Consider the following 57,671-nt stretch of genomic DNA (forward strand, 5'->3'; position numbering starts at 1 on the left):
CTCTCAATTTTGTGAGAATAAAATCGTAAATTGCATCTAGGTTATTCATGAATGTATTTGATTGGTAGTCAATACAATTTACAAATTTTTGTAACATGAATAACTTTTTTTATAATGCACTACGGGTTACTTTAATCAAAAAAGGAAGAGTAAGCCCCTGCCCTACTAATGTGACAACAATTACTACAAAGGTGATAAAAAGAATAATTTTTCTTTGATGCATAGGTGTACCATCTGCTAAAGTTAATGGAAGAGCCATTGCAGTCGCCAATGATAACACGCCTCTCATTCCGGACCAAGAAATCACCAAAATACTTTTCCAGTCAAAATTTCTTCTCTGCTCCTTATCTAGTTTGGTTTCAAGCAGGGAAGGAAACCACATCGCCGGTATCACGAATAAAAATCGGGCAACAATTGTGATTAAGCTGATTACTAATCCATATTGAATTAAAGATTTAGTGTTGTAACCTTCAGTAGTACCTATCAAATCAGACAATTGCAGCCCTATAAGAATAAAAATAACCCCATTAAGTAAAAAAACAATCATTTCCCATATAGAATTAGATTGTGTACGTCCTTGATAAGATAACACTTCTGAAGATTTCCAAGAAGTAACCAAACCTGTCGTAACAACTGCCAAAACACCTGACATCTCCAAACTTTCAGCAATAGGATATGATACAAAAGGTATAAGCAGTAAAAGTGAACTTTCCACAATTGGGTTACTATGTATTCTTTTTAAAATCATACAAAGTACATATCCTAATATAAAACCAATAGTAATTCCACCACCAGCAACCAACAAAAACTGAAGTCCAGCTTTCCAAAATACAAATCCTGTACTTATTGTAGCAACTAAAGCATATCTGTATGCAATAAGTGCGGAAGCATCGTTCACAAGGCTTTCGCCTTCCAAAATAGTTATTATCCGTTTATTAAGCCCCACTCCTTTAATAATACTTGTTGCAGAAACTGCATCTGGCGGAGATACTATTGCTCCTAATATAAATGCTACAGGCCAGCTCATTCCGGGAATATAGTAATGAGCAACTATAGCAACTGACAGTGTTGTAAATAATACAAGTCCTACAGCAAGCCGGAAAATTGGTCTGATTGACATTTTAAAATCATTCCAGGAACTGTTCCACGCCGCCCGAAACAATAATGGTGGTAAAAAAAGGAGAAATACCATTTCAGGCTGTAATTCTATATGTGGAAGACCTGGTATAAATCCTAATAACAAACCTATAAAAACAAGTAAAATAGGATATGGAATTTTTTTTATCTTACCAGATATTACCGAAATGCATATTAACGTTGTCACTATGAAAATTACGGGCCCTAAATCAATCATAATAATATTAACATTAAAAATCAAAATTTCCAATATTTTTAAATAAACTTCAAAATAATATATTAATAATTCTAAATAGTCTAATTACCCTTAAAATATTAAACTATTGAAAATAATTTAATATCTTTTCTACAATTTTTTACACTTTAGAGTACTTGTTCAGCTCGATTTTAACTTTTTTTATTGAGCCAGCCTGTAACTCTATTATGGTAAAACGAACGTTATGAAGCTGTAATTCATCACCAGCCTTAAAAGTATGATGTAATAATCCTGAAAACAGCTCTTCCACCGTAATATATTTCATTTCATATTCTCTCAACCAGTCTAAAGATAATATTCTTCTTATCCTCTGAATATGTATAAAACCATTGGCGATATAAGTATAATCATTGATTTTATAAAAATATTTATGATAGTCTTCCCGTTCGGGCATATCACCAAAAACCCCTTCAACAACATCCTGCATGGTAACAATACCTAAAAAATCCATGTTTTTACCCATTACTAATCCAAAATCATTATTATTTTCTTTAAAATTAAGAAATATATCCTTTACCAATGTACTGGGCTTTATAATACAAGGCTGGCGTATAATATGTTGCCATGAGATATTATTGGTTTCAAGAAAAAAATCTTTTATTGCAAGAACACCTGCAATCTTACCTGTTTTATCATCAATTACAGGAAAATGAGAATAGGGTTTACATTTTATTAAATCAATTATTTCATTTCTATCTGCTCCATTAGATAACACTTCTACAATCACTGCAGGCTTCATGATCTGCTCAGCAATAAGCTCATCAAATGTAAAAATATTTTGATGTAAAACAAGTTCCTCTTCTTTGAGAGTACCCTGACGATACGCTGTGCTCAGCATATTTTTTAAATCACTTTCAGTAATTTTTTGATTTTCAGCTTTACGGATATTTAAAAGTTTAAGAAGAAAACGTGTGTTTAACGTCAACAATTTCACAAATGGAAAAGCAATTAGAGAAAATAAAGTCAGCGAAGGTGCTATTAATATTGATATTTTTAAAGGATTTTGAAGTGCTATAGATTTTGGTAATAATTCTCCTATAATAATGGTTAAATATGTTATCAATCCTATTCCAAAACAAGTTGTCAATATACGCAACATAGTTGGAGACAGATTAAAATATCTCGAGACAAAAGGGTCTATCAATTCCGCAACAAATTTTCCGCCGTAAATACCTTCAATGATTCCCAATAAAGTAATACCCACCTGTACAACACTCAAAAAAGATTCAGGATCTTTAATTAATGTTTTAACTTTTTTTGCTGCGGCACTCCCAGATTCGATTTCTTTCGTAAGTTCATGTTCCTTTACTGCAATCAGCGCAATTTCAGCTAATGAAAAATAAGCGTTAAGTAATATAAGTATTAAAATAATTAAAATAATCATCCTTTGAATTTAATTTTAGCAAATTTATCGATTTATGTGACTTTTCTAATCATTTTAATTAAAGTTGTTTAACTTATTTATAAAAATGGTTTTGAAAAAATCACCAATTTTAGATTGTAATTTAAACAACTGATAATCTGGAATTCACTAGCAAAGATAAAATAGAAACCTGACGAAGTTGTTCGGCGAAATTAAAAAGTGATTTTACCTCATTAAGTAGAAAAAAACGGGGATTTGTTACAAAATTTGCTCGGTAAGGTTTTTTGAGAAGCATTTCAATTTTGTATATTGTTTTTAAAATTAAAAAGGCGGTTTTCAACCTCATAAATTAACCACGCCCTAAACCAAAAATATCTTTTTCCATTTTGCCACCGTGTCCCTGCTTAGCTTAAAATGGGTTGCCAATTCGATATAATTCAATTTATGTTTTCTTTGATAATCGAGTATTTCTAAAATGGTCTGTTCATCATAAGACTTATGCTTTTGATTGAAATGGTGAGTATCTTTATCACTCAGATTAAATATTTTGGAGTTAAGTGTTATTACATCCATAATGGAAAATTTTTTTTTATCAATATAATAGCTGAATTCCTGAATCCTTGTGGGGCAATTCTTCATAATAATATCTTCGAATATTTTTCTGTAATCAGGGCTGTTATTTTCATGTGTTTTATAATTTTAAATAGTTTTTTTACTTGGTAATTACTACCTCTGCAATATCATTTTTATCAAATGCTATATATATATATTCTGTTTTATAAGCATGAATAATTTATCGAAAAAGTCATGTTTCTTTCATCATCCAGGATATAATTATTTCCTAATATCGATATTACTTCTGTTCTTGTTTTTCCTATTAGTGGCAACCTTTTTTATCTAATAACTGATGATATTCTTTCATATTGCAGGGAAATTTTCAAGAATAACATCTGGAATCATGAAATCTAAAACTATATTTTCTGCAAACAGTATAATCATTTCTCTTTTGAAGAAACAGTTTTTTCTAAGTTCATATCATCAAATGTTAAAATCAGAATGATAAAGACTATTTCCAAATCTTTCTTTTACTTCTTCTTCACTTTTGGTTTCAAAAGATATTGAAATGTTATTCATATTGAAATTTTAAAATGTCATAGTTTTTAAGATTTTTCAGAAGTTGTATTTATTTTTAATTTTTTTATGAATGAGAAGATAGCTATTTAATTCATCAGTATTAGTAGGAAAAAACAGATATTCATTAAGTATTCATATTAAAAAAGAAATTATATTACATTAAGGAGATTTTATTTAAACTATAAATTATTGTGAGTAAAAGGAATTTTTCTAAATAATTTCAGAGTTTCCATATTTGCTTATCCACTTATATAGAGTTGCTTTTGGGATGTTGTACCTTTCAATTACTTGATTTTTGGTCGTTTTATCTGAAGTAATTTCTTTTAAAATAAAATCTATTATTTGCTTTGTATAAATATTCTTACGAAACAATGGAAGTGCAGTTTGTTTTATTTCATGATTTTTTTTCTGATTATCATGTCTTGCTGAAGGAGGGGAAAACAATATTAGATGCTGTATGTAGATTCTGAAAAAATCATATTCGAGAAGTTTACTCAACTTGGCTGGATAGTTTTTAAGTCGGTATTAACATACTTTGAAACTTCTATAATAGATTTGATAACTGTGAATTACATTGCTTCACTATTCTATTACTCAGAAAAATAAAAGAGTAAACAGGTTTAATAGTTAGAAAAAAAAGAGTTAGATAAAATTTTATCCTACGAATGCAATGTTTCAATTATATCATACAATTATTAAATAATTGGTCTTTTTTAAACATTTTAAATCATAAAAATTTATTTTTGTCTCACAAACAATTTACTCCTCTTTATAAAATCATTTTTAAAACTAACAATGGTGTCTAAATTAATAAAAAGTTTTTTCTTAATAAATGTTTTGATGTTATATATTTCCTGCAAAAAGAATAGCTTTGAAATGAAATCTAATGAAAAACTCCTGAAAACATTAGATCAAAAGATAATAGAAAAAAAAAAATACGAAAGAATAAAAAAAATAAATATTCTAAAGCTTAAAAACCAAATAAGTAAACAAAATAATGACAGTGTCATATATGCTTTAAATTATCAGATTGTAGAACATTACTTAGGATATCAGTGTGATTCTGCGTATTCTTATTCTGACAAAAATAAAGCAATTGCCATTAAAAATAATAATAAACAATGGTTATATAAAAACCTTCTTCAAAAATCTGTATTGTTATCTACAACTGGGCTTTTTGTGGAATCCAAAGAAATTCTTGAAAATATTGACAAAAAAAATATTCCTGCAGAGCTACGGTTTTCTTACAACTCTGCGTATGAATGCCTTTATTCCAATTTACTTGATTATACAGGCAATGACAATATTTATGGGATGCAGTATCGTGAGAAACTTGCCGGATATTACGATTCAGGATACAAATCTATGAACGAAAATGATTCTTTCTACTACCTTTTTTTAAGCCATAAGAACCGAGTAAAAGGCAGTTGGGAAGAAGCAGATCATAATATTGATAAATTTCTGAGTGCACATAAACCTGGCACTAGGCTCTACGCAATTGGCAGTTTCTGCAAAGCAGTTATAGAGAAAAAACTTGGAAATAAATATTCAGAAGAAAAATTTTTAATATATTCAGCAATATCTGATATAGAATCTGCTACAAAAGAAAACCGATCACTACAAGAACTTGCCATCATACTACATCAGCAAAATGATACCAAAAGAGCATATACGTATATACAGTCTGCACTGGAAGATGCCAATTTCTACAATGCAAGGTTCAGAAACATTCAGATAGGAAAGGTTCAGCCTATTATAGAAGAAACATATTTAGAAACAATTAGTACCCAGAATAAAAAGCTTTGGATTTCTATAGTTTCAATCAGTCTACTACTTTTGGGATTAGGTATTACTTTATATTATATTTATAAACAACTAAAAATTATAAAAAATTCACGAAACAAGCTTTCAAAAATCAATACTGATCTTAAAATACTTAATGCAAAACTGGATGAAGCAAACCATATTAAAGAAGAATATGTCGCATTTTTCATCAATCAATGCTCCACTTATCTTGAAAAATTTGACAGATACAAAAAATTAATTTCAAATAGGCTATCGAGTGGTCAGATCCACAAAGTTTCCGCAATGCTGATTAATAAGAAAAACAATGATATGGATCTTAATGAATTATATCAAAATTTTGACCGCGCATTTTTAAGGATTTATCCAAACTTTGTACAGGAAATTAATAAACTTTTAAAACCTGATGAGGCGTACGAGCTGAGTTCTGGAACACTTAATACAGAACTTAGGATTTTCGCATTAATAAGATTAGGTATAAATGATACACAACAGATTTCTGATTTTTTAAGATATTCTCTACGTACCATTTATAATTATCGAAGCCGTGTAAAGGCAAAATCGGTCATTGATAATGATCAATTTGAAGTAGAAATTATGAAGATAGGCTCAATTAAGGTTCACTAGTATTTACTTTTTACCCTTCTTAAAAAAAATACAAATCACTGATTATAAATAATTTAAATATATTTTTTATTAAAAATAGTTTACCTAAACCTTACGAAGTAGCAAACTTGGTATTTTAGAGCATGTAATTGAAATATATTAGCAACAATCAATTAACTTTTAATTAACATAGCGTTGATGACTGTTAATGAATATATTTCATTTATGATAAAAATATATGCTTTTCCCCCAATCAATTTCAAAAGCATTTTAGACATTTTACTGCAACTTAGTAATGTTTATTCTTTATTGTTCAAAAAAAAATTATCTCTTATAGACATAAGGAATAATTTTTCATTTTTATTATCACAATTAAAAATATCCTAAAAACAAAAATAAACTTGTTTAACAGGAAAAATTATAACTATATAAAACATTCTATAAATGAACTCAAAACATCTCAGAATTACAGTCGTTATTGCAGCGCTATATTTTTCGGGAGATCTTTACGGACAGGAGAAAGATACTTTAAATGAAAAGAAAATAGAGGAAGTAGTGGTAATAGGTTATGGTAAAGCCAAAGCCAAAGATCTTACCGGTTCGGTTTCGGTAATTAATATGAATAAAACCTCAAATCAACCTGTTGCAGATGTTGGTCAGGCTATTCAGGGAAGAGCTTCGGGAGTTACCGTTATTAATTCCGGTGAACCAGGAAGTAATGTTACTTTCCGTATCCGTGGGACAGGTACTATCAAGAATAATGATCCTCTTATTGTAGTAGACGGAATGCCATTGAACGGAGGTCTGAACCAAATCAACATGAGTGATGTAGAGTCTATAAATATTTTGAAGGATGCCTCATCAACTGCTATTTATGGTTCCAGAGGTGCCAATGGTGTTGTTATTATTACTACCAAAAGAGGAGCAAAAGGAGGAGTCTTAAACTTTGATACTTTCACTGCAATACAAAGCACTGCAAATATGCCTAAGGTATTGAATGCATCTCAATATGCACAACTTAATAATGAAATGCTTAGTAATGCAGGACTAGCAACCAATCCTGAATTTTCGGATCCATCTTCATTGGGAGCTGGTACAGATTGGCTCAAGGCACTTTTTAGCCCATCTTTAATGTCAAATTACTCTCTTTCTTATGGTGATAGAAGTGAAAAAAGCAACCTTTATGTGTCTGCCAGTTACTTTAATCAAAAGGGAATGGTTTTAAATACCGACTATGAAAGATTTATTGTCCAGCTAAATAGTGATACAAAGGTTAAACCATTTCTTAAGCTAGGAAACAGTTTAAAAGTACAGCATGACGTTAAGAAAAAGGGAGAGTATGATGTAAAAAACACCATTTTGTCTTTGCCTACAAGAGCAATTTATGACCAAAATGGTAATTGGTCGGGGCCAGGAAATAACCCTATGCTATATGGTGATATTGATAACCCAATAGGGAAAGCAAGCCTTGTGGATAAATCTACAAAAGGTTACAATGTACAGGGAAACATTTATGGCGAAGTGGATATCTTAAAAGACTTTAAATTCAAATCTCTCGGAGGTGTTGAAGTAAATATTTGGGATGACAGAACTTGGTCACCAAGATATCAATGGGGTGTAAAATCTCAGGAAAACTCTTATCTCTATGAAGGAAATAACAAAAGTATTACCTTACTTTGGGACAATACTTTAACGTATGATAAGACTTTTGGTAACCATCATCTAAATGTAGTTGCCGGAAGTAGTTCTCAAAGCAATCAATATAAATATCTCAACGCCTCTGTACAGAAATTTGCAAGCGACAATACACAGCAGATTGACAACGGTACATTACAGCCAACGCAGCATGGAAATATGTCCGAATGGGCAATCATGTCTTATTTAGGCCGTGCAAATTATAGTTTTGCAGACAAATATTACCTTACTGCAACAATAAGGAGAGATGGATCATCAAGATTTGGCAGATCAAACCGATGGGGATGGTTTCCTTCCGCAGCCTTTGCATGGAGAATTTCCAACGAAAACTTTTTGAAAGACTCAAAAACTATCAATAATCTAAAACTAAGATTAGGCTATGGAATTACCGGTAATCAGGAAATCGGGAACTACAGTTTCTCATCATCTTACAATACTTACCGATATAACTTTAACAACACTTATGTAGGAGCGGTTCTTCCAACAATGCTTCCAAATCCTAATGTAAAATGGGAAGGTCAGGAACAGTTTAATGCAGGAATAGATCTTGATATGTTCAACAACAGAATAAGTTTAATCGTAGACGGGTATATCAAAAATACAAATGATATGCTTGTACCTTTATCTGTACCGGTAACATCTGGATATTCAGACATTTATGTACCTTACACCAATGCAGGTAAAATTCAAAACAAAGGGATCGAAGTTACTTTATCAACCAAAAATCTTTTGAAAACAGATTTTAAATGGTCAACGGATGCTGTTTTTTCTTACAATAAAAACATCGTAGAGACAATCAACAGCGATACACCTATTTTGGTATCAAATACAGGTTTTAACAGCACAATAGGACTTATTCAAGCAGGATACCCCGTGAATGTATTCTATGGATATGTAACTGACGGGATTTTCCAGAATGAGGCAGATATAAATGCACATGCCGTTCAGACACCTGGCTCCAATTCAGCTACAAGTACTGCGCCCGGAGATATTCGCTTTAAAGACCTTAACAATGATGGTGTTATCAACGATAAAGACCGTACTTACATTGGAAACCCAAATCCCAAATTTACATTTTCACTAAACAATACATTCAGCTATGAGAATTTTGATTTAACTATTTTCTTACAGGGAGCATATGGAAATGATATTTATAATGCCAACAGGATGTATACAGAATCAATGTCTGTTATTCAAAATCAAAGTACTTCTGTACTAGGACGATGGAATGGTGAAGGCAGCAGCAATTCAATGCCAAGAGCAATTTTTGGAGACCCAAACCAAAACTCGAGAGTTAGTGACCGCTATATTGAAGATGGATCTTATATTAAATTGAAAAATATTAATTTAAGTTACACCCTGCCTAAAGGGATTTTCGGAGAAAACCTGAAATTGGTAAAAATATTCGTTTCTGCCCAAAATCTTTTAACATGGACTAAATATTCAGGTTTCGATCCTGAAGTACCGGTAAACGGAATTGATAATGGAACCTACCCTATTTCACGAACAGTTTCATTAGGATTAAATGTAGCATTTTAAAAATTAAAAAAAATGAAAAAATTAAAAATAGCAATATTTGCACTTCTTACACTTACAATTACCAGTTGCAATGATGATTTTCTAGATAAAGTACAACCAGACACTATCAATACAGGCAATTATCCAAAAACTGCTGAAGAATTGATTACTGTTGTAAACGGTGCTTACCAACCCCTGCAACGCGCAAAACTTTACAACATGAGAATGTGGACAAGCGATATTTTTGCAGGAAACAGCATTGTGGGCGCAGGCGGAGGAGATGATGGTATAGAAACAACACAGCTTGCAAATTTTGTAACAAGCACCGACAATCAAGGCGTATTAGATCTTTGGAGAGGACCTTGGCCGGGTATTCTTTCAAGTAATATAATTATTAAAACAGCTCCAACTCTTAATATTGCTGATGATATAAAAAACAGATCCTTAGGCGAAGCTTATTTTTTAAGGGCTCATTACTACTTTATTCTCGTACGATTCTTTGGTGATGTTCCCTTAATTACAGAACCTCAAAATGCAGACGGAGACTTGTACCCAGCAAGATCCCCTAAGTCTGAAGTTTATAATCTTATAATCTCTGATCTTGAAAAAGCTATTACAATGCTCCCTTCAAAATCAAATTATAGCAGTGCAGATAAAGGAAGAGCTAGTAAAGGAGCTGCAGTAGGAGCTTTAGCTAAAGTATATTTAACATTAGGAAACTGGCAGAAAACGTTAGATTATACCACACAACTCGAATCTATGGGATATGCTCTTAATTCGGATTACGCTGATAATTTCAACGTTAATACAGAAAACTCAATAGAATCTCTTTTTGAAGTACAGTACGCATCCAATGGAGGTTATGATTTTTGGAGCAATGAAAACCAGGCATCATGGGCAAGTACCTTTATGGGACCTCGAGGCGGAAACTTTGTCGGTGGCGGATGGGGATGGAACCAGCCAACACAGGAATTTGCAAATAGTTATGAAACCGGCGACATAAGAAAATCGAAAACAATATTCTATCAGGGTTGTCCTCAGTATGATGGCAAAGATTACAGCAGCACTTATTCACTAACTGGATTTAATGTTAGAAAATTCCTTGTTCCGCTATCTGCATTTCCTTCATATGACAACAGTCCGCTGAACTTCCCGGTAATGAGATATTCTGAAGTTTTATTAATGAAAGCAGAAGCTCTGAATGAACTTGGGCAGACTTCTCAGGCAGAAGTCCCTCTTAATTTGGTAAGAGCAAGAGCTGGACTTAATGGTGTTTCAGGACTAACTCAGTCTGCTTTCAGAGACAAGGTTCTCCATGAGCGAAGAATAGAGTTTGCCTTTGAAGGACAACGATGGTTTGATCTGGTTAGAGTGAATAACGGTCAATATGGTTTAAATTTCCTTCATTCTATTGGTAAAACCAATGCTTCTACAAAGCATTTACTTTTACCCGTTCCTCAAATTGAACGAGACAGAAATCCTAATTTAACACAGAATTTCGGATACTAGTAATATTTGAAATTTTCAAAAAATCATATATCAATTCAATAACCGCAACAGCGAAATATTTTATGAAAGTAAAATATTTTACTGCTGCGGTTTAAACAATAATTAAAATATGGTAAAAAAAATGATCTTTCTTGTTATAACATTGCTGTGTTCATCAATGTTTATGGCAGCCGAATGTACATCTTATACCAAGAAAGGAAATCAGGTCATATTCAATTGTAAGGATGGTTCAAAACTTTCCTTGACTATTAGCAGCAATGCGGTTGTAAAAATATGGTACGACAAATCGGGCAAGCTGGTACGCAGTAATCCGTCTTTTGCCGTGGTTAATGAAAAACTGGAAAACATAGGCGAAGTTGGCGTTAATGAAGAGCCTTCCGCGTACGAGATTTTTACATCAAAACTTCGTATACGGATCAACAAAAACCCAATGCAGCTTCAGATTTTTGATAAATATCAGAAGTTGATTTTCAGTGATTTCAAAGATCAGGGGCACGTTTCCGATGCAAAAGCCGTAAAAGCCTATAAAGTTTTGCGCGGCGACGAACAGTTTTTCGGGCTGGGAGAAAAAACCGGAACCCTGAACCGCAGAAGCAAAAACTACAAAATGTGGAATAGCGACCGTCCTTGTTACAGCGTTACCGAGGATCCGATTGCCAAAAGCATTCCGTTTTTTATGAGCAGTTACCGATATGGGATTTTCCTCGATAACACCTATAAAACCGAATTCAAATTCGGGACAGAATCGCAGGATTATTACTCCTTCGAGGCTCCGGATGGCGCTTTCGTTTACTACTTTATCTATGGTAAAGATTACAAAGACATTCAGCAACAATATATTACATTGACGGGACAGCCGATTATGCCTCCAAAATGGGCGCTTGGTTTTGCACAAAGCCGTGGACTTTATACCAAAGAGAATCAGGCACTGGAAGTGGCGGCAGAATTCCGTAAACGAAAAATCCCGATTGACATTATTTATCAGGACATCGGCTGGACTCAGAACCTTCAGGATTTCGAATGGCGAAAAGGCAATTATACCAACCCGAAAGCGATGCTGAAGAAACTGAAAGACAACGGTTTCAAAATGATTGTTTCCCAAGATCCTGTTATTTCTCAAAAAGGAAATAAACAATGGACAGAAGCCGACAAACTCGGTTACTTTGTAAAAGATGTCCGTACCAACAAAGCCTACGAAATGCCGTGGCCCTGGGGCGGAAACTGTGGTGTGGTAGATTTTACTATTCCCGAAGTGGCCGACTGGTGGGGCAAATACCAGCAAAAACCAATAGATGATGGCATCAGCGGTTTTTGGACGGATATGGGAGAACCAGCGTGGGGCAATGAAGAAGATACCGACCGGCTGAATATGAAACACCGATTGGGAATGCACGATCAGATCCATAATGTGTATGGTTTAACCTGGGACAAAGTGGTGAAAGAGCAGTTCGAAAAACGGAACCCCAACAAACGTATTTTCCAGATGACACGTTCGGCGTATGCCGGCTTGCAGCGTTATACTTTTGGCTGGACCAATGACAGCGGCAACGGAAATGATGTGCTGGATGGCTGGGCGCAGATGGAAAATCAGGTCGCGGTGGGAATCTCTGCCGGACTGGGCGGGATCCCGTTCTGGACGACTGATATCTCGGGATACTGTGGCGATATTACAGATTATCCTGCAATGGCAGAACTCTATACAAGATGGATGCAGTTTGGCGTGTTTTGCCCGCTAAGCCGTGCACACCACGAGGGTGACAATGCTGTGGAACCGTGGATGTTTGGCGAAGTGGCCGAGAAAAATACCAAGGCAGCCATCGAATTAAAATATCAGCTGTTCCCTTATTTATATACCTATTCCAGAAAGGCACACGACACCGGATTGCCGATTACCAGAGGATTGTTTATGGAATATCCTAATGATCTGGAAGCTGCGAAGATTGACAATCAGTTTATCTTTGGGGAAGAATTATTGGTGGCCCCGGTTCTCAAAAAAGGCGAAAGGGTAAAACGGGTTTACCTTCCGGATGGAGAATGGATTGATTTTAATGATAAAAAAACCGAATATCTTGGTGGGCAAACCGTGGCGTACAAAGCGCCGCTTAATACCATCCCGATTTTTGTGAGAAAAGCGTCTATCATCCCGATGATGCCTGTGATGCAGTACATCCACGAGAAAAAAGATTATCCTGTTTTCTTTCATATTTTCCCGAATTATGAAGATGAAAAAACTAGTTTCAGCCTTTATGAAGATGATGGCGAAAACCAGGATTACCTGAAAGATATTTTCTCCAGAACCAACATTGTCTGCACCACAAAAGTAGCCGGTTATGATATCGAAATTTCGCCGGAAGACAAAGGTTTCCGCCAGTCGGACAAAAGAAATTTTGTTTTGAGCATTTTAACAGAGCAAAAACCAAAAAGCGTTTTGGTAAACGGAAAAGAAATCCCTTTCTTCGCAGTTGATGCGCTGGATATCGAAAAAGATACCACCAAAACCCAATGGAGCTGGGACGAAAGAGGAAGCAAGCTCCTCATCAAAATACCTGATAACAGAACTAAAATAAATATTAACGTTAATAATTAGTAAATGAAGAAGTTTTTTTTAATTGTAGCATTATTTCTCGTTGGGCTCGTCGCGGCTCAAAAACTCCAGTCGCCGGACGGAAAATTTGTCATGAATTTTTCTGTTCAGAACGGTGGCTATCCTTCCTATCAGTTGAATTATAAAGGGAAAGAGATTGTAAAACCGAGCAGGCTTGGTTTTGTCCTTACAACCAAAGATGCTCAGGCAAATGATCCCCGAAATTTTTTAAATAATAATTTTGAAATTGTTGGCTCAAAAACAGCCACTTTTGATGAGACCTGGCAGCCGGTTTGGGGCGAGGAAAAAAGCATCAGAAACCATTATAACGAAATTTTAATCAGTCTTAAACAAAAAGGGACAGACCGCTTAGTAGATGTTCGTTTCCGTTTGTTTGATGACGGTTTGGGTTTCCGTTATGAGTTCCCTCAGCAAAAGAATTTGGTTTACTTCACGATAAAAGAAGAAAAAACCCAGTTTGCTATGACGGGCGACCACACGGCTTATTGGATTCCTGGGGATTACGATACGCAGGAGTATAACTATACAACGTCCAAACTTTCCGAAATCCGCGGTTTGATGGAAAAATCTTATGAAAAAGGGAATGTTTCCCAAACTTCATTTTCGCCAACAGGTGTTCAGACTTCATTAATGATGAAGACTAAAGACGGTGTTTATATCAACCTTCACGAGGCTGCTTTGATCGACTATTCTTGTATGCACCTGAACCTTGATGACAAAAATATGGTTTTCGAATCTTGGTTAACTCCGGATTCTCACGGAGACAAAGGCAAAATGCAGGCGCCACGCCACACACCTTGGAGAACGATTATCGTAAGCGATGATGCAAGAAATATTTTGGCTTCCAAAATGACTTATAACCTGAATGACCCAAGCAAAATTACCGATACATCTTGGATCAAACCAACCAAATATGTAGGTGTTTGGTGGGAAATGATTTCTGGGAAAAGCAGTTGGGCTTATACAGATGAGTTTCCGTCTGTACAACTAGGAATCACCGATTATGCCAAAGCAAAACCAAACGGGAAACACGGAGCCAACAATGCCAACGTAAGAAGACATATCGATTTTGCTGCTAAAAATGGTTTCGATGCTGTTTTGGTAGAAGGCTGGAACATCGGTTGGGAAGACTGGTTTGGTAATGACAAAGATTATGTATTTGATTTCGTAACTCCATATCCTGATTTTGACATCGTTGCACTGAATGCCTATGCCCATTCAAAAGGGGTGAAACTGATTATGCACCACGAGACTTCCGGATCTATCAGAAACTACGAGCGTCATATGGATGCAGCTTACAAACTGATGAACAAATACGGTTACGATGCCGTGAAAAGTGGTTATGTAGGAAATATCCTGCCTGTAGGCGAAACACATTACAGTCAGTGGACGAACAACCACTTTCAGTATGCGATAGAAAAAGCGGCTGATTATAAAATTATGGTGAATGCTCACGAGGCTGTTCGCCCAACAGGTATTGCAAGAACGTATCCAAACCTTATCGGAAACGAAGCTGCAAGAGGAACAGAATATCAGGCTTTTGGTGGTGACAGAAACAACCCGAACCACGTAACAATCTTGCCTTTTACCAGATTAATTGGTGGACCAATGGATTATACGCCGGGTATTTTCCAAATGGATGTTACCAACGGTTCCCACGTTAATGCAACTATCGCCAACCAATTGGCATTGTATGTAACGATGTACAGCCCATTGCAGATGGCAGCGGATTTCCCTGAAAACTATGAGAAATTTGCGGACGCTTTCCAGTTTATCAAAGATGTAGCTGTAGATTGGGATGAGAGCAAATACCTGGAAGCAGAACCGGGGCAATACATTACCGTTGCAAGAAAAGCTAAAGGTTCTGACAAATGGTTTGTAGGGAATGTAGCAGGTTACACGCCTTTTACATCAAAAATTTCCCTGGATTTCTTAGATGCCGGTAAGCAGTATATCGCAACCATTTATTCTGATGCTAAAGATGCAGATTACCTGAAAAATACGCAGGCTTATAACATCCGCAAAGTGGTGGTAACTAAAAAATCAAAACTGGAGCAGGTGTCTGTTGCAGGTGGAGGTTATGCCGTTAGCATTGTTCCTGTAAAAGATAAAGCAGAAATAAAAGGCCTTAAATCATTGTAATAAAGTCTTATAAAGATTTAGTAATGGTTTAAAACCTTAATCAATTGATTATTACTTCAGCTCCGCTTAGGTTGACATTTTGATATTTTTATGATAGATGGTCAGGTTAAACGGAGCCATTTTTAATATAAAATTAAAGCAAACAAAAAGCTCAATATTATAATTAATAAAAACTGAGATATAAATAAAAGATTCGGGATCACACTTTTTTTGGTTTTATTTTTAGCGGTCAATAGCTTTGCGCAAAGCCAAAAATCGCTGTGGACTATAGAAGCCAAAAATCCTGATAATTATGTCGGTGCGCCTATTGCCAGCGGGTAAATAGGGATTGTTCCCTGGAAAGAGCCTTTCTCTGTGCAACACGTGATGCTGAATCACGTTTTCGATATTGGTGATGCCGGTGTTAATCAGGCATTGCAGGGCATCAACCCATTTCATCTTGAACTGTTTCTTAATAAGCAAAAAGTAGAGATGAGCTCCATCAAACAATGGAAGCAGTCTTTGGATTTAAAAAAAGCGACGCATACCACATCATTCATCATTCCCGGAAAAGCTGAAGTCCGCTATACGATTACGGCTTTACGCAATCTGCCTTATTCCGGATTAATCGAGGTTGAGGTCAAGGCACTTGATCAGATTCAGATGCAATGCTTTAATCAGATGGATATTCCCAATTCCTACATCGATGTTAGAAAAAGATTGGTCGAAGCCAATGTAGGACTGGATGGCGGAAAAGAAATGATCCTCCAAGCCGAGGCCTTATCTGCCCAAAAAGCCCATAAAGTTGTATATAATTCAGTGAGTTATAATTAATTAATTAATTAATTAAATATAAATACGCTATAATTTAATAAGGGATTCTTGCAAAATAATAATTGATCTATATTTTCGTCGCCAGTTGTTTTTATTTATTAAAAGTCAATAATAAAATTTAAGACTACTCCGATTATGTACAAATTGGCTTACTTTATGATTATGGTTTTAATAAAAATGCTCTATGGGATTTCAAAAAATAATTTTAAAAATATTGAAGTGGACAGGTATTTTCATTGCTTCTGTTCTTTTTCTCATGTTCATCATTCCGCTTTTGTTTCCGGGAACCATTTCGGAACAGGTGAAAGTTTTTGCCAATAAACATCTTGCAGGTGAGCTCAATTATAAGAAAACACGTCTTACATTTTTCAGACATTTTCCTTCTCTTACTGTTTCTGTTGATGATTTTCTGCTGAAAGGTTCAAAACCATTTCAAAATGATACTTTACTGGCGGCAAAAGAAATTGCTGTAGGAATCAATCTTAAAAACCTCATCTTCGACGGAGAAGTAAAAATCGATGAAATATACGCTACAGATGCTTATGCGAATGTTTTTGTCAACACAAAAGGGGAAGCAAATTATAATGTTTATGTTTCAAAACCATCGAAGACACCTAAAGATACAACGGCAACCGGCGCATCGATTAAATTGGATTTAATTAAACTAAAAAACTGGAATATCATCTACCGAGATCATTCTGCAAAAGTTCTGGTTGATGCAAAAGGTTTAAATTATACAGGAAAAGGAGGCTTGAGTGAAGACATTTTTGATCTTACCACCGATTTGGATATTGATAAACTTGATTTTAGCTTAAACAGAATTTATTACGCCAAACAAAAAAAATTGCATGCAGATCTGATTACCAGAATTAATACCAATGCCCTTACTTTCGTTTTAAGAAAAAATGAATTAAGAATCAATGATTTACCCTTGAAATTTACAGGTTTTGTCAGCATTTTGAAAGACGGGTATAATCTCGACATCAATGCTGCTTCAGAAAAAACGACGATTCGGGATATGATTTCCGTTCTTCCGCCACAATATCTTGATTGGGCAAAAGATACCAAGATTGAAGGTAACAGTGATCTGTTTTTTAGTTTAAAAGGCAGATTCAGTGAACCGAAAAACCTGAAGCCAAGGTTAAAAGCAAGACTGTTTGTAAAAGATGGCTTTGTTTCGAATGGAAAAGCGCCGGTTCCGATGAACAATTTTAATATGGATCTGAATGTTGATCTGCCGGATCTAAATACCGAACAATTAGGTCTTGATTTAAGAAACCTTAGCTTCGATCTCGGACCAAATAATAATTTCAAAGCGGTTGTGAAAACCAAAGGCTTAGATGAAATGCAGATTAATGCTGATGTAAAAGGAGCGGTCAACTTACAGACTTTAAGTCAGGCTTTAGGCTTAAAAGATATAGACGTCCGCGGATTGATGGATACAAATATCAAAGCAAACGGAATTTTCAGTTTAGACAAAAAATTATTCCCGAAAACGAACGGTTATCTCAATCTGAAGAACGGTTGGCTGAAAACAAAATATTATCCTAATCCCATAAAAGACATCAATATTGTTGCGAATATTGTGAATACAGACGGAACTTTTAGAAGTCTGGGTGTAAAGCTCGATCCTTTCAAATTTGATTTTGAAGGAAACCCTGTTTTTGTGAACGCCGATTTGCAGAATTTTGAAGATGTTTTATATAAAGTCCGTGCAAAAGGGGTGTTGAATGTCGGAAGAATCTACAAAGTTTTTGCTAAAAAAGGTTTAGACATCAGTGGTTTGATTATGGCAGATCTGTCTTTGAACGGGCGACAGAGTTACGCAACAACCGGTCAGTACAGCAAATTAGATAACAAAGGAAATTTAATTTTAAAAAATATAAAAGCCACCACAGAATATCTTCCGAAATCGTTTTACATCAAGGAGGGGAATTTTGAGTTTGAAAATGAAAAAATGTGGTTCAGGAAGTTTTTTGCCAACTATGGAAAATCGGATTTTGCTTTGAATGGTTATCTTTTGAATACCATTAATTATTTTATTGAAAGAAAAGGTACGCTGCATGGTAAGTTTAAATTAAAATCAAGATACATTCTGATTGATGAATTTATGGCTCTGAAAGATGGTGACAACTCAAAAAAATCAATTGAAGTTGATTATGCAAAAGTAGAAAATCCGAAGAGCAGCGGTGTTGTAATCATCCCGAAAAATCTTGATGTTTCTCTGGAAGCTGATGCCAAAAATGTTGAATTCAAAGGTTTAAATCTCAATAATTTATTCGGTCTTGCTTCAGTTAATAAAGGAGAAGTTTTTCTTAAAAACACATCATTCGATGTTGTAGGAAGCAGAATGAAAATTGATGCCCGTTACCAAGACGAATCTCCATTAACCGCAAATTATGATGTTGCCTTGAATGTTTTGGATTTTGATGTTCAGAGAGCGTACAACGAAATAGATATGGTTCGTGAAATGGCAACTGCCGCAAAGAACGTCAAAGGAATTGTTTCTTTGGATTACAAACTGAAGGGAGATTTCGATAAGAATATGAAACCGATATATCCGTCTTTGGAAGGTGGAGGAGTCGTAAACCTTCGTGATGTAGAGGTCAAAAATCTGAAAATGCTTTCAGCAGTCGGAGATAATATCGGAGCCAAAGCTTTTAATGATCCCGATATGAAGGGCGTCAATATCGAAACGCACATTAAAAATAACCTGATTCACGTTGATAAATTTACTTTTAAAGTATCTATTTTAAGACCTACGATTAGTGGAACTACAAGCTTCAACGGATTATTGGATCTGAGAATCAGAGTCGGCATTCTTCCCGGAGGTTTGATCGGTTTTCCGATTGTGGTTACTGGAACACATGAAAAACCGCAGGTGAAAATTTTCAGTAAAACAGGACAGGGGATTGTTGATGCTTTGTACAACAAAAAATCCAATAAAGTAATTCGTGAAGAAAGACGTGCCGAGAAAAAAACAAGAAGACAGCAGCGAAAAGAAAAAAATGCTCAGGAACAAAAAGCTAAAACTGCAGAAAGTAATATTACAAAAGATTTAAAGAATAAAAAATAAAATTAATAGCTATTTAAATATAAAAAGCAGTTCGTTATAGCTGCTATTTTCTTTTCATACAATTATATCATCAAACAATCGCTAGATTTGTTAGATTAGTAATGGTTTACCAAAAATATATAATGTGTGTAAGTGATATTGAAGCACAAATTAAAGAGATGTATGATTTTGAGGTTTCTACTTCCACCATTATCTAGAATATCGTAAATTCCTGGGAGATACAACAAGAGACCTGTAAAGGTCTCTTTATAATATAATATAATATAATATGTAATGTGATAGATACAATTATGATTTTAGATTATTCAATCCCGTCTCTACTTCCTGAAGCAAGTCAGTTGTGGTGGATACGGCCTGATCCTTATATTTTTCATAATTATCCTTCACGTTTGTACTAACATCATTAATGGAATTCGAAACCTTATTGTAGCCATCTTTTACTTTATCCGAAAATTCAGTATACTTATTTGTAGCCTGATTCTTAAAGTCGTTAGCTTTTGTTTTTATTTTTTTCCTTGTCTCAGCTCCTTTATCCGGTGCGTAGATAATTCCAAGAATAACACCTGCTGCTGCACCTGCCAATAATCCTGCTAATACGTTTGCTGAATTGCTTTTGTTGTTTGACATATTTAATTTTTTAGGTTAATGATTAAATTTTTGATACATATTTAAGAACAATTTACATACCAATTGACCATCTGCAGGATATGCGATAATATTCTTTAAAAATATCTGAAAGGATTAATCAATTGGAATTGATAAAAAAGGAATATCAAGGCCTGAGGCCATGATTCTTTTTTTAATTCGGTGTACAAATGATTCCCAGAATACACATTTTTTTTGTACCATGACAAGAAGGTCTGCGTTGAATTCTATGATTTCATCTTCAATTTCTTTTATCACAGCGTTAGATCTCACGTTTTTATAGAAATAATTGATACCCTGCAATTTATTGTCTATGGCATTGATGGCAAGAGAAGCAGAATTTTAACTCTGTAACTTTCCTGATAACACTGAATATCTCCATTTCCCTTTTCAGACGATCGACAGCCTCCCTAATCTTGGTCAGAACTTGTGTGGATAATGTCAAATTACGATGATACAAAAATTAGGTAGAGTTTAGTTTTTTTTCCTAAATTTTTCCACCATTGTTATTTTAGCAAATCTAAAATATTTGAGAAATCTAAATATGCATCAAGTTTTGTCGTAAGTGCAGATTACTTTTGTCATAATAATATGATAATTCTCATATTAATTCTCGTTAATGAAGTGGAGTTGCTAACTTTGTTAGGACGCAATTCTTGTAAATATGTATAAGGTACTTAGCCGGGGAATTGACCAAGCAATCGCAAATGGGCTTACTAAGAATGATAGTGTTTATGGTGTTTTAGCAACCGATTATGATGCATGGATGAAGGTTGCAAATGATAAAACTTATGGCAAATTACTGAGAGCTAAATATAATTTATTAATTAATACAGGTAACGTTTTAAGACTTCAAAAAGGTTTTACTTCAACCTCAAGAGAAAATTTAAATGGCTTGAGTTCAACAGTGAAAAAAACTCCTGAAAAATAAATAACATGAATATTTTATTACAAACTAAAACCATTCTTCACAATAGTACAATCGCTGAAGAATATAAAACAAAAGTTGTAGATAATTATTACTATTACATTAAAGATTTATTAGAAGACTTAAAAATAAAAAATCACGAAATATTTGAAGTATTTGAAGCTGAGACAATTTTGAAAGATTTATTTGAAAACGTGGATATAGACTCATTATTTCTTAAAAAATATTTTTTACTAAGAGAACATTCCATAGACAAGGATGATTGGTATAATACTATTGGAATAGCCTTGCCTGATTATACTTTGGAAATTGAATCCATGTTTAATTTGGATCAGAAATTATTTACTTTTTTGAATGATAGTTTTTATTATATTTTTAAATCTGATGAATTTTTAGATTTTTCTAAGAAGTATAAAATTTCGGAGAATTACAATCTAAATTTTTCGAAAATCGAAAATTCACAACATATATTAATTGAATTTTAAGTGAAATGAACGAAGGTAAATTAATCCCAATTGAAAGAACAGATTATCTTTTTTTCAATGAATATTTTGAATTGTTTTTATTATCGTTATTATTTTTAATGATACTTAATACACTACTATTAGTAGCGATCATTTTAATGATAAAAAAAAGAAAATAGTTAATTTAAAGCAATTAAGTAAAATACTAGAAAATTTTTGGAAACCCATATGTTAGATCTAAAAAATCAGGCTTAGTATTTGTATTAAGTCTGATTTAATTTTCTAGTTATAAAGAATCGTTTTTTGAGATTTATTAGATATTATAATTAGCTTAATTGGAACAATATTAAATTCTAATTGATTTCGTCTTCCTTGCCTTGCATAGCAATATTTAGAATCTGCTCAGCTTCTGCGTAAAATGTATTAATCGATATTTCAAACCCATTTTGCATAAAAAAAGTCACCTGCCCATCATTATTGTGACTTAAAAAAGCAATATTGCATGCATTGATTAAAACGGGCTTACCTAAGACTTTTGCTCCTTCAAGAGAATTAGGTCTTTTAATACCTAAAATTACTTTTTGGCTGATATAAATTAAACTGTTACTATTGCATTTTAATCTCATAATACAAATTTACTGTTTTTAATATTCAGACTATATTGAATGGGTTTAATTCTACCTGATAGGAAAGTATTGTATTATTTTATAAAACTTTTATCCATCTTAATATGTCTGTAAAGTTAATATTAAAATGCATCCTAAACCAGCATTATTTTTAATTGCTCTATAGATTTAAAACGAATTTTGAGGGATTTAATTAATTAAAATTTATAGGTTGATATTATGATGGCTAGAATTTTGTTATGAAAAATTATGAGGACATCAAATTATCATTACATCATTAATTCAAATCATTAAAATAATTAACTATGGCACACTTAGAAGTAAAACCTAAAAGCGGCCTGCCTTGGTGGGCTTGGCTTTTACTAGCATTAATTGCATTGGCAATTCTGTTATTCGCTATGAAACGATGTAATCAGGATACCACTCATGAAAAAGTAATATCAGACACAGCAAACGTTGCGACGGATACTACTAACGTTACTACAGGCCAAGCAGATGCTGTTGCAATGACAGAACCTGACTGGAGCTCAGTAAATTTTGATTCTCCGCCGACTTCCGATCCTGATATCACTGACAAGGATATCATCGTTCGTCAAGGAGCTGACTACACCATTTATACGCTCGGTGAGAATATTCTCTTTGCCACTGATCAAAATAAGATCCAGAGCAAATCAGAGGCAAAATTGAAACGAATTGCTGATGTGTTAAATAAACGTTTTGCCGGTTCATATATCGGCGTGTATGGAAACACGGATTCAACAGGCACAGCGACACATAACAAACAGTTAGGTGCCGAGCGCGCAACAGCGGTGAAAGACTGGTTGGTAAATTCCGGAAAAATCGACCAAGGCAAAGTATCGATCCATTCCCTGGGTGAGAATGAGCCAGTAGCTACCAATGCAAACGAAGCAGGACGTAAACAAAACCGCAATGTGGAAATTGTAGCTTTTAAAAATAAATAAAACAAAATTGAAACTTAAAAAATCAAAATCATGGCATTAGAACAGAATAAATATACTCACCTTGTTGAACTTGGTGGTAGTGATTACGAAATTGTAGATGGCGAACCGGATATCAGAGGCTGGGATGTTAAAAACAGATCAGGCATAAAAATCGGAGAAGTCGATGAACTTTTGTTTAACCCTGATAGTTGCAAAGTCCGCTATATGGTCGTGGATGTAGACAAAAATGAACTTAACATTGAACAGAAAAAAATATTGGTACCTATTGGAACGGCGGTATTATACAATGATGGGCGTCTGCAGAATAATGACGTAAATGAAAGAAGAAATACCATAGACCCTGAGGAAAGAATATTGGAACGCAACGAAATCGGAACTCAATCGTACGTAGAAAGAACAACCTATAATCCTAATGATGACGGTAAAGTAGTGGTCGTTCCAATAACTGCAGAACACATAAGCTGGTTGCCTGCTTACGAGAGAGATAATCTCAATCCCCATACTGAAGTGGCCACTCGTAGGGCATTTCTGGGATTAAACGATCCAAATTATCGTATCGATGAAAGCGAGTATAGTGCTGAAGAATTTTATAACCATGAACACTTCAATGAAGAGAAGTTCTACAATACTGGAACCAGATCAAATTTGAAACGAAAATTGTAACGTTCATCTTTAAAAAAGTAAACTAAAAAAGGTACAAGGTTCAAAAGGTTAGCATAAAAGGCTAACCTTTTATTGTTGTGACATCTTCCTAAATTTTATTCACAATATTTTTTTTAACTCCAATCTCTTTAAAAAAATAAGCTCTCATTTCTGAAAGCTTATTGGTTGTAGTCGGAATGGGAGTAGAGATTATCTTTAGTAAATGTTTGCAACTTCACTATAAGACTCAAATTTAAAGTTATTTTCTTAGATTATAGTCAAATAATTTCATCTTCTTTACCTGCCAAACCACTATTTAAAATATGTTCAGCTTCAGCAAAGAATGTACTAATTGATATTTCAAAACCGTTTTGCATGAAAAAAGTTAAACCGTTGTTAGTACATTTTAACTTCATATGTCGTATTAATATTGAACAAAGTAAAGATAATTCCAACTAATCAAAAATTTTGAATCGTTTTTTGAGACCTATTATCACTTTAAGATAATAAATAATTTATAACACTTCTTCTTTATTTTTAATTAATTTTTCTCCCATAAACTGTAATCTTTATAGTTGGAATAATTTGCATTTGAATACCTTTTCCTAATGCAATGCTAAAGCTTTTATTATTTACTACTCTTCCATATTCATCGTAGAAAGTTCCTAGCGAAAATGCTGTCCGTCCATTCGCATGATAAGCAGTTCCTAATGAAAATGCTGTTCTTCCATTTGCGTGATAAGCGGTTCCTGAAGAAAACGCTGTTCGTGCAAATTCCAGTGATATTGACCACCCGATTCCAATTCAAATTGACCAGGTAATTTCGGTTTAAATTGACCACCCTTAATTTTGATAAAAACGCTTGTTTTTCATGTGTCAATTGGTATTCAAATATAATAATTAATTACTCGTATTTACTGCTCTTTTCTTTCTCATAGATTCCCCCTGGAGTTCCAGGCGGTGAGACTGATGGATGAGTCTGTCCAAAATAGCGTCAGCGATGGTTTTTTCGCCAATAATATCATACCAGTCCTGCACCGGGATCTGTGATGTTACAATGATGGAGCCGTTGTTGTGACGGTCTTCTATAATCTCAAGAAGGGTTATCCTGTTGGTGCTGTCCAGTGCCTGAAGACCAAAATCATCAAGGATGATCACATCCTGTCTCTGTATTTTTGCAAGTTCGCGCAGGTAGGATCCGTCTGCTTTTACCATTTTTAGCTTGGCAAACAGCTTGGAAGTATTAAAATAATTGACCTTAAAGCCTTCAATGCATGCTTGGTACCCTAGGGCGGTCCCAGATAACTTTTACCCACGCCTGTACTTACCGTGATCAGGATGTTCTCATTTTTTTCTACGAACTCACATCCTGCAAGACGCATGACCAGATTACGGTCGAGGTTGCGGGTGTCATCGAAGTTGATACTTTCAATACTCGACTTGTAATGGAACTTTGCATTTTTGATGCTTCGCTCTATGCGCCTGTTGTGCCTCTCATCCCATTCGGCATCGATGAGCATCGATACAAACTGGTCGAGGGTATAATGGTCTGTCCTTCCGCTTTCAATAGCGGTCTTAAAGGCATTGTGCATGCCGTAAAGCTTCATTTGCTTCATTTTGCTCACTGTCGGTTCGTTCATAACTGTTGATATTTAATGATAGTATTGTTTTCCTCTGATGTTGCCGTGATCAGGCAGTTCCTGCTCCTTTTCTTCATTTTCCAGCTCCTATGGCAAAATTGAGCAATATGCGCAGACCGACAGCGCCAGGCTTCAATTTACCCTGCTTTACTCCGGGGGTGATATAGACAGCGACCAGCTTTCAAGATGGCTGCAGAAGAGGATCCAGGAAAAGAATATCCGGATCATCAGGACCGATGAGTGATTGACATCATATGGATCTAATCCGAAAATAGTTAGAGCCAGCTAGATTTTGAACAAGTTAATGCGTTAAGTTTATGATGCGTCCTGCACGGCCTTCTCAAGTTGATGAAGAGTGCTGCTTCCGCCATCTTTTGAACCTTCGATAATGCTCATTTCACCGTTGGGTTCTATCACTACTGCCAACACTTTACTGATATCGGCCAGTCCACGTTGTCTTATGGCAGAGACGATCTCGTCCTTGCTGACCATTTCCTTCTCCATGTTATCATGCAGATATAAACCTTGGTAGAACAGTAATTTCGGTGATGCATTCAGAAGTTTGTCCATGACATGCGACCTCCTTGATAGTTTTGCGAAAAGCAGCTGCATCGCAATGATGATAAAGAGCACAACGGTACCTTCCGCTAGATTGACCTGCCCAAGCATCATATAGGCCAGAACCGAACCAAGTGTTATGGTAACCACAAAATCGAACGCATTGAATTTGGCCAGCGTTCTCTTACCTGATATCCTTATAAAGACAAACAGTGTTACAAATGAAATGATCGTCAGCAGTGCGACTTCCAAAGTCTTACTCCAGCTTTCAAAAATAATATCGGTCATAGCAGAGATTTTAAAGTTATCAACAGACAAATGCAAAGACCTTTCCTCATTGGGATCTTGGATTTTGATGAGTGTGTCAGATCCATCTCCATATTTTAATTCCTATTTGAATCGATGGTTCGAATCACTGCTGACAAACATGGTATTACTTTCTTCAGATACGATCTCCACGAAACGTTCAAAATGTTTGAGTACATCCGAGATCAGTTCATTTTTTGTAAACAGCTTGACATCGTAACCTTCCCTGCCGTCACCAAAATAAGACCTGGGATAAAATACAAGTTCCTCATATTTTAGCAACCGGCAACTTCATCCGGTAAATGGCATACGGTGTTGTTCTTTTATTTTCGCCTTCGTTGTAATCGGGTTGCTTATTGATCTGCGAGCAACTGATGTATAAATAACCGTCGGCCGAAATGGAATAACTATCGGGCCATATCAGCATTTCATCTGCTACTACATCTTCCTGCTTAAGTTCAGGAGTTATTCTTACCATTTTATAATGCTGGTAATCTCCCTGGTACAGGTTGCCGGCCGGGTCAAAGATCATCCCATCAGTAACGGCAAACGTTCCCAAATCCTCTACCGCAGCTTCCAGTTCATCTTCAGGCAATTCTTCATTGCGCAAGGCTTCGGTTCGAATGCGGTACAGCTTGTTATCGGTGAGCGGTTTGTAATACAGCCATTCGCCATCGGGTGTTAAGGCAATGCCATCGGAATGAAGGTGAACGGGTTTGCCCTTCTTTTTGAATTCTTTCCCGTCCACGACCAGCTTAAAGGCAGGGTCATGTTTCACCGAATAGTGATTGCGCAAAAGCTCCCGGCTTTTTCCCGTTTCAAGATTAACCACTACAATTCCCCCTTCATTCATGTTGGTTAAATAGGCCACCTTTCTACGGGTATCAACCCGAACGTCGTTGATATAACTTTTGCTGCTTAATACGCCATCAAACCGGTACACTTCTTCGATGCTGTTGGTAGCCAGGTTGAACTTTACCAGTTTAAAACTGTTGTCGTACACTTGTTCCATGTAAACGCAGGCCGGGTCCACCACCCACAGGTAATTTTCATCGTCAACATACACCGCCTGCACACAAACCCATTTGCTTTTGCCATCGTCACCTTCCTTCCAACTGTTCCACTGTTCGTCGGGATAAGGCTTCACTTGGTTGTTGGGTAAAATTTCTACAACATCGTATTTATGCGGTCCGGGCCACAAAGGATAACAGGCAAACAAACGGCCGTCTTTCGATATAGCCACACCGGTTAACTGGTAGGTGTCATCTGAAAATACTTGTTCCAGTTGATGACTGCGTGTACTCATGATTGGGTGATTTTAATTGAATTGTTACCATTAAAAATTTTACAGGTCGATACGTTTCTATGCTTGCTTTTTTTTGAACTTAAAGTGTCCATTATTATCCGGTTATCAGCCGAAGCGGTTATTTCTAAATTCATCATAGATTAAAATTCTCCGCCGTTACCTTCAGCAAATCCATATCAGGGAAACTGCCAAGCAACGAAAGCGCATGTTTGGTTAATTCCTGGGGAACACGGCCCACGAGGTGTTTTATACGGCCACCGTTGTCAGGGAAAACATCAAAAATGCCATACTCACCATTAGGCAGGCAGATAGCAAACCACGCAATGGTCTCTTCTTCATCCATGACCAAAGGCTGGGCATCTTTTAAAAATTGCATCACCTCCTGCTCGTGGCCCTCTTTCGCTTTAAATGTGAGCAATAATGCTTTTGTATTAGGTTCAGCTGGCGGCTGGGATGGTAGTTTGCTGGCAAGTATCTCTATTTTCTGGATATCCGGGGAGGTTTCAAATAACTCATCTGCTTTTTGCTGTAAGGCGCTTGCAACTGCTCCGTTAAGATGAGCATCACGGGATACCTCATCCGGGAAAAAATCGACAATGCCATATTCAGAACGGCCAAAGCGAACGGCAAACCAGGCTTTTGTTCCCGACTCTTGCCGTACTAATGGAAGTGCAGAAGATAGAAAAGCTTCCACCTCTTCGTCTTTGCCGTGTTTCGCTTCTAAACGGACAAGTAATCCTTTTGTAGTTATCGCCATGGTTGTAGGTATTAATTTGATTCTTTAAATTTCGACATATTAAAGATAGGAAATAATTTATAATTACTATAATCTGCTGCTGCGTTTTCTGCCCCCGACAGTTCATTTTGGAAACACATGTGTGTTTCCGTTTCGATAATGGCTTATAGCGTTTTTGTTTTGTTTATGGAGTTTGCCTCAATAGCCGCTAACGGAAAAAGTATTGGCGAAGTGCGGGAAATTCGAAGAACTTTAGTTCAAGATTTGACCAAACGTAGCCGATATTTTTTCTATGAAACTAAATTACAAAAAAATGTGAAATAGAAAAATAGCGGCGGCAAAAAATGACGAAAATTTAAACTTTGATCTTAACCCCGCATTTTGCCAATACAATGTGCTTGTTGCACAACTCAAATATAGTGAAAAACGCTTTGTGTTGTGATGTTTTTTAGGTAAATTTATATATGCAGGGACGAAAAAATTTTACACCACAATTGTTCTACGAACTCAGCTTAGATAGGCTGGTTCCCATGGATAATTTTTATAGAAAAATCAGTTTTGAATTAAATTTTCAATTTCTATATTCGAGCACCAAAAAATACTACGGTACAGAAGGTCATCAAAGTATTGATCCGGTTGTGTTTTTTAAAATCTTATTGGTAGGTTACCTCAATAATATCAATAGCGACAGGGCTTTGCTTCGTTTTTGCAGTAATTGCTTAGATGTGCGATTGTTTTTAGGATATGATCTGGATGAAGAACTTCCTTGGCACAGCACTATTTCTCGTACAAGAGGGCTTTTGGGAGAGGATGTTTTCCTGCAACTCTTCAGGCAAATTTTGAGTTTATGTATAGAAAAAGGAATGGTGAGAGGCAAACGTCAGGCGGTAGACTCCGCTTTCATCAAAGCCAATGCGAGTATGGACAGTTTGGTGGAGAAAGAAGTTTTAGACGATGCGAGTGCTTTTGTTAATGAACTGGAAGAAAATTCTGAGTATAAAGTGACGACCACGCGTAAAAAACTCGTCAACCAGCACCACAGCTGGAAAGAAGAAGCTTACAAAGGCATGCCTGGGAATACTAAAAGCGAAAGAAAAGATGAAGATGGTAATTTAATTCGTCCAAAATATTTATCAAACCATACGCATTATTCTCCCACAGATCCCGATGCAAAAATCTCTGTAAAACCAGGTAAAGCCAGACATTTGAATTATTCGGGACAAGTTTCAGTAGACGATGCTCATCACGTAATTACAGGAGCTTGCGGAAGTACTTCTGGGAGTAAAGATTCAGCAATTTTTAATGAAATTATGGATCAGACTTTAGCCAATTTTAAAGAAAACCATTTACAACCCGATGAAATTTTAGCCGATGCGGGTTACAGCAGTGGAGAAAGTTTAAGCTATTGTCAAAAACGCGGTATTAATGCTTATATCCCCAATTTTGGACAGTATAAATCTCATCGTGAGGGTTTTGTTTTCAGCCAAGCAGAAAACCGCTACGAATGCACAAAAGAAGGAGGCAATAATGCTTTTTTACCATTCAAAAAAGAAGCGATCGATTCTAAAGGCTACACAAAAAAAGTCTACCGAAGCAGCGAAAAAGATTGTGGGAAATGCCCACTTAGAGAGGGTTTGTGGGAAAGTTACGAAATTTAAAAAGCTTGACGACAGCATTCATAAACCACTTTACGATGCCATGCACGAAAAGCTGAACAGAGATAAAAACTACACGAGATACCTCACCAAACGGCGGAGTTCTACGGTGGAGCCTGTTTTGGGCACGCTTATCAATCATCATTCGATGAAACGCATCAATGCTCGCGGCATAAAATCTGCCAACAAGCATGTTTTGATGGCGGCATTATCTTATAATTTAAAGAAACTACTGAAATTTTCAGCCCGAAAAGCAAAAAGCAAAGCTCAAATTCAAGACCTTCCCAAAGTAAAGTCTTGGCTTTTCCCAAAACTGCAAAATACGAGCGTTATATCCTTGAATTAAAAGTCTCAAAATCCTAAAAATCTACCCACCAAAAAAGCAAAAACCTCTCTAAAATCGCTTCTAAAGAGGTCATATTTATTAATGATTTTTAAAATAGGAGTTGTGCAACGGTTACGCCTGTTGAACTAAACCTTCGGTAGCCCCTATCCGCATATTTTTAATTACTTTGTAAAACTAATTAAAAATCAGTAAAATGGCAACAAAAAAAAGAGTTTAGAAGAGCTTCGGGAGAACAAAATTATCAATCAGGCCAGGCGTGAAGTTCCGGGATTTACGGAGCTTTTGCAACGGTTTGAGCGCACGGTTTCGGTGTTGGGAAGAAGCCAAAGTACGTTTAATAATTACTCCCGACATGTGGCAGCAGTGTCGCTACATTTTGGAAAAATTCCTATAGAACTTGATCCTGAGCAAATTCATGATTACCTTTTTTATCTTCAAAAAAAATCATAATCCCCTTCACAGTCTTATTTTAAACACACGGTTTACGGACTTCGTTTTCTGCTGAAATCGGAAGGATTAAGCTACGATTATCTGAGTCTTCTTGAAATTAAAAGAGAGAAAAAACTGCCTGTAGTACTTAGTAAACAAGAGGTTTGGCAGATGTTGTCTAGCTGTAAACTTTTAAAACATAAAATGCTTATTGGCATTCTTTACGGCTGCGGATTGCGCTGTATGGAAGTTCGAAACCTCCGTTTGTGCGACTTAGATTTTGATAGAAAACAACTTAAAGTAGTGCAAGGCAAGGGTAAAAAAGACCGGTATTTGCCACTTTCCGAGCATTTGATTCGTGGCTTGAAAAAGTATATCGAAGCCGAAAACCCCAAAAATTATCTTTTTGGAATGCCCAGAGAAGGAAGGGCAGGTGGAGATTTCGACTCACGCTATTCCCAACGCGGGGTTCAGTGGGCGGTAAAGCAGGTATCCAGAACGGCAAAAATACTGAAAGAAGTGAGTGTTCATACGCTTCGCCACAGTTTTGCGACGCATCTTCTGGAAGATGGGATGGATATTTTGAGCATCAAAAATCTTCTCGGCCACGAAAGTATTGATACCACGCTGGTTTACCTTCAGATTGCCCAACTTTCTCCGCAAAAACTTTACAGTCCGCTGGATATTCTTTTTTCAGAATTTGGGAAGAAATGAGTGGTTTTAAAACCATAGAAAAACAGACAAACCCATCTTGTTTTCAGCCTCAATCTCAATCTCAACCTCGCTATGAAATCGCTGATGTGTTGAATATTTTAGGTTCCAAACTGGAAAATTTAGGGTTAAATTCTTGGCAACTACGAACACTTTCAGCACTCAGGAAATGCCGTACATCAGCTTTGGGCGGTCATATTGATGCTTGTGATGAATGTGGAAATCTGAGCATCAGTTATAACTCCTGCCGCAATCGCCACTGCCCAAAATGTCAGGGTAAAAACCGGGAAAAATGGATTGAAAACCGAGAGACAGAGCTGCTTCCTGTACCATATTTCCACGTGGTTTTTACGATTCCTGAGGTTTTAAACAGGTTGGTGTTGCATCAGCCTAAAATGGTGTACGATATTTTGTTTGAATCGGCTTGGGAAACGCTTCAAACATTCGGAAAAAAGCGAGGTTTAAAGATGGGAATGATCTCTGTTTTGCACACGTGGGGTCAGAATTTGAGCCTTCATCCGCACTTACACTGCATCGTTCCGGGTGGTGGAATTACACAAGACGGAAGTTGGAAAAATATCAGAAATGACGGTAAATTTCTGTTTCCAGTAAAGGCTTTGAGTAAAGTTTTCAGGGCTAAATTTTGTGAGAAACTAAAGCTTCAATTATCCTTAAAATTTGATAAAAATCAAACTGGAAATTATGAAAATGAATCTGAAAACTACGAAAATCTCAGACAAAGTCTGTGGGAAAAACGATGGGTTGTTTATGCTAAAAAGCCATTTGGTAGCTCACAATCTGTGGTTGAATATTTGGGCAGATACACACATAAAATCGCGATCAGTAACCAGAGAATCAGGAAAATTGATGCTGAAAACGTAACGTTCAGCTACAAAGATTACCGCCAGAAAGGCATCAAAAAACAGATGGTTTTGAGCCATGAAGAGTTTATCCGCCGTTTTTCGCTTCATATTTTGCCGAAAAGGTTTGTGAAAATCCGTCATTACGGCTTTTTGAGCAGCACTTGGAAGCGTATCAAACTAAAAAATCTGCAACAGAATTTAGGCATACAACCCAAAGAAAAGCCACCACCCAAAGTTTTTCAGCCGAAATGTAGCTGTTGTAAAGTTGGGAACTTGGTAACGATTGGCACATTCGATCTTCGAGGTCCGCCAACATGGTTTTTGGAAATGAGCCGAAATTTAGCTGCTCCTAAATCTGCAATTTAACGGATTTGGGTAAGGGATTTTATGTGTTTAAGACAAACTAAAACCGGATAAAACCTAAAAAAAACACCAACATCACCTCAAAAAAAAGAGACCTTTCTCAAAGTCTCCTGTATCTCTAAAAATCTTTCGTCGATAAATCCATAAGGTTGTTAAAAGCTCCCGAAGTGCGCTGTCCTGAGCCTGCCGAAGGATTCCGTTCAACAGGGTTTTCATTGTTGGCTTTTCAAGCCCAACGAAAACTTAGTTATTAGCTGTAGTGCTTTCGACTACTTCAAAAAATCTTTGTCTTTATAAGCCGGATTTGGATATTTATAAAAACCTTCTCCTGTAGCCACGCCCAGTTTGTTTTTATCGATAAAATTCTCCTTAAGATATTCCACAGTTTTGATTTTGAGTGGATCTTTGGTGGCATCAGCTGCCATTTTGTTGATGTTATAAGCGGTTGTAATACCTACCACATCCAAAATTCCGAAAGGACCTAATGGTGCTCCTGTTGCTACCATCCAGGTTTTATCGATGGTTTGTACATCGGCAACTTCGTTTACCAAAAGATTGGTGGCAGCACTTAATAATGGAACCAGCAATGAATTAACAATATAGCCGGGTTGCTCTTTGTGCAAAGGCAAAGCCACCATTCCGATTGCTTTTGCAAAGGCTACTACGTTGTCAAAAACTTTCGGATCCGTTCCCGGATGTCCCATAATTTCGGCAGTATTATGTTTCCAAATGTCATTGGCAAAATGCAATGCGACAAACTTTGCAGGACGACCGGTATATTCAGCAAACTGACTTGGCAACATTGTAGAAGAGTTGGTTGCAAAATCTGTTTTTTCAGGGGCAACTTTAGCCAACTGTTCATAAAATCCGATTTTAATTTGAGGATTTTCAGGAACGGCTTCAATAACCAAATCTGCATCTTTTACGGCTTCGGCTAAATTGGAACTGTACTGTAGATTCGTTTTTGTTGCTTCAATTTTTGCATCAGTCGCTTTGAGATCTTGCCTGTAAGATTTTGCCAGAATATCAAACTTGGCTTTGGCGTTTTCTAAAACCTCATCATTGATGTCGTAAACAGTAACATTAAAACCATGAAAAGCTGTTTGAAAAGCAATTTGGTAACCCAATACGCCGCTTCCGGCTACGGTTATATTTTTATAGATCATCTTAGTTTAATTAAAGTTTATAAAATTCAGAATCGAAAGCTTCACTTATATTTTTCGGTTCCTTTCTTTTTTTATGATTGAGATCGTGTCGAGTTGTGGATGACGTAACGTAAGCAGATTGCCGAGACCGTTGAAGATTTCCAATGGGCGAATTTTCTTCAATGGTACGGAATGGTGTGAATGACAAATTTTCCATCACTTCAAAATTGCCATTTTCCGGGACTTTCTGTTTGGGAATCGTAATTTTTGCAACCGTTCTGAACGGCGACAATTCTTGCGGCCATTCTTCCGTAAGATCGTTAATCGGCATTTTTTTTAAGTCTTTGCACAACTGTATTTGCAACTCAAAAGTCAGTTCGTTTTTTGCAATTTCCTTAATAATAGCTTTGCGATAGGGCCAATCTTCACTTTCAATGTCAACATCTTTTTCGGTAATGGCATTTTTGGTTTGTTCGGTTGGCACAATGCGGACTTTTGCTATATAATCGCCGTGACGAACGGCTCCCATACTGTAAAATTCATACAGGAAACTGTTTATGGAAGGTATTTTTTCAAACGTTTTTAAAGCGCCCAATTCTTTCAAAGCTTCAAAATTCGGGAATGCTTTTTTATTTTCTGTTACCCAAAGTGCTGAAAATTCCAGTTTTCCCAAAGCTCCTCTCTCAAAAAAATCATTAATGGTTAAAAACAGTTTGGAGATAAATACGTAGTGTTCGGCAGTGTTGCAAAAAAACACAGGATTGTTGATAAGGTTAAAATCCACATTAGGAGAATCCTCTTCTCCCGGAGCGAGTTTTTTTCCTTCGATTCCGAAAATTTTAAGAGCAAATCCTTGTGCATTCCCACTCAGTTTATCCGGCAAAACTCTGGAAGAACCATTCGAAAAGCGAACGACGGCTTCGTATATTCCGGGTTTGGCATAAATGCCCTGTGCTAGTTCCGGTGCGAGATTTCCCAAAATTTCTACCTCCGCCTTTAAAACGGCATATCCGTTTGCGTGTGCATCCCGGGTATGGTGCGAGATTTTGCTTATTTCCGGCGTATTTCGGATATAATCTACAATGTCTTTATTGATTTTGGCTATGTACTGGTCAAAATTTTCAGGAATTTCTTCCAGATCATAACTGTATTTTATGTAGTCGCTCATTTTTTTCGTTTTATAAGTCACTGATCCATTTCAGGGCAGAAATACTTGGGATGAAACAATATTCCCCTCCTTTTACAATATTGAAAGTCTGCAGACCTTTATACCTTTTCACAAGAGGATCTGCAGGCATTGTGAAGAGACCTTCCTTGTCCTGAACACCAATCATAGGATCTTTTTCGGAGCCAAGATTTTGAGAATTACCATCGTTCGCCCACTGTTTTTGAAGAAATTCCAATGTTCCCATTGCATTGGCACTGATTCCCATAAAATATTGTCCACGTTCTTTACCGTCATCTTTTGTAACCTCCGGTGGAACAATGTCTCCAAAAGTTACGCTTCTGCGAATGATTCTGTGCAAACGTTCATCCTCCAAAACAAAAGATTTTGAATCCCTTGGATTCATTCGTCTGATGTGAGAACTGAACGGACATTTCTTCCCAAATTCATCATTTTTAAAAGAAAAGTCATTGTTTTTCTCAGCATCATCACCCAGTGCTTTATCATCTTTATCGGGCGAAAGAACCAATGGAGCACCACTTCGCCATCTGCCCACCATTTTGGAAGCCAGCAATTCTGCCTCTTCCGGAGAATTGGTGTTTTCTAATACATATTTATTAAAATCTGCCACCTGACTTTGGTATTTTCTGAAAATCATAAATGAACCATTTTTGCCTAACACATCAGGTTTCGGATAAGGTTTGGTAATATCGCCTTCACCGGGATAACCGAGGATGAATTCACCGGCTTTTATGGGTCTGTCAAATCCGGAAGGGATTTCGATTCCGCTGCCATCTACTTCAGGATTACTGATACCATCACGGAAACCAAATACGTTTTTCACTTCCTCGGTCGCGCCAAAATCGTGACTGATTAATACATCTATACCGCTGTCACTTTCCAGTTTAGAACGAAATTCTTTAAGTTTTTCCTGCCAAGCTGCTTCACTGTCGGCAATAACTGCAGCGGCGATGTGCACATTTACATTTTTAAATGCTTTATCCCAGTTTTTAGGATCGTTTACACCGATGTCATAAAGATAAGCCGAGCGTTTTGCCATTCCTTCCTTAAACGATTCCGGAAAAGAATCCAGCGAATCTTGCGGAACGCCAATTTTTTCTAAACCATTATAGGTGAATGTTAAAAAAACAGAGGCGCCTTCGTTTTTGTGCCAATCTTTTGCGGAATTAATGAGCGGAATCAAATGTTTCAGCATCTGTTTCGCCTTTTCAGCATTTTTTATTTCTAGAAGAGCCACCGTTCCGTAGTAAGGAACGGGACGGCTTCTTAAAATCAACGCCTGAATTTCTTCTAATGCAATGGTAACTTTATTGGGATTGAAAATCCTTTTCAAAAAATCTAATGCCATCGTTTTTCTTTAATATTTGGAGGTCTATTTCTCGATTTGGTTGGCTTCATCAATAGCTTTGTTCAGCCCGGTAATGATTTTATCGTTTCTACGAACGTCATTCACCGTTAGATGAGGTACACCAACATACCAACCTGTTGCAGTAATTTGTTTGCTTAAAATAAATTCTTTCACGGATGGATCCTTAATTCCCGGCCAGCCTTCTACATTTCCGAAAATAATATCCATCAATTGCGGAATTTTTGTGGCAAAATCATCTATGTACGCATCCCAATCTCCATCGTATGCCGTGCAAAACAGAATTTTGGTATCGTTATCGAAAAGTACAATTCTCAAATCGTGAAGTGTACCCACTTTTGTCGCACCTTTTAAATTTCCGTTTGCGATCTCCATAATTTTTTTTAGATTTTCCGCACCTCCCGGCTTTAAATCTGCCATAGCGGTAAGCTCGGAAACCCGGCCCGATCGCAATCCTTTTTTTCCCGCAGATGTGGTAGAATGGTCGTAACCATCATCAATACCTTCAGAAAAATTAGCTTTAATAAGCTCTGCCGTTAATTTTAAATTTTCGAATATTGCCATATTTATAAATTTTTAACTTCAAACTTTATAAGTTAACTTAATCCTTTTACCCTCTATACGACGTGTGAATGGCTTTTGCCAATACATCGGGACGTTTCCAGTATTCGGTAACCGGCGTAACTTTTTTGTATAAATGTAGCAAAGTGTATACCGCAGTTCTTGCCGCACGTACGGAATATTCTTCGGTAAAAACCATATCTTCTGCAATTTCCACAAACTGACTGATCATTGCCAGGTTGGTACTTCCTTCAGGAACCACTGCAGGGCGGTCGGATTTGGCTCTTGGCTGGAACAAGGCATCGATATACGGCATCATACAAGGGATCACATTAATCACGCTGTCTTTGATTTCCTGTTCGTGTTTTTCAAAATGCAAATGATGGATGAATTCGGTCAGGATTTCTTCCCCGGTACAGTCGATCATCGGTTTTTTTACAAAATCACCGATTTTGTCAGGGTACAATCCATAACCCCAAAGTATCGTGGTGTCATCGCCTTGTGCTTTGAAGTGCGGTTGCGCTGCCACAACGATGGACATCCGCCATGATGAATCTTTAAAAGTCATCAATGCACCGCTTCCAGGCTTGTTGCCGCTGTATTCTTCAATTAGTTGCAGCATTTTATGACCTTTGAAAGTCGGTGTGAAAGAATACCATTTGGTTTCATCAGGCTTGGTTAAGAAAGGATCCGGATTTCCCAATTTGCCCGGTTTTTTGTCGGCAATTTTACGCCAAAGGGCAAAACTTGGCGGATTTCCGGGTAGATATTTTGCCGGTGTTTTATAGTCGCCGTTGTTGGAATTATCGGTGATGCAGCCATTGGTAAAAAATACCAGATCGCCTTCGTTTACTTTGATGATTTCGGTATTGCCTTCTGCATTGACGCATTCAACTTCGGTTACGGTAATGCCGTCACCTTCTTTGAAATGCAGGTCGGTTACGGTTTTACGCAATGAAAAATCGACATTGTATTTGTCCAAGAATTTTTTCAAAGGCAAAATCACCGATTCGTATTGGTTGTAAGGTGTTCTGGTAACGCCTTCCAATGTTTCGATTCTGGAGAATTCCAGCAGCATCCGCATCATATAACGTTGAAATTCAAAAATACTGCTCCATTCCTGCCAGGCGAAAGTGGTTTGCCACATATACCAGAAATTGGTGGTGAAGAAATGATCGTCGAACCAATCCCGAATCGTCACGTTATCCAGATCGTTTTCATCGGCAAAGAATAGTTTGACCATTTTCATACGATCCCCCGTATTGAAACCCATATCGGTAACCGGAAGTTTTGTTCCGTCTTTGTCGATCAATCTTGCGTTGGCGTGGGTTGGATTGGCGTGGTCAAAAGCGAGAATTTCATCTTTAACCGAAATATTCGGCACTTCTAACGAAGGTATTCTTGAAGTTAAATCCCAAAAGTTTTCATAGGTTTCTTCATTCAGCATCCTTCCGCCACGGCAGATGAAGCCTTTTTCCTTGCTTCCGGAGCCATCGTTGCTGCCTCCCAAGATTGGTAATGCTTCGATGATGTGAATATTTTCGCCTTTAAAGCCAGCATCTTCCACCAAATAAACGGCTCCTGCTAAACTTGCTAATCCGCCTCCCACAAAGTAGGCGTGCTTGTTTGAATTGTCTGTGCTCATTATCTTTAAATTTAATTTTTGAATCTCTTTGTTTAGACTACAAAGTTAAAATATACTATTTTTCAGTAGTATCCCCAAATTCAGTATTTATATACAATTATTTCCTCATTCTATTTTAGGATTTGTTTCCTGAATTTTTGAGGTGAAATGGAAGCATATTTTTTAAAAAAACGTCCAAATGATGAGGAAGAACTGAAACCTAAATCCAATGCAATTTCCACAATGTTTTTTTCGGGATTACCAAGTAATACATAAGTTACTTTAAGCAATGCTTCATTAATAATTTGGTGTGGCGTTTTGCCGGAATGCTTTTTTACCGCAGCGATAAGGTGTTTGTTGCTCACAAAAAGTTGGTCGGCATAATACTGAACACTTCTTTGCTCTGGAACACGTTGCTGTACTAAATGTAGAAATTTATAATAGAGATTGCTATTATCCTGTTCAATTGAAATTGACAATTCTTTTCCAGATTTTTCTATAACCGAACTGATTTCTAAAAGAAGATTAATGATAATGGTCCTGATAATGTCCTTCGCATAACGATCAGTACGGTCTTTTTGCTTGTAAAGGTAGTTAAGTAAAATAAATAGGTGCTTGGACTGAACACAATCTGCACTACAAACCGTATAGCTGCCTTTTGAGAACAAATCTAATTTTTCGATGAAAAAGGGATTTGCGATATTTTTTAACAAAAATGTATTTTCGAAAAACAGAATTTTCATTCGAAAATTTTCGGAATGCGATACAAATCGGACAATGGTAGAGGGTGCCGATACCAAAAAAGCATTTTCTTCGATGATGTACTTGGTATTGTCAATTTCAATTTCAATATGCCCCGATGTACAGATACAGAAAGTGTAAAAATCCATCTTGAATGGTTTTTTAGGTAATTCGAACATCTGATTTCCAGTAGAAACATAATACGGCTCATTGGTTTTTATATCATAGAATGACAGGGTTTCTTTCAGGCTTCCGTATTCGTTCATTATTATAACTGTTTTTTTAGCATTCTGACTAACGTTAAATTTTAATATTGATAATCAGTATTTTGTGATTTCAATATCTCTGTCAGTCAATCCAAATTTAGTGATTTGTTTTTGAATTCTTTTGGCTGCAGCAATTTTTCTTTTCTCGTCAAGGAATAGATATAGTGAAGGTGGTTGGTAGCTTTGCCCTTTCACAAGCATGTTCCAGATGATGACGGCAAGTTTGCGGGCCAGTGCAGAGACAGCAGTTGCTCTTCCTTTCTTGTAGTTCAACCTTTTGAAAAAGTCTGCGAGCCAGCCTTCTTTGAGATTACCGATGGCATTGGCAGTGTTTCGAAAGGCAATCTTGAGCCTTGAACTTCCTTTCGGGATGTGGTGGGACAGCACCTTGCCTCCGCTTATCTTGTTGTTTGGCGCAAGCCTAAGCCAGGCCGTGAACTGTTTAGCAGTGGGGAATTTCCTAATACCGTCTAGTCCGATTTCAGCAATAAGGGTCATAATCAATCCCTCACTTACCCCTTCAATAGCCATCAGATCTACACCTTCGAAGTATTGGTAAGCAATTAAATTCATATCCGTTTGGCTTACCGCATTTTTGTTTTTTCGCTTGTGCTTTTTTTTTCAATGGTATGCTGTTTCTTATGCTCGTCCTTTTCGATGAATTCCTTCAGGAGCCGGTCGATCTGCAAATCCGTATCCATGATTTGTTGCTGGAGGTGTTTGTAGGAATCCCACTCTTGCTTCAAGGCAAAGAGATAATCTTTGCGCCCATTGAACTGCAGAGCTTTTGCGATTTCCTCCTCTGATTTCCGACAATTATAATGACGGAGTTTTGCCAATTCCTCTCCCTTGTGCTCTCCGTTTAGAAAAGCTTCAATAATGCAAGATCCTGTAAGACCGACTATATCCCTTACCACAACTTCAAGCCTCATATTCATCAATCGCAGATATTTTTGCATCCTCCTGGTGCATGATGCAGATTGCTTGAGCAGGTTTTGACGGTGTCTGGAATAGGTCCGTACAGTATCCGTGTCCGAATCTGGCAAAAAACTGGCACTCAAAAGCCCGAGAGAATGCAGTTTCTGTATCCACTGACAATCTTTAATGTCGGTCTTTTTTCCTTTGATGTTTTTGGTTTGTCTGCCATTCACCAAAATCACCTCAAAACCCTGGCCCACCAAAGTGGAAAATAGGTTTTGCCAGTAAGTTCCGGTGGATTCCATTGCAATGGAGGTAACACCTTTTGAGTGTAGCCAGTTACACATCTCGAGCTGATCTTGGCTGTACACCCCAAATTCTTTTACATCCTCCGCATTTTGCCCTACAGCTGCCCAATGGCTACGGCTTCCAATGTCTATTCCCGCAGCATTGGAATTTACCACTTCGAGTGAAATCTGCTTCTTAGTTTCCATGTCTCAATTTTTTCAATTAAACCAATAAAAAGCTCCAAGGACTGCACTTTGCTAAATTTGAAATTATTCTGATCGGGATATCTGCTTATCGCAGACTCGCCATTAAAAACTAACGCCGTCTGAAGTATTACTACCAAAGACTTTTGTGCAATCTTACCTGAATTGCAGGCGGGTTTTTAAACACCATTGCTTAAACCGGTCTTTTCAAGGAGCGATTACTAAGATAAGAAATAATGGATTTGGAATATTGAATTTTTCACGCCGACTCCTCCTCGTTAGCGGCTAAAAACAACTTCGTTTTCGAGTAGAGGAATTACAGCTAACGTTTTGCAGCTTGGCGAAGTGGCGGAAATCGAAGCACAAATGTTCAGTTTTGCACAAAAGTTCAATCGAAGAACTGCTGTTGAATTTAGCACTAAACCCGCCATTTTGCCAAACTGCTGTGCTTGTTGCACAACTCAAATATAGGAAAAAACTCTTTGTTTTGTGATGTTTTTTTGGTAAATTTATATATGCAGGGACGAAAAAATTTTACACCACAATTGTTCTACGAACTTAGCTTAGATAGGCTGGTTCCTATGGATAACTTTTATAGAAAAATCAGTTTTGAAGTAGATTTTCAATTTCTCTATTCAAGCACCAAACAATACTACGGACAGCCAAATGGCGGCATTATCTTAAAATTTAAAGAAACTACTCAAATTTTCTGCCCGAAAAAAAAAGCAAAGCTCAAATTCAAGACCTTCCCAAAGTAAAGTCTTGGCTTTTCCCAAAACTTCAAAATACGACCTTCATATCCCTGAATTAAGAGCCTCAAAATCCTAAAAATCTACCCACCAAAAAAGCAAAAACCTCTCTAAAATCGCTTCTAAAGAGGTCATATTTATTTATAAGTTTTAAAAAATAGGAGTTGTGCAACGGTTACCAATGTTACCTGCTGGCATTCTTGTCAAGAGTTTGGTGATATGGTCGATACTATTTTGCATTTGTCACATTTAAAGTCGTACAGATTATGTAATTGAGTTTTTAAGTCCCATTTTTTACTGCAACTTGGACAAGGTCTTGTTAATTGGTCGCCTTTAGACTTTTTATAATTATGTAAATAGTAATAGGTCGGAATTGAAGTTAGTTCTTCAATTTTTCTGCATATTCCAACTCCCTGTTTGGAAAGCTGTGAAGTTATTTCTTGCATCTGATTTAAAGCCCAACGTTCTCCAACTTCGCAATTCATTTGTAAGCTGTCACAAGAAATGTAATTTGTCTCCCAACTCAAAATCGGCATATATCCAAAGTCATAATATGCAGGCAGTAGATAAAGCGGTACTGATTTATTACAAGTCCCACAAGTCAACGGTGATTCAATTGTCACATAGTTTGTAATAAGAATATAGAAGTCGGACTTTTTACATTTACAAGGTGTCTTGTAGCTGTCGTAAGATTTGCCTACCGTCTTAAATGTTAGTTTGGAATTGCAAAGTTTTTCAATTTTTTCACTTTGTCGATTTACATAGAAGTTATTTAATTTTTTGTCGAGTGAGTTTTTTTCAAGTGTGAAAGGCAAACAAACTATTTTGTCATTTTCGATATACTGGGATTCAATTCTTCCCTGTGTCTGACCGTTACCACGATAGAAGGACATTAGTAACCCAAACTCGTCGACAAGTTTGTCTTTGTCCGTTTTGGTTTTTATGTCAATTGATATTTCTTGAATGTACATTGTCGTCTTTTATGCTTGCAGGTAACGGAAAAAGTATTGGCGAAGTGCGGGCTTAATTTGAACGACTGTTCAAGTTCAGACCAAACGGAGCCGATGCTTTTTCAGATTGTCTAAATTAAGAAAAAAAACAATATGAAAAGCAGCGGCGGCGAAAAATAACAAATCTTTCTATTATACATTCAACCCCGCATTTTGCCAATACAATGTGCTTGTTGCACAACTCAAATATAGTGAAAAACGCTTTGTTTTGTGATGTTTTTTTGGTAAATTTATATATGCAGGGACGAAAAAAGTTTACACCACAATTGTTCTACGAACTCAGCTTAGATAGGATGGTTCCCATGGATAATTTTTATAGAAAAATCAATTTTGAATTAGATTTTCAATTTCTATATTCGAGCACCAAACAATACTACGACACAGAAGGTCATCAAAGTATTGATCCGGTTGTGTTTTTTAAAATCTTATTGGTAGGTTATCTCAATAATATCAATAGCGACAGGGCTTTGCTTCGTTTTTGTAGTAATTGCTTAGATGTGCGATTATTTTTAGGATATGATCTGGATGAAGAACTTCCTTGGCACAGCACTATTTCTCGTACAAGAGGGCTTTTGGGAGAGGATGTTTTCCTGCAACTCTTCAGGCAAATCCTGAGTTTATGTATAGAAAAAGGAATGGTGAGAGGCAAACGTCAGGCGGTAGACTCCGCTTTCATCAAAGCCAATGCGAGTATGGACAGTTTGGTGGAGAAAGAAGTTTTAGACGATGCGAGTGCTTTTGTTAATGAACTGGAAGAAAATTCTGAGTATAAAGTGACGCCCACGCGTAAAAAACTCGTCAACCAGCACCACAGCTGGAAAGAAGAAGCTTACAAAGGCATGCCTGGGAATACTAAAAGCGAAAGAAAAGATGAAGATGGTAACGCAATTCGTCCCAAATTTTTAAGTAACCATACGCATTATTCTCCCACAGATCCCGATGCAAAAATCTCTGTAAAACCAGGGAAAGCCAGACAGTTGAATTATTCGGGACAAGTTTCAGTAGACGATGCTCATCACCTAATTACAGGAGCCTGCGGAAGTACTTCCGGGAGTAAAGATTCAGCAATTTTTAATGAAATTATGGATCAGACTTTAGCCAATTTTAAAGAAAACAACTTACAACCCGATGAAATTTTAGCCGATGCGGGTTACAGTAGTGGAGAAAGTTTAAGCTATTGTCAAAAACGCGGTATTAATGCTTTTATTCCCAATTTTGGACAGTACAAATCTCATCGTGAGGGTTTTGTTTTCAATCAAGCAGAAAACCGCTACGAATGCACAAAAGAAGGAGGCAGTAATGCTTTTTTACCATTCAAAAAAGAAGCGATCGATTCTAAAGGCTACACAAAAAAAGTCTACCGAAGCAGCGAAAAAGATTGTGGGAAATGCCCACTTAGAGAGGGTTGTTGTGGGAAAGTTACGAAATTTAAAAAGCTTGACGACAGCATTCACAAACCCCTTTACGATGCCATGCACGAAAAGCTGAACAGAGATAAAAACTATACAACATACCTCACCAAACGCCGGAGTTCTACCGTGGAGCCTGTTTTGGGCACGCTTATCAATCATCATTCGATGAAACGCATTAATGCTCGAGGCATAAAATCTGCCAACAAGCATGTTTTGATGGCGGCATTATCTTATAATTTAAAGAAACTACTGAAATTTTCAACCCGAAAAGCAAAAAGCAAAGCTCAAATTCAAGATCTTCCCAAAGTAAAGTCTTGGCTTTTCCCAAAACTGCAAAATACGACCTTCATATCCCTGAATTAAGAGTCTCAAAATCCTAAAAATCTACCCACCAAAAAAGCAAAAACCTCTCTAAAATCGCTTTTAAAGAGGTCATATTTATTTATAAGTTTAAAAAAATAGGAGTTGTACAACGGTTACCCTTGTTACAGGCAGTGTTTCATTCTCGTCTGCTGCTGTAAGTTTTATCTTGTTGATTTTTTTGAGATAAATAGGTAGTAGGTTGCTTTTAAAACAATAAAAATTGTAAATTTACAAGACTGGTTCTAGACTTCACTAAGCGATATATTATAGTCTAAATTAATAATGGGTGAACAATTAAAAAACAAAATTATGGCAAAAGCAGATATTGGTCTTACACCAAAACAAACAGAAATCCTTGCAGAAATGTTAGAGCCTTTATTGGCTGATGAATTTTTACTGTACCTTAAAACCCGTAATGCACATTGGAACGTGGAAGGATCGGATTTTCATACGGTACACGTCTATTTTGAACAACTTTATACGGAATTGGAAAACGTAGTAGATGAAGTTGCTGAAAGATTAAGAAAATTGGGACATTATGCACCTGCAACGATGAAGCAATATCTTAGTTTAACGCATTTATCGGAACAAGGAGATGGAAAAAACGATAGTTTGAGCTATATGAAAAATCTTTTGGCAGACCACGATGCAATTATCGTCTATCTTCGGGAATGTATTGTAAAAATTGGTGATGAAGTAGAACTTGCTTACGGAACAAGCGACTATCTTACCACGTTAATGGAGCAGCACGAAACTACAGCTTGGATGCTACGTTCGCATTTAAAATAATATATCATCATCAAAAAGGCTATTCTCAAATCAGAGAACAGCCTTTTTTATTGAAACATTTTTAAAATACAATTATAGTAAAAATAGTATTCCTGCTGAAAATTCTATATATATGGATTTTCAGCAGGTTTTTTATTTCTTCAGAAAAAACAAAGTCAAAGATTTTGCTCCTTGTGCACCACGAACCAAAACCGCTCCGATGTCGGCAGTTGCTGATGGTCCCATTACAAAACAGCCGTAGTTCACATCGAATAAACCGGGAGTATTGTAAGCAGTGTGCATATTTTCGGTAATATTGGCAGGGTCTAATAGCACGGCTAAATGCTGCGACAAAAACCCGATAGCATTCACTTTCAGCGATTTTTCCGTTACCCAAACCATTCCCATTTCTGCAACGCCAAATTCAGCCCGGAAAATTCCCAAATCCACATCTGCCAAATCTTGCGGACGAGCGATTTTGTTGATGTCTTTATTTCCTTTCCACTCATCGGTAGCTGAACAAACAACTTTTGTGTCAGACAGTTTTTCCTGCATTATTTTTTGAGCTTCTTCCACAGAAGAAACATCGTAAAAATCTACCGCTGCCAATTTCAGATTTATTTCAAAAAGGGATTTCAAATCCACATTCTCCTTTTCGTAAGTCGGGATTTTTGGGTATTCGGTTTTGGTGCGTTTTTTCAAACTTTCCCGTACCGATTGTAAAAATTCTTGTTTATTGCTCATTGCTTTTTCTGTTTTTAATATACCAATCCCTAAAAGTTTCTTTCTTTACATCGGGCAGTTTGCGGTGTGCCGCCCAAGGGTCGAGGGTTTTGTTTTCGGTGATGGCTTCGGGTAAAATATTGATAGCATTATATGCTACTTTTTCTACTACACGGAACAACTTCGGATTGCTCAATACTACGCCTGCTGCTTTAAACGCCATTCTCCGGCTGAAATCGACTTCCTTGTTTTTCATCATCACTTTACGCCAGTCCATAATCTGTTCGGCAATGTTGATGTGTACTGGGCAAACTTCGGTACACGAACCGCATAAAGACGAATGATATGGCAATTCGGAATATTTTTTTGGGTCAAAAGTGGGGTCAATAATAATACCAATCGGTCCGGAATAAGTAGCACTGTACGCCAAACCGCTGCTTCGTCTATATACAGGACAGGTATTCATACAAGCACCGCAACGAATACATTTCAGCGAAGTCCAAAATTCGTCCATCGCCAAACGTTTGCTCCGTCCGTTGTCTGTTAAAATAATGTGCATTTCCGAACCTGCTCTCGGTCCCGAAAAATGCGAAGTGTATTGCGTAGCCGGAGTTCCCAAAGCACTTCTAGATAATATGCGTATGAAAACACCCAAATCTTCTACTTTGGGCAATATTTTTTCAATACCGATACTGGCAATGTGTAAAGGCGGTAAACTTGCGGTGAGGTCGGCATTTCCTTCATTGGTACAAACAACAAAAGTTCCAGTTTCGGCAATAGCAAAATTTCCTCCCGTCATTCCCGCATCGGCAACCAAAAATTTTGGTCGGGCATTGTTCCGCATAGCGGTATTTAATGAGCTTGGGTCGGTATCGTTAGGATCTGTTCCAATTTTTTCTGCGAACAATTTTGCTACATCTTCTTTGGTTTGATGAATGGCCGGCATTACAATATGACTGGGAAGCTGATCCGACAACTGTTGTATCCGTTCTCCCAAATCGGTTTCTAATACATTTATTCCTTTTCCTTCCAGAAAAGGTGTCATTCCGCATTCTTCTTGCAACATCGACTTACTTTTGATGATGTTCTTTACATTATGGCTGCTCAAAATTTCGTAGGCAATGGCATTATGCTCAATGGCGTCTTTTGCAAAATGAACTTTGATGCCTCTTTTTTCAGCATTCTCTACAAACTGCTCAATGTATTGGTCTAAATGTGTAAGTGTATGCTCTTTGATGGTAGAAGCGAGATTTCGCAATTCTTCCCATTCGGGAATTTCGGAAGCGGCTTTATCTCTTTTTACTCTTGCATTCCACAGGTTTTTGTCGTGTTCCGTTACGTGAACATCGTCCTGATAGATGAATGCCGCTGCGTTTTTTTCTATATTGACTTTTTTCATTTTCTATTTCTTTTTTTTTGTCAATTAACTTCGTGTCTTCTTTATCAAAAAGGTCCGTTATTCAGCACCTGAGCCACGTGTAGAAATTTCAATCCGGTTTTTTCTTTGTCCGAAACGCCTTTTTGGTGCATCAGGCAAGACATATCTGGCGAAACAACGTATTCAATTTCGTTACGGACATAATCCGAAACTTTGTCTTGTCCCATTTTGGCACTTACTGCTTCATCGGTTACACAAAACGTTCCGCCAAAACCACAACATTCATCGGGTCTGTTGATGTGTTTGATATTGATATTCTGAATGGTTTTCAAAAGTTCTTCTGTTTTATTGAAGCGAGGTTCCTGCCATTCGGAGCGAGAACTGATGTGCAATCCCCTGATAGAACTGCAACTGTTGTGAATGGCGACTGTATGCGGAAATGATAAGTCAGAAAAATCCGTGATTTTCAGAACATCTGTGAAAAACTCCACTAACTCAATTGTTTTTGCCCGCATTGCCGTTACTTTTTCAGTTTGCTCGATGGCATCGAAATGAAGTTTTATTTGTTTCACGCAACTTCCAGCAGGACCAACGATATAATCTACGTCCAAATCCTGAAAGTTTTGAGCAAAAACTTTTTCCATCTTTGCCGAATTTTTCTGATCTCCTTCATTGGCAGTCGGCTGTCCGCAACAGGTTTGATTAAGTGGAACGACAACTTCTATGTTGTGTTTTTCTAATAATTCCAACGTGGCAATTGCAACTTCGGGATAGATAAGGTCTATATAACAAGGGACAAAAAGTGCTACTTTCATAATATTTTTGAAAAATTTTTCAAATTAAATTTACGATATTGTCAGTCTTAAATTTTATTCGTTAGTAATTTGGAATGATTATAGATTTGTAATTAAAATTCCATTGGTACTTCCATTACGAGAACCCAAGCCCATTCCTTTCCTGCATCAACTCTATCATCATTCAACACCTGCAATGCACCAAAGTGCATACGTTCGGGATTGTGATAATTTGCAAAACTAAACGTGTGATAGGATTATAACTAGCCTTGTCTTACGTGTTCTCTTGTTTCTACTTTGTTCAATATTGTTTTTGCCATATTGATTAAATTTTTATTGAATGTCCGTTTACCTACCTAAAGCTTCGACAAGTTCAGCTTGAAAATTTTGATAATCAAGTGTTTAGCATTAGCACCATCATCCAAAGCTTGCCGAAGGATCTTTACAGTTCATTGATTATCAATACCTAATTTACATTAGGTGCCTTAGCGGACATTCAAAAATTTTTATTATGTTCTCAAGTAGCTCTTTTATTTTGTCTTTTATTGAGTTGGTAGTGCGGTTGTGTAACATTGCCTGTAACGTTTGGCTTTACGCATTGCGTCAATCCATAATATAATATTCGCAAAGCCATTATGGTACAAATATAAAATATTGTTTTAATTAATTGAAAATTAGTTAAAAACAGTTGTCATATGGTTCGATTTATTTTACGATTGGCGAACTTTTTACTTTTTAAGGCCCATATTTTTTATCTCTTCGTCCGTATGATTATCCAAAATTTTAGCATACCGATAAAATGTTGCTCGAGTCAATCCCATAGGCTTATAAATATCTTCCGGACGTTTCGTGACATCCTTATATATATTACGTAAAAGTAATAGCTTCGAAATTGTTTCTGCAGTGTACCCCTTCGGTCTTCCGCCTAATCTACCTCTTGCTCTTGCAGATTGCAAACCAGCATTAGTTCTCTCTCTTATCAACTCTCTTTCATATTCAGCTAGGGAAGCCATTAAATTTAAAAATAGCCGCCCATTAATAGTTGAAGTATCTACACCATCTACAAGACCTTTTATTATAATACCTTTATCACTCAAACTTAAGACAAGATCAATAATGTTTTTCAAACTTCGACCTAATCGGTCCAGTCGCCAAACATACAATTCATCACCTTTCCGAAATTGTTCAATCATCTTATCAAGTTCGGGACGATTCTTTGTAGCACCTGAAATTTTCTCCTGATAAATTTTCTCACAACCTGCTTTTTCTAAGGCTTCAATTTGCAAATCTAAATTTTGGTCTTTGGTAGAAACCCGGGCATATCCTATTTTCATAATTTGTTACATTAAACTCATACTCTGTAAATTTATAAAACTTTGTTTGGTGAGACGACATTTTGAGAAAATATAATTAAAAAATAAAGTGATCAAATCCAATCGAATTAAAAATCTCAATAAACCACCCAATCTAATAAACAATACTCTTGAAAAAAATTGAGAGATATCCATATCTATGTCTTAAAGATGTTCACCATCTTTTATTAATCAGCTTTAACAAAGATCTAAATTCTAATCAATGCTATTTCCTATAAGGTTCTCCGATTTTCTATAGCAAATATATTCCGTTGTCTCTGCGGAAAAAAATCGTTTTGGGTATCCGTAATCAGGGATTACAGAACCTCCGCAAAAAGATTTCAAGCTTTATCAATGTGCTTTCTTATTGTTTTCAAGGAATTGATTGCAGTTTTCCTTGTGCCTGCCTGAATGGTAATTCTGCATAGAAAAGTCAGAAACCTCACAAGATGCAAATGCAGTTCATTGAAATTTTGATCCTTTATTATTCTTTTAGTATAAATCATTATATGAACTTTTAGTTAAAGATAAATTATAGAATCTACGCTCATGTAAACTTTCAGATTTACGATTAAGTAAAAATAGAAAAGGTCAAGATTTCCTTCAAGCTGCAATCTACAGGTTTTTTAATGGTAGGTGCGGGAAATTAAAGGTCTCCGCCGCACACGGAGCAAGTCTTATGAAATTCAATATTGTAAACGAAATTAAGTTGAGTTATTCAAGAAAGGGAAATTGTGAAAGGTTAATAACATCATCAGTGGATGCGGTGGATATTTTCAGGGAGCATTTTGATGCGGATGAAATGGATTACCGGGAATCGTTCTTTGCCTTGTATCTTAATCAGGCGAATAAGGTGTTGGGGATTAAGAAAATATCTGAATGTGGGATTTCTTCGACGTTGGTTGATGTTAGGATTGTGATGCAGGCTGGTCTTCTTTGCAATGCTTCGGGGATTATTGTTGCGCATAATCATCCTTCGGGAAATTTGAAGCCTTCAAGTTGCGATATTAAGATGACTGCACAGATTAAAGAAGCTGCAAAAATTATGAGTATGTCGTTGCTGGATCATATTATTCTGACTTCGGATGTACATTATTCGTTTGCGGATGATGGGATGATTTGATTTTTTAAAAGCTGTCTTGAGATGTAAGGTATAGCTCGCAGGCTTTTATAAACCAAAGGAAATTTTAAAGCCTATCTGAATGGATTTTTTAAGACAGCTTTTTTAAGATTTATTCTGCAATGTTGGAACTGTCATAAATTCTAATCTTTTCAGGATACGTGGTTCCGATAATGAATATTGCAAACAGGACGGTAAGCTAATACTTATTTAACAATTAAACACAAAATAAATAACTCTTAAAATCATCATAATTAATACTACAATCAACGATCCACAAATGTCAGAAGTAAATACTTTATTGGTACTTCATCACAGTAATAATTCTGTTGCAATGGTGCAGAATGTCAATCAAAATGGACACCTTATTGATGTTAATCCTGACAGTGGCAATTTCGAATCAATACTAAGGATTGACCCATCAATAGAATCTTTTTCGGAATTCTATACGAGTTTTTATCAACAGCTTAAAAATCCTCAAGCCTATTCATTTTTTAAAGTGACAGAATTTGAAGCGGTAGAAACTGCAATCGAATTACAGGAATATATTGACTGTTCGCCATCCATTGAAATAGATAAATTGAAGCAGTATGAGGTTTCAATTGATACTGTTGATGTTTTGAGAAATGAAAAAAAATTGGAGAGTGACAGCATAAAGAATATAAATTCTTTTTCTAAGAAATCGTTTGCTGAAGTTCTTAATCCAAGATAACGCTACCAGATTGAGGATGTAGATTGGAATGCAGTATCTCGGTTGGGGCTTAATCGCGAGATGTTAGAAAAATTCAATGCTTTGGATGAATTATTGAAAGGATTCAAAACTTCAGTGTTGCTTCCTGTTCTATGTGATGATGGGAAAGAGAAAGGTGTTGTTAATGCTAGATTGCAGTTGAAATTAAACGATAATGGGGAAGTGGTACTTCATATTCATCAAGTGAAGAAAAAGCTTGACTTTAGAAAGAAGTTTTTAGGACACAGGTTTACAAAGGAGGATCGATTAAATTTATTGAATAGCGGGAATATGGGGAGAGTGGTTGAGCTAATAAATCGTGTCACTGGAGAAGTGATTCCGTCACTCATAAGCAGAGATAAGCTGACCAATGAATTTTTTTCTTTACCCACAGATTTTGTCAGAATTCCTACGGTGGTTTGTGGGGTGGTATTAAATGCGGAACAGCAGGAAGTTCTTCGAATGGGAGAAACTTTGTTTGTTGAAAATATGCTGTCAAAAAGTAAAAGACTTTTTAGTGCGACAATACAGTTTAATGCGGAAAAGCAATGGTTGGAATTTTTCTTTAATAAAAAGTTTAAAGCCAAAAATGGTGAATATAGCTTTGAATTCGTAGTTCCTTCAACTTTTAGAGGTAAAGCACTTTGTAAATGGCAGATTGAAAGGTTGAAAGCAGGGGAGATGGCTTATATCAGAGGGTTAGTTAGTGAAAAAGGAAAGGAATATCAGGGGTATATTCGATTTGATAAACAGGTTGGGAGGATTTTGTTTGCGTTTAAGAAACCGAATTAAGATTTGATGTTGTTTTTTGAATGATTTAGATTTGTTAAAATGTAGAATAGGGAACTGCAAGTTGGAAGACTTGCAGTTTTTATTTGTTATTTCGTTAGGTGGTTTTAGTTTGCTGGTATTTTATATTTTGCTTTAGTAACGAATGGTGGAATAGCTGTTTTGTTTGGGGGGATGTGTTGTGGCAAAAATGCGATTCCTCCTTTTGGTCGGAAACGCATTTTTGCGGAAGTGGAGCAATCACATTTCTAAACATTCCGAGGTTGTGGCTGGGGTATGTTTTGAAAAAAGATTGCGAAGATTTATGTGATGGAAAAAAATAATTCAAAAAACTACTAAACTGATTTACAAATATTCTTATAGGCTTATCCATAGCTCTTGTGCATTAAAATATCAGTTACAATTACAGTGTATTGTATTATTGACTGTTTCTTTAGACGTTGGGAGCAGCGTATAGCCGTTTTAACGTTTTACTGATTGTCTAGTTTGTTTATTGTCGGGACAAATAAAAGAATATATGTACCGCCTTTAAAAATGTGGCACTATTTGGCGTTCATTAGCTTTATTTGGCGTAATCGTAAGTGATTGTTATTCAAATAGACTTGCCGAAATTTGTAATCAGAAGCGACGGGTTTTCCCTGCTAACTCCAATCCGTTTGCAAAACGGATTTTCTGAACCCGTGTTCAGAGCAAGTTATCTCTTGAGGTCCTCGAAATGAATTTCCGTACCTCAAAAGAACTTGCCCTTGCAGGGGGCTGGAAACGGCTCCGAAGTCGCCCGTTTGTTTAAAATTTAAAATGGATTTATTATGGAAGAGAAAAACAGAAAACAGATTAGGGAAACAGGAAGAAAACCAAAGATTGACCCTGCGGTTAATCGGTATTCCATCAACCTGAATTCAGAAGATAATGCTAAATTTCTTACACTTTTTGACCAGTCAGAAATGAAAGTTATTGCTCATTTTATTACCGCTTGCATCTTTCAAAAGACGGTAAAGACCGTTAAAATTGATATGGATGCAATAGAATATCATGAAAAGTTGACCCGATTTTTTAGTCAGTTTCGAGCAATCGGAACAAATTACAATCAGATTGTGAAGATATTGTACAGCAATTTCTCAGAGAAAAAAGCAGGAACATATCTGTTTAAATTGGAAAAAGAAACCATTGAATTGGCAAAAGTTACCAAAGAAGTCATCCGCTTGACACAGGAATTTGAAGAGAAGTATTTGAAAAAAGAGTAAAGTTATGATTGCAAAAATTGGAAAAGGAAGCAATATGTACGGAGCGATTTTGTACAATCAACAGAAAGTGGACAAGGAAAAACGGAACAGTTTTATTGCTGAACAAGATACCCGACACGGTGGACGGCAGGTATTCCGTAGCGTATTTTAATAAATGCTTCGAGCCGTATCTGTCGGCAAACATCAAAACGGAAAAGACGGTACGGCATATATCGCTGAACCCAGATCCGTCGGATAAAGTTAGTGATGAGCAATTTACGGAAATGGCAAAGGAATATATGAAGCGTATGGGCTATGGCAATTAACCCTATATCGTTTTCAAACATACGGACATTAACCGAACGCATATACACATCGTTTCGACCTGCGTGGGCAATGACGGCAAGAAAATACCCGATGATTACGACCACTCACGTTCAATGGCTATCTGTCGGGATTTGGAAACAAAATACAACCTGAACAAAGCCACCGAACGGGAGCATAAACAAGCCGACAAGATTTTCAAACCTGTAAATCATAAAAATGGGGACATCAAAAGTCAGATTGCTTAGATAGTACGGCATCTGCCAAAGTATTATATCTATTCTACTATAGGTACTTACAATGCGTTACTGTCCCTTTTCAATATCACGGCAGAGGAAGTAAAGGGCGAGCGGAACGGACAGCCTGTAAACTGTTTGGTGTATGTGGCATTGGACGAGAACGGAAACAAAGCAAGTAATCCGTTCAAAGCATCACTTTTCGGAAAAGATGCAGGCGTGGCACAACTGCAAAAACATTTTGAACAGTCAAAAGAGAAAATGAAAACCACGCCTGCAAGATTTGTTATGAAAAACACGGTTGAACTTGCCATACATACCACAAGAAACGAGAGAGAATTTAGAAAACAATTGACCGAACAAGGTATTAATATCGTTGTCCGCAGGAACGACAGTGGACGGATTTACGGTATGACCTTTATTGACCACGAAAGCCGTAGCGTTTGGAACGGCTCACAATTAGATAGAAGCCTGTCGGCAAATATGTTTAACAATTGGTGGAACAACGGAAATAAACCCGAACTGAAAGTACAGGAAAGCCCTGTTTCCAATACGGGCGCATTAGACCACCAACCGACAAAAGACCTTTTCGAGTTTATCTCGCATGAACATTTGCACAGCTCCGATTTGGGATTGTTTAGCCTGTTGCCCCACGCACAGGGTGAGTACTACGAGGAAGGACAGTTTGCCAAACGGATGAAGAAAAAGAAAGGCAGAAAGTTATAACAGACGACATCATTGTCAATAAAGAAATTTTAAAAAAAATCTAAAGTAAGTTTACCAATTTAAATATCCATCATTTTTATAGCAAGCATAATGTTTAGAATCTAAAAGTTTACTATTTTAGTAGATTCTTAAGGATAATAAATCCCTAATCAAATAACGCTTATTTCAATGTCAGAAGAACAGAAGAAAATATTAGAGCAACAGCTCTGGAATATAGCCAATACACTGCGTGGAAAAATGAATGCAGATGAATTCCGAGATTATATTTTGGGATTTATTTTTTATAAATATTTGGCTGAAAAAATGGAAATTTATGCTAACTCCATTTTGGAAGAAGATAAAATCCAATTCAGAAATATTGATGAAAACACAGCCGAAGGCTTAGAATACATTGAAGCTATTAGAGAAGAAGCTCTTGAAACATTAGGATATTTTCTAAAACCCTCTGAATTATTCAGTGAAATAGCTAAACGAGGTAATAGCGACACGAACACATTTATCTTAGAAGATTTACAAAAAATACTGACTAATATCCAATTAAGTACAATGGGAACACAAAGTGAAGAAGACTTTGATAACCTGTTTGAAGATATGGATCTAAACAGTACTAAATTGGGTAAATCTGCCGAAGCTAGAAATGCTATTATTGTAAAAGTACTTGTGCATCTTGATGAAATTGATTTCAAACTGGAACATACTGAATTAGATGTATTAGGTGATGCATATGAATATTTGATTGGTCAGTTTGCCAGCGGTGCAGGAAAAAAAGCGGGCGAATTCTACACCCCTCAAGAAGTATCTAAAATTCTCGCAAAAATCGTAACGACGGGTAAAAACCGTTTAAAATCGGTATATGACCCAACCTGTGGTTCAGGTTCATTATTACTGCGTGTAGCAAGAGAAGTAAAAGATGTCAATAATTTCTATGGACAAGAAATGAATCGGACAACTTACAATCTTGCCCGAATGAATATGATATTGCACGGCGTACATTATCTGAAATTTGATATCAAACAGGAAGATACTTTAGAACATCCTCAACACGAAGGTTTATTAGCAGAAGCCATTGTAGCAAATCCGCCATTTTCAGCCAACTGGAGTGCCAACCCTCTGCATCTTAGTAACGAACGTTTTAGTCAATACGGTAAATTAGCCCCTGCAAGCAAAGCAGATTTTGCCTTTGTACAACACATGATTCATCATCTTGCCGAAAACGGAACAATGGCTATTGTATTGCCACACGGTGTCTTGTTTAGAGGTTCAGCAGAATTACATATTCGAAAATATCTTATTGAACAGAAAAATTATTTAGACGCTGTAATTGGTTTACCTGCCAATATTTTCTACGGAACTGGTATTCCGACTTGTATTTTGGTGTTTAAGAAATGTAAGGAAGATCCTGACCATATCCTATTTATTGATGCAAGTAAGGAATTCGAGAAAGTTAAGAATCAAAATATGTTACGTGAAGAGCATATCAATAAGATTGTGGAAACTTATCGTAATAGAACAGTAATTGATAAATACAGTCATTTAGCTACTTTACAAGAACTTGCTGAAAATGACTATAATCTTAATATACCTCGTTATGTAGATACTTTTGAAGCTGAAGAAGAAATCGATATCCAAGTCGTAATGCAGGAAATTAAATCTTTAGAAGCAAAGAGAGCTCAACTGGACAAAGAGATTGATGTGTATTTCAAAGAATTGGGACTTGTTTTTTAATTTTTTATAATGAAGCCAACAATCAATATATATTGCGATGAAAGTTGTCATTTACAGAATGACAAAGAGCCTGTTATGGTTATTGGGGCTGTTTATTGTCCGATTGAAAAGAAGGAAGAAATTTTTGAAAGATTGTATAGTTTTAAACTCAAACACAACCTTATTCCTAAAAATAAAAAGAATGATAATGACAATCGAACCTACTATGAGCTAAAATGGAACAAAGTTTCAAAATCAAAAATCGAGTATTACAAAGATGTAATCAATTATTTTTTTGATGATGATGACTTGCAGTTTAGGGTGCTTGTAGTTTCCAATAAATCTGCAATAGATTATGAAAAGTTCAATCATACACACGATACATTTTACTATAAGATGTATTTTGGAATGTTGAAAGCTATCTTGAATCCTGAAAACTCTCATCATATTTACATAGACATTAAAGATACCAGAAGTAAAGAAAAAGTTCACAAACTGGAACAGGTTTTAAGGAATGACAAATACGACTATTCTAAAGAAATTATTAAAAAAGTACAACAGGTTAGATCTCACGAAGTAGAAATTTTGCAATTAGCAGATTTATTAGTGGGTGCTACTGCTTATGTAAATAGAGAATTATCAGATAGTAAAGCTAAAAATGAATTAATCAATCTCATTAAACATCGCTCTAAATATTCTTTAACAAAATCTACTTTATTGAAAGAGCGAAAATTCAATGTTTTTATTTGGGAACCACAAAAACCATATTTTGTATGAGTTTAGTGTTTCCTGCATTGATACCTTTTGGTGAATATGGTGGAGTTTTTTCCGCATATTTTGATGCTGTTTATTCGATTTTCCATAACGATTTTATCAAATCACAACCTATTTATGAAGGTATAAAAGTATCCGTGAGAAAATATCCAGAAGTGGACGGAATGCATCGTACATTTTATCACATTACGCACGAAGGAGAAAACGAAGCTAATAGGCAACCTGATTTTAGAAGAATGGAGCGGATACGTTTTCCAAAGTTTGTTATAGAAAACTTTGAACACGAAGAAATTCTCATGTGGAAAAATGTAAGAGGGAAAGATGAACGTATTGTTTTGTTTAAGGAATCTGAAAATTATAT

Annotated in this window: 47 protein-coding genes and 3 pseudogenes (1 of these 50 running past the window's edge); 26 read left to right on the forward strand and 24 right to left on the reverse strand. The window is 36.4% G+C overall.

Annotated features, from left to right (window positions below; genetic code table 11):
- Positions 1-109: 109 nt before the first annotated feature.
- The 3 genes from BA768_RS11210 to BA768_RS11225 form a co-directional block, all read right to left on the reverse strand.
- Positions 110-1,387: a Na+/H+ antiporter gene (locus BA768_RS11210; protein WP_123947103.1), complete on the reverse strand. Its 1,278-nt coding sequence runs from the start codon at positions 1,385-1,387 to the stop codon at positions 110-112.
- Positions 1,388-1,493: 106 nt separating this feature from the next.
- On the reverse strand, positions 1,494-2,777 hold the full coding sequence (locus BA768_RS11215; RefSeq protein ID WP_065720817.1) for a hemolysin family protein: 1,284 nt from the start codon (positions 2,775-2,777) through the stop codon (positions 1,494-1,496).
- 339 nt (positions 2,778-3,116) lie between these two features.
- Positions 3,117-3,329: a helix-turn-helix domain-containing protein gene (locus BA768_RS11225; protein WP_228388385.1), complete on the reverse strand. Its 213-nt coding sequence runs from the start codon at positions 3,327-3,329 to the stop codon at positions 3,117-3,119.
- Between the two features lie 1,437 nt (positions 3,330-4,766).
- On the opposite strand from BA768_RS11225, the gene BA768_RS11235 reads away from it, so the two are divergent.
- From BA768_RS11235 to BA768_RS11265, 7 genes are all read left to right on the forward strand, one after another.
- Entirely contained in the window at positions 4,767-6,320 is a 1,554-nt protein-coding gene (locus BA768_RS11235; RefSeq protein ID WP_083206648.1) for a DUF6377 domain-containing protein, read from the forward strand.
- 423 nt (positions 6,321-6,743) lie between these two features.
- Positions 6,744-9,533 (forward strand): SusC/RagA family TonB-linked outer membrane protein, encoded by a 2,790-nt coding sequence (locus BA768_RS11240; RefSeq protein WP_083206649.1) that lies wholly within the window; start codon positions 6,744-6,746, stop codon positions 9,531-9,533.
- 12 nt (positions 9,534-9,545) lie between these two features.
- The gene (locus BA768_RS11245; protein WP_065720822.1) at positions 9,546-11,021 is read left to right on the forward strand and encodes a RagB/SusD family nutrient uptake outer membrane protein; all 1,476 of its coding nucleotides are present in this window, start codon (positions 9,546-9,548) and stop codon (positions 11,019-11,021) included.
- A gap of 121 nt (positions 11,022-11,142) precedes the next feature.
- On the forward strand, positions 11,143-13,608 hold the full coding sequence (locus tag BA768_RS11250) for a glycoside hydrolase family 31 protein (protein ID WP_228388386.1): 2,466 nt from the start codon (positions 11,143-11,145) through the stop codon (positions 13,606-13,608).
- 3 nt (positions 13,609-13,611) lie between these two features.
- Positions 13,612-15,768 carry a glycoside hydrolase family 97 protein gene (locus BA768_RS11255; protein WP_065720824.1) on the forward strand — a complete coding sequence of 719 codons (2,157 nt, stop codon included), beginning with the start codon at positions 13,612-13,614 and terminating at the stop codon, positions 15,766-15,768.
- Positions 15,769-16,134: 366 nt separating this feature from the next.
- Entirely contained in the window at positions 16,135-16,581 is a 447-nt protein-coding gene (locus tag BA768_RS11260; RefSeq protein ID WP_065720825.1) for a hypothetical protein, read from the forward strand.
- A gap of 184 nt (positions 16,582-16,765) precedes the next feature.
- Entirely contained in the window at positions 16,766-19,657 is a 2,892-nt protein-coding gene (locus BA768_RS11265; RefSeq protein ID WP_065720826.1) for an AsmA-like C-terminal region-containing protein, read from the forward strand.
- A gap of 288 nt (positions 19,658-19,945) precedes the next feature.
- Here the strand turns inward: BA768_RS11265 and BA768_RS11270 are convergent, their stop codons facing one another.
- The gene (locus BA768_RS11270; protein WP_065720827.1) at positions 19,946-20,284 is read right to left on the reverse strand and encodes a YtxH domain-containing protein; all 339 of its coding nucleotides are present in this window, start codon (positions 20,282-20,284) and stop codon (positions 19,946-19,948) included.
- Positions 20,285-20,966: 682 nt separating this feature from the next.
- Between BA768_RS11270 and BA768_RS11280 the strand changes: the two genes are divergently transcribed.
- Both BA768_RS11280 and BA768_RS11285 read left to right on the forward strand, forming a co-directional pair.
- Positions 20,967-21,233, forward strand: coding sequence for a hypothetical protein (locus tag BA768_RS11280; RefSeq protein WP_065720829.1), 267 nt, complete (start codon positions 20,967-20,969; stop codon positions 21,231-21,233).
- 5 nt (positions 21,234-21,238) lie between these two features.
- Complete coding sequence (locus BA768_RS11285) at positions 21,239-21,715, forward strand: hypothetical protein (RefSeq protein WP_065720830.1); 477 nt, start codon at positions 21,239-21,241, stop codon at positions 21,713-21,715.
- A 332-nt stretch (positions 21,716-22,047) separates the two neighbouring features.
- Here the strand turns inward: BA768_RS11285 and BA768_RS11290 are convergent, their stop codons facing one another.
- The gene (locus tag BA768_RS11290) at positions 22,048-22,320 is read right to left on the reverse strand and encodes a hypothetical protein (RefSeq protein WP_065720831.1); all 273 of its coding nucleotides are present in this window, start codon (positions 22,318-22,320) and stop codon (positions 22,048-22,050) included.
- A 305-nt stretch (positions 22,321-22,625) separates the two neighbouring features.
- Between BA768_RS11290 and BA768_RS11295 the strand changes: the two genes are divergently transcribed.
- Together BA768_RS11295 and BA768_RS11300 are read left to right on the forward strand one after the other, a co-directional pair.
- Positions 22,626-23,282 (forward strand): OmpA family protein, encoded by a 657-nt coding sequence (locus BA768_RS11295; RefSeq protein ID WP_065720832.1) that lies wholly within the window; start codon positions 22,626-22,628, stop codon positions 23,280-23,282.
- A gap of 30 nt (positions 23,283-23,312) precedes the next feature.
- Complete coding sequence (locus tag BA768_RS11300) at positions 23,313-23,945, forward strand: PRC-barrel domain-containing protein (RefSeq protein WP_065720833.1); 633 nt, start codon at positions 23,313-23,315, stop codon at positions 23,943-23,945.
- A gap of 879 nt (positions 23,946-24,824) precedes the next feature.
- On the opposite strand, the gene BA768_RS21590 is transcribed toward BA768_RS11300, so the two are convergent.
- The 5 genes and pseudogenes from BA768_RS21590 to BA768_RS21775 all read right to left on the reverse strand — a co-directional run.
- Entirely contained in the window at positions 24,825-25,196 is a 372-nt protein-coding gene (locus tag BA768_RS21590) for an ATP-binding protein (RefSeq protein ID WP_262484171.1), read from the reverse strand.
- A 14-nt stretch (positions 25,197-25,210) separates the two neighbouring features.
- The gene (locus tag BA768_RS21595) at positions 25,211-25,564 is read right to left on the reverse strand and encodes an ATP-binding protein (RefSeq protein WP_262484169.1); all 354 of its coding nucleotides are present in this window, start codon (positions 25,562-25,564) and stop codon (positions 25,211-25,213) included.
- 315 nt (positions 25,565-25,879) lie between these two features.
- Positions 25,880-26,410, reverse strand: coding sequence for a DUF421 domain-containing protein (locus BA768_RS11310; protein ID WP_065720834.1), 531 nt, complete (start codon positions 26,408-26,410; stop codon positions 25,880-25,882).
- Positions 26,411-26,696: 286 nt separating this feature from the next.
- On the reverse strand, positions 26,697-27,734 hold the full coding sequence (locus tag BA768_RS11320; RefSeq protein ID WP_065720836.1) for an L-dopachrome tautomerase-related protein: 1,038 nt from the start codon (positions 27,732-27,734) through the stop codon (positions 26,697-26,699).
- Positions 27,735-28,185: 451 nt separating this feature from the next.
- Positions 28,186-28,491 (reverse strand): annotated as a pseudogene (locus BA768_RS21775) (putative quinol monooxygenase); the annotation flags it as partial.
- A 443-nt stretch (positions 28,492-28,934) separates the two neighbouring features.
- On the opposite strand from BA768_RS21775, the gene BA768_RS11330 reads away from it, so the two are divergent.
- From BA768_RS11330 to BA768_RS11340, 4 genes are all read left to right on the forward strand, one after another.
- Complete coding sequence (locus BA768_RS11330) at positions 28,935-30,128, forward strand: transposase (RefSeq protein WP_228388389.1); 1,194 nt, start codon at positions 28,935-28,937, stop codon at positions 30,126-30,128.
- Entirely contained in the window at positions 30,079-30,471 is a 393-nt protein-coding gene (locus BA768_RS21480) for a transposase (RefSeq protein WP_262484170.1), read from the forward strand. The genes BA768_RS11330 and BA768_RS21480 overlap by 50 nt, the downstream gene beginning before the upstream one ends.
- 564 nt (positions 30,472-31,035) lie before the next feature.
- Entirely contained in the window at positions 31,036-31,614 is a 579-nt protein-coding gene (locus BA768_RS11335) for a tyrosine-type recombinase/integrase (RefSeq protein WP_228388395.1), read from the forward strand.
- A complete protein-coding gene (locus BA768_RS11340; protein ID WP_083206652.1) occupies positions 31,611-32,840 on the forward strand; it encodes an IS91 family transposase in 1,230 nt (409 codons plus the stop codon). The genes BA768_RS11335 and BA768_RS11340 overlap by 4 nt, the downstream gene beginning before the upstream one ends.
- A gap of 266 nt (positions 32,841-33,106) precedes the next feature.
- Here the strand turns inward: BA768_RS11340 and BA768_RS11345 are convergent, their stop codons facing one another.
- The 8 genes from BA768_RS11345 to BA768_RS21490 form a co-directional block, all read right to left on the reverse strand.
- On the reverse strand, positions 33,107-34,003 hold the full coding sequence (locus BA768_RS11345) for a 3-hydroxyacyl-CoA dehydrogenase (protein WP_065720837.1): 897 nt from the start codon (positions 34,001-34,003) through the stop codon (positions 33,107-33,109).
- Between the two features lie 10 nt (positions 34,004-34,013).
- Entirely contained in the window at positions 34,014-35,150 is a 1,137-nt protein-coding gene (locus BA768_RS11350; protein ID WP_065720865.1) for a catalase family protein, read from the reverse strand.
- Positions 35,151-35,160: 10 nt separating this feature from the next.
- Positions 35,161-36,516 carry a Dyp-type peroxidase gene (locus tag BA768_RS11355; RefSeq protein WP_065720838.1) on the reverse strand — a complete coding sequence of 452 codons (1,356 nt, stop codon included), beginning with the start codon at positions 36,514-36,516 and terminating at the stop codon, positions 35,161-35,163.
- 24 nt (positions 36,517-36,540) lie between these two features.
- Positions 36,541-37,098, reverse strand: coding sequence for a hypothetical protein (locus BA768_RS11360; protein WP_065720839.1), 558 nt, complete (start codon positions 37,096-37,098; stop codon positions 36,541-36,543).
- A gap of 46 nt (positions 37,099-37,144) precedes the next feature.
- On the reverse strand, positions 37,145-38,764 hold the full coding sequence (locus tag BA768_RS11365; RefSeq protein WP_228388397.1) for an oleate hydratase: 1,620 nt from the start codon (positions 38,762-38,764) through the stop codon (positions 37,145-37,147).
- Between the two features lie 86 nt (positions 38,765-38,850).
- Positions 38,851-39,726, reverse strand: coding sequence for a helix-turn-helix domain-containing protein (locus BA768_RS11370; RefSeq protein WP_065720841.1), 876 nt, complete (start codon positions 39,724-39,726; stop codon positions 38,851-38,853).
- Positions 39,727-39,780: 54 nt separating this feature from the next.
- Entirely contained in the window at positions 39,781-40,299 is a 519-nt protein-coding gene (locus BA768_RS21485) for a transposase (protein ID WP_228388391.1), read from the reverse strand.
- An 11-nt stretch (positions 40,300-40,310) separates the two neighbouring features.
- Positions 40,311-41,138, reverse strand: a complete 828-nt coding sequence (locus tag BA768_RS21490; RefSeq protein ID WP_228388393.1) for an IS110 family transposase — start codon at positions 41,136-41,138, stop codon at positions 40,311-40,313.
- 512 nt (positions 41,139-41,650) lie between these two features.
- Here BA768_RS21490 and BA768_RS11380 point away from each other — a divergent pair.
- Positions 41,651-41,893, forward strand: coding sequence for a hypothetical protein (locus BA768_RS11380; RefSeq protein WP_123947105.1), 243 nt, complete (start codon positions 41,651-41,653; stop codon positions 41,891-41,893).
- 194 nt (positions 41,894-42,087) lie between these two features.
- On the opposite strand, the gene BA768_RS11385 is transcribed toward BA768_RS11380, so the two are convergent.
- Positions 42,088-42,855 carry a Zn-ribbon-containing protein gene (locus BA768_RS11385; RefSeq protein ID WP_065720843.1) on the reverse strand — a complete coding sequence of 256 codons (768 nt, stop codon included), beginning with the start codon at positions 42,853-42,855 and terminating at the stop codon, positions 42,088-42,090.
- Between the two features lie 275 nt (positions 42,856-43,130).
- Here BA768_RS11385 and BA768_RS11390 point away from each other — a divergent pair, with 275 nt between their 5' ends.
- Positions 43,131-44,669, forward strand: a complete 1,539-nt coding sequence (locus BA768_RS11390) for an IS1182 family transposase (protein WP_065720866.1) — start codon at positions 43,131-43,133, stop codon at positions 44,667-44,669.
- Positions 44,670-44,978: 309 nt separating this feature from the next.
- Positions 44,979-45,458, forward strand: coding sequence for a Dps family protein (locus BA768_RS11395; RefSeq protein WP_065720867.1), 480 nt, complete (start codon positions 44,979-44,981; stop codon positions 45,456-45,458).
- A 132-nt stretch (positions 45,459-45,590) separates the two neighbouring features.
- Here BA768_RS11395 and BA768_RS11400 read toward each other — a convergent pair whose 3' ends face one another.
- From BA768_RS11400 to BA768_RS11415, 5 genes and pseudogenes are all read right to left on the reverse strand, one after another.
- Positions 45,591-46,181 carry a lactate utilization protein C gene (locus BA768_RS11400; protein WP_065720844.1) on the reverse strand — a complete coding sequence of 197 codons (591 nt, stop codon included), beginning with the start codon at positions 46,179-46,181 and terminating at the stop codon, positions 45,591-45,593.
- A complete protein-coding gene (locus BA768_RS11405; protein ID WP_065720845.1) occupies positions 46,171-47,559 on the reverse strand; it encodes a lactate utilization protein B in 1,389 nt (462 codons plus the stop codon). The genes BA768_RS11400 and BA768_RS11405 overlap by 11 nt, the downstream gene beginning before the upstream one ends.
- A 44-nt stretch (positions 47,560-47,603) precedes the next feature.
- On the reverse strand, positions 47,604-48,353 hold the full coding sequence (locus BA768_RS11410) for a (Fe-S)-binding protein (RefSeq protein WP_065720846.1): 750 nt from the start codon (positions 48,351-48,353) through the stop codon (positions 47,604-47,606).
- A gap of 140 nt (positions 48,354-48,493) precedes the next feature.
- A pseudogene (locus BA768_RS21055) lies at positions 48,494-48,652 on the reverse strand (pirin family protein); the annotation flags it as partial.
- Between the two features lie 408 nt (positions 48,653-49,060).
- Positions 49,061-49,666: a recombinase family protein gene (locus tag BA768_RS11415; RefSeq protein ID WP_065720847.1), complete on the reverse strand. Its 606-nt coding sequence runs from the start codon at positions 49,664-49,666 to the stop codon at positions 49,061-49,063.
- Positions 49,667-50,363: 697 nt separating this feature from the next.
- Here BA768_RS11415 and BA768_RS11420 point away from each other — a divergent pair.
- The 8 genes and pseudogenes from BA768_RS11420 to BA768_RS11455 all read left to right on the forward strand — a co-directional run.
- On the forward strand, positions 50,364-50,807 hold the full coding sequence (locus BA768_RS11420) for a RadC family protein (RefSeq protein ID WP_065720848.1): 444 nt from the start codon (positions 50,364-50,366) through the stop codon (positions 50,805-50,807).
- Positions 50,808-51,084: 277 nt separating this feature from the next.
- Entirely contained in the window at positions 51,085-51,516 is a 432-nt protein-coding gene (locus BA768_RS11425) for a hypothetical protein (RefSeq protein ID WP_065720849.1), read from the forward strand.
- Between the two features lie 9 nt (positions 51,517-51,525).
- A complete protein-coding gene (locus BA768_RS11430; protein WP_228388399.1) occupies positions 51,526-52,326 on the forward strand; it encodes a DUF4099 domain-containing protein in 801 nt (266 codons plus the stop codon).
- 806 nt (positions 52,327-53,132) lie between these two features.
- Positions 53,133-53,567, forward strand: a complete 435-nt coding sequence (gene mobA / locus BA768_RS11435; protein WP_065720851.1) for a conjugal transfer protein MobA — start codon at positions 53,133-53,135, stop codon at positions 53,565-53,567.
- Positions 53,568-53,571: 4 nt separating this feature from the next.
- A pseudogene (mobB, locus tag BA768_RS11440) lies at positions 53,572-54,832 on the forward strand (conjugal transfer protein MobB).
- A gap of 168 nt (positions 54,833-55,000) precedes the next feature.
- Positions 55,001-56,557, forward strand: a complete 1,557-nt coding sequence (locus tag BA768_RS11445; protein WP_065720852.1) for a type I restriction-modification system subunit M — start codon at positions 55,001-55,003, stop codon at positions 56,555-56,557.
- A gap of 9 nt (positions 56,558-56,566) precedes the next feature.
- On the forward strand, positions 56,567-57,313 hold the full coding sequence (locus tag BA768_RS11450) for a DUF3800 domain-containing protein (RefSeq protein ID WP_065720853.1): 747 nt from the start codon (positions 56,567-56,569) through the stop codon (positions 57,311-57,313).
- Positions 57,310-57,671: the 5' portion of a hypothetical protein gene (locus BA768_RS11455; protein ID WP_065720854.1), read on the forward strand. 124 nt of this gene lie beyond the right edge of the window; 362 of the gene's 486 nt are visible here — the first part of the coding sequence; its start codon is at positions 57,310-57,312; its stop codon lies beyond the right edge, outside the window. Before BA768_RS11450 ends, BA768_RS11455 begins: the two co-directional genes overlap by 4 nt.

Origin of the sequence: Chryseobacterium sp. CBo1 (assembly GCF_001693475.1) — a bacterium.
Classification (GTDB): Bacteria; Bacteroidota; Bacteroidia; order Flavobacteriales; family Weeksellaceae; genus Chryseobacterium; species Chryseobacterium formosense.

Bases quoted from the DNA above. Each gene is read 5' to 3' on its own strand.
- BA768_RS11240 (WP_083206649.1), top strand. From the start codon at position 6,744: ATGAACTCAAAACATCTCAGAATTACAGTCGTTATTGCAGCGCTATAT.
- BA768_RS11300 (WP_065720833.1), top strand. From the start codon at position 23,313: ATGGCATTAGAACAGAATAAATATACTCACCTTGTTGAACTTGGTGGT.
- BA768_RS11225 (WP_228388385.1), bottom strand. From the start codon at position 3,329: ATGGATGTAATAACACTTAACTCCAAAATATTTAATCTGAGTGATAAA.
- BA768_RS11285 (WP_065720830.1), top strand. From the start codon at position 21,239: ATGAATATTTTATTACAAACTAAAACCATTCTTCACAATAGTACAATC.
- BA768_RS21490 (WP_228388393.1), bottom strand. From the start codon at position 41,138: ATGGAAACTAAGAAGCAGATTTCACTCGAAGTGGTAAATTCCAATGCT.
- BA768_RS11320 (WP_065720836.1), bottom strand. From the start codon at position 27,734: ATGAGTACACGCAGTCATCAACTGGAACAAGTATTTTCAGATGACACC.
- BA768_RS11415 (WP_065720847.1), bottom strand. From the start codon at position 49,666: ATGAAAATAGGATATGCCCGGGTTTCTACCAAAGACCAAAATTTAGAT.
- BA768_RS21485 (WP_228388391.1), bottom strand. From the start codon at position 40,299: ATGAATTTAATTGCTTACCAATACTTCGAAGGTGTAGATCTGATGGCT.
- BA768_RS11245 (WP_065720822.1), top strand. From the start codon at position 9,546: ATGAAAAAATTAAAAATAGCAATATTTGCACTTCTTACACTTACAATT.
- BA768_RS11255 (WP_065720824.1), top strand. From the start codon at position 13,612: ATGAAGAAGTTTTTTTTAATTGTAGCATTATTTCTCGTTGGGCTCGTC.
- BA768_RS11360 (WP_065720839.1), bottom strand. From the start codon at position 37,098: ATGGCAATATTCGAAAATTTAAAATTAACGGCAGAGCTTATTAAAGCT.
- BA768_RS11420 (WP_065720848.1), top strand. From the start codon at position 50,364: ATGAAATTCAATATTGTAAACGAAATTAAGTTGAGTTATTCAAGAAAG.
- BA768_RS21595 (WP_262484169.1), bottom strand. From the start codon at position 25,564: ATGAACGAACCGACAGTGAGCAAAATGAAGCAAATGAAGCTTTACGGC.
- BA768_RS11350 (WP_065720865.1), bottom strand. From the start codon at position 35,150: ATGAGCGACTACATAAAATACAGTTATGATCTGGAAGAAATTCCTGAA.
- BA768_RS11235 (WP_083206648.1), top strand. From the start codon at position 4,767: ATGAAATCTAATGAAAAACTCCTGAAAACATTAGATCAAAAGATAATA.
- BA768_RS11250 (WP_228388386.1), top strand. From the start codon at position 11,143: ATGATCTTTCTTGTTATAACATTGCTGTGTTCATCAATGTTTATGGCA.
- BA768_RS11340 (WP_083206652.1), top strand. From the start codon at position 31,611: ATGAGTGGTTTTAAAACCATAGAAAAACAGACAAACCCATCTTGTTTT.
- BA768_RS11395 (WP_065720867.1), top strand. From the start codon at position 44,979: ATGGCAAAAGCAGATATTGGTCTTACACCAAAACAAACAGAAATCCTT.
- BA768_RS11380 (WP_123947105.1), top strand. From the start codon at position 41,651: ATGCAGGGACGAAAAAATTTTACACCACAATTGTTCTACGAACTTAGC.
- BA768_RS11370 (WP_065720841.1), bottom strand. From the start codon at position 39,726: ATGAACGAATACGGAAGCCTGAAAGAAACCCTGTCATTCTATGATATA.
- BA768_RS11330 (WP_228388389.1), top strand. From the start codon at position 28,935: ATGCAGGGACGAAAAAATTTTACACCACAATTGTTCTACGAACTCAGC.
- BA768_RS11310 (WP_065720834.1), bottom strand. From the start codon at position 26,410: ATGACCGATATTATTTTTGAAAGCTGGAGTAAGACTTTGGAAGTCGCA.
- BA768_RS11265 (WP_065720826.1), top strand. From the start codon at position 16,766: ATGGGATTTCAAAAAATAATTTTAAAAATATTGAAGTGGACAGGTATT.
- BA768_RS11410 (WP_065720846.1), bottom strand. From the start codon at position 48,353: ATGAAAGTAGCACTTTTTGTCCCTTGTTATATAGACCTTATCTATCCC.
- BA768_RS11385 (WP_065720843.1), bottom strand. From the start codon at position 42,855: ATGTACATTCAAGAAATATCAATTGACATAAAAACCAAAACGGACAAA.
- BA768_RS11450 (WP_065720853.1), top strand. From the start codon at position 56,567: ATGAAGCCAACAATCAATATATATTGCGATGAAAGTTGTCATTTACAG.
- BA768_RS11400 (WP_065720844.1), bottom strand. From the start codon at position 46,181: ATGAGCAATAAACAAGAATTTTTACAATCGGTACGGGAAAGTTTGAAA.
- BA768_RS11405 (WP_065720845.1), bottom strand. From the start codon at position 47,559: ATGAAAAAAGTCAATATAGAAAAAAACGCAGCGGCATTCATCTATCAG.
- BA768_RS11280 (WP_065720829.1), top strand. From the start codon at position 20,967: ATGTATAAGGTACTTAGCCGGGGAATTGACCAAGCAATCGCAAATGGG.
- BA768_RS11355 (WP_065720838.1), bottom strand. From the start codon at position 36,516: ATGGCATTAGATTTTTTGAAAAGGATTTTCAATCCCAATAAAGTTACC.
- BA768_RS11345 (WP_065720837.1), bottom strand. From the start codon at position 34,003: ATGATCTATAAAAATATAACCGTAGCCGGAAGCGGCGTATTGGGTTAC.
- BA768_RS11290 (WP_065720831.1), bottom strand. From the start codon at position 22,320: ATGAGATTAAAATGCAATAGTAACAGTTTAATTTATATCAGCCAAAAA.
- BA768_RS11295 (WP_065720832.1), top strand. From the start codon at position 22,626: ATGGCACACTTAGAAGTAAAACCTAAAAGCGGCCTGCCTTGGTGGGCT.
- BA768_RS11390 (WP_065720866.1), top strand. From the start codon at position 43,131: ATGCAGGGACGAAAAAAGTTTACACCACAATTGTTCTACGAACTCAGC.
- BA768_RS11445 (WP_065720852.1), top strand. From the start codon at position 55,001: ATGTCAGAAGAACAGAAGAAAATATTAGAGCAACAGCTCTGGAATATA.
- BA768_RS11270 (WP_065720827.1), bottom strand. From the start codon at position 20,284: ATGTCAAACAACAAAAGCAATTCAGCAAACGTATTAGCAGGATTATTG.
- BA768_RS11425 (WP_065720849.1), top strand. From the start codon at position 51,085: ATGTCAGAAGTAAATACTTTATTGGTACTTCATCACAGTAATAATTCT.
- mobA (WP_065720851.1), top strand. From the start codon at position 53,133: ATGGAAGAGAAAAACAGAAAACAGATTAGGGAAACAGGAAGAAAACCA.
- BA768_RS11215 (WP_065720817.1), bottom strand. From the start codon at position 2,777: ATGATTATTTTAATTATTTTAATACTTATATTACTTAACGCTTATTTT.
- BA768_RS11260 (WP_065720825.1), top strand. From the start codon at position 16,135: ATGCTGAATCACGTTTTCGATATTGGTGATGCCGGTGTTAATCAGGCA.